General features: G+C 59.4%; 53 protein-coding genes and 11 pseudogenes (2 of these 64 running past the window's edge). 49 read left to right on the top strand and 15 right to left on the bottom strand.

The features are described 5' to 3' along the window. Positions 1–63 carry the beginning of an ROK family transcriptional regulator gene (locus RGR602_RS21525; RefSeq protein WP_203226219.1) on the bottom strand. It extends 1161 nt beyond the left edge of the window, so the window shows 63 of its 1224 coding nt (coding positions 1–63); the start codon lies at positions 61–63; the stop codon falls past the left edge of the window. A gap of 554 nt (positions 64–617) precedes the next feature. Between RGR602_RS21525 and RGR602_RS21520 the strand changes: the two genes are divergently transcribed. The 4 genes from RGR602_RS21520 to RGR602_RS21505 all read left to right on the top strand — a co-directional run bounded on the left by RGR602_RS21520 (position 618) and on the right by RGR602_RS21505 (position 4317). Next, entirely contained in the window at positions 618–1844 is a 1227-nt protein-coding gene (locus RGR602_RS21520; RefSeq protein WP_223844068.1) for a DegT/DnrJ/EryC1/StrS family aminotransferase, read from the top strand. An 84-nt stretch (positions 1845–1928) separates the two neighbouring features. Further along, positions 1929–2597: an HAD-IA family hydrolase gene (locus tag RGR602_RS21515; protein ID WP_040114161.1), complete on the top strand. Its 669-nt coding sequence runs from the start codon at positions 1929–1931 to the stop codon at positions 2595–2597. Between the two features lie 216 nt (positions 2598–2813). Continuing rightward, positions 2814–3317, top strand: coding sequence for a GNAT family N-acetyltransferase (locus RGR602_RS36060; RefSeq protein WP_082046635.1), 504 nt, complete (start codon positions 2814–2816; stop codon positions 3315–3317). Between the two features lie 280 nt (positions 3318–3597). Next, positions 3598–4317: a GntR family transcriptional regulator gene (locus tag RGR602_RS21505; RefSeq protein WP_040114160.1), complete on the top strand. Its 720-nt coding sequence runs from the start codon at positions 3598–3600 to the stop codon at positions 4315–4317. 720 nt (positions 4318–5037) lie between these two features. Here the strand turns inward: RGR602_RS21505 and RGR602_RS38580 are convergent. From RGR602_RS38580 to RGR602_RS21475, 6 genes and pseudogenes are all read right to left on the bottom strand, one after another. Then, positions 5038–5251, bottom strand: a pseudogene (locus RGR602_RS38580) (methyl-accepting chemotaxis protein); the annotation flags it as partial. A 178-nt stretch (positions 5252–5429) separates the two neighbouring features. Further along, a complete protein-coding gene (locus RGR602_RS21495) occupies positions 5430–6596 on the bottom strand; it encodes an ABC transporter ATP-binding protein (RefSeq protein ID WP_040114158.1) in 1167 nt (388 codons plus the stop codon). Between the two features lie 78 nt (positions 6597–6674). Beyond that, on the bottom strand, positions 6675–7700 hold the full coding sequence (locus tag RGR602_RS21490; protein WP_040114157.1) for a Gfo/Idh/MocA family protein: 1026 nt from the start codon (positions 7698–7700) through the stop codon (positions 6675–6677). Positions 7701–7731: 31 nt separating this feature from the next. Next, positions 7732–8562, bottom strand: coding sequence for a carbohydrate ABC transporter permease (locus RGR602_RS21485; protein ID WP_040114156.1), 831 nt, complete (start codon positions 8560–8562; stop codon positions 7732–7734). Between the two features lies 1 nt (position 8563). Beyond that, entirely contained in the window at positions 8564–9493 is a 930-nt protein-coding gene (locus tag RGR602_RS21480; protein ID WP_040114439.1) for a carbohydrate ABC transporter permease, read from the bottom strand. Positions 9494–9564: 71 nt separating this feature from the next. Further along, positions 9565–11031, bottom strand: a complete 1467-nt coding sequence (locus tag RGR602_RS21475) for an ABC transporter substrate-binding protein (protein WP_040114155.1) — start codon at positions 11029–11031, stop codon at positions 9565–9567. 271 nt (positions 11032–11302) lie between these two features. On the opposite strand from RGR602_RS21475, the gene RGR602_RS21470 reads away from it, so the two are divergent. The 7 genes from RGR602_RS21470 (at position 11303) to RGR602_RS21440 (ending at position 17874) form a co-directional block, all read left to right on the top strand. Beyond that, on the top strand, positions 11303–12562 hold the full coding sequence (locus RGR602_RS21470) for an ROK family transcriptional regulator (RefSeq protein ID WP_040114154.1): 1260 nt from the start codon (positions 11303–11305) through the stop codon (positions 12560–12562). Positions 12563–12585: 23 nt separating this feature from the next. After that, positions 12586–12897 carry a hypothetical protein gene (locus RGR602_RS21465; protein ID WP_040114153.1) on the top strand — a complete coding sequence of 104 codons (312 nt, stop codon included), beginning with the start codon at positions 12586–12588 and terminating at the stop codon, positions 12895–12897. 396 nt (positions 12898–13293) lie between these two features. Then, positions 13294–14181, top strand: coding sequence for an N-acetylglucosamine kinase (locus RGR602_RS21460; RefSeq protein ID WP_040114152.1), 888 nt, complete (start codon positions 13294–13296; stop codon positions 14179–14181). Then, entirely contained in the window at positions 14171–14938 is a 768-nt protein-coding gene (locus RGR602_RS21455; protein WP_040114151.1) for a GntR family transcriptional regulator, read from the top strand. Before RGR602_RS21460 ends, RGR602_RS21455 begins: the two co-directional genes overlap by 11 nt. A 28-nt stretch (positions 14939–14966) precedes the next feature. Further along, positions 14967–16001 (top strand): SIS domain-containing protein, encoded by a 1035-nt coding sequence (locus RGR602_RS21450; RefSeq protein ID WP_170250299.1) that lies wholly within the window; start codon positions 14967–14969, stop codon positions 15999–16001. Then, positions 15998–17167, top strand: coding sequence for an N-acetylglucosamine-6-phosphate deacetylase (gene nagA, locus RGR602_RS21445; RefSeq protein WP_040114150.1), 1170 nt, complete (start codon positions 15998–16000; stop codon positions 17165–17167). The genes RGR602_RS21450 and nagA overlap by 4 nt, the downstream gene beginning before the upstream one ends. Before the next feature lie 206 nt (positions 17168–17373). Beyond that, a complete protein-coding gene (locus RGR602_RS21440; protein WP_040114437.1) occupies positions 17374–17874 on the top strand; it encodes a hypothetical protein in 501 nt (166 codons plus the stop codon). A gap of 70 nt (positions 17875–17944) precedes the next feature. Here RGR602_RS21440 and RGR602_RS21435 read toward each other — a convergent pair whose 3' ends face one another. Beyond that, the gene (locus tag RGR602_RS21435) at positions 17945–18511 is read right to left on the bottom strand and encodes a TetR/AcrR family transcriptional regulator (protein WP_223844063.1); all 567 of its coding nucleotides are present in this window, start codon (positions 18509–18511) and stop codon (positions 17945–17947) included. 179 nt (positions 18512–18690) lie between these two features. On the opposite strand from RGR602_RS21435, the gene RGR602_RS21430 reads away from it, so the two are divergent. Then, on the top strand, positions 18691–19440 hold the full coding sequence (locus RGR602_RS21430) for a glucose 1-dehydrogenase (RefSeq protein ID WP_040114148.1): 750 nt from the start codon (positions 18691–18693) through the stop codon (positions 19438–19440). A 98-nt stretch (positions 19441–19538) separates the two neighbouring features. On the opposite strand, the pseudogene RGR602_RS38575 reads toward RGR602_RS21430, so the two are convergent. The 3 pseudogenes from RGR602_RS38575 to RGR602_RS21425 all read right to left on the bottom strand — a co-directional run. After that, positions 19539–19646, bottom strand: a pseudogene (locus RGR602_RS38575) (AsnC family transcriptional regulator); the annotation flags it as partial. A 166-nt stretch (positions 19647–19812) separates the two neighbouring features. Continuing rightward, positions 19813–19896 (bottom strand): annotated as a pseudogene (locus RGR602_RS36045) (carboxymuconolactone decarboxylase family protein); the annotation flags it as partial. Positions 19897–19954: 58 nt separating this feature from the next. Continuing rightward, a pseudogene (locus RGR602_RS21425) lies at positions 19955–20638 on the bottom strand (transcriptional regulator). Positions 20639–21033: 395 nt separating this feature from the next. On the opposite strand from RGR602_RS21425, the gene RGR602_RS36040 reads away from it, so the two are divergent. The 9 genes from RGR602_RS36040 (at position 21034) to RGR602_RS21380 (ending at position 29015) form a co-directional block, all read left to right on the top strand. Next, entirely contained in the window at positions 21034–21600 is a 567-nt protein-coding gene (locus RGR602_RS36040) for a helix-turn-helix domain-containing protein (protein WP_223844062.1), read from the top strand. A 3-nt stretch (positions 21601–21603) separates the two neighbouring features. Then, a complete protein-coding gene (locus RGR602_RS21415) occupies positions 21604–22959 on the top strand; it encodes a HipA domain-containing protein (RefSeq protein WP_040114147.1) in 1356 nt (451 codons plus the stop codon). Positions 22960–23470: 511 nt separating this feature from the next. Next, the gene (locus tag RGR602_RS21405; protein WP_223844061.1) at positions 23471–24037 is read left to right on the top strand and encodes a TetR family transcriptional regulator; all 567 of its coding nucleotides are present in this window, start codon (positions 23471–23473) and stop codon (positions 24035–24037) included. 183 nt (positions 24038–24220) lie between these two features. Then, on the top strand, positions 24221–25063 hold the full coding sequence (locus tag RGR602_RS21400) for a metallophosphoesterase family protein (protein ID WP_040114144.1): 843 nt from the start codon (positions 24221–24223) through the stop codon (positions 25061–25063). Positions 25064–25084: 21 nt separating this feature from the next. Beyond that, entirely contained in the window at positions 25085–25831 is a 747-nt protein-coding gene (locus tag RGR602_RS39270; RefSeq protein ID WP_267285109.1) for an ABC transporter substrate-binding protein, read from the top strand. Continuing rightward, positions 25734–26381, top strand: coding sequence for an extracellular solute-binding protein (locus RGR602_RS39265; RefSeq protein ID WP_267285108.1), 648 nt, complete (start codon positions 25734–25736; stop codon positions 26379–26381). Before RGR602_RS39270 ends, RGR602_RS39265 begins: the two co-directional genes overlap by 98 nt. Before the next feature lie 118 nt (positions 26382–26499). After that, positions 26500–27411, top strand: a complete 912-nt coding sequence (locus tag RGR602_RS21390) for a carbohydrate ABC transporter permease (RefSeq protein WP_040114143.1) — start codon at positions 26500–26502, stop codon at positions 27409–27411. Further along, on the top strand, positions 27401–28264 hold the full coding sequence (locus tag RGR602_RS21385; protein ID WP_040114142.1) for a carbohydrate ABC transporter permease: 864 nt from the start codon (positions 27401–27403) through the stop codon (positions 28262–28264). Before RGR602_RS21390 ends, RGR602_RS21385 begins: the two co-directional genes overlap by 11 nt. A 1-nt stretch (position 28265) precedes the next feature. Further along, positions 28266–29015, top strand: coding sequence for a tyrosine-protein phosphatase (locus RGR602_RS21380; protein ID WP_040114141.1), 750 nt, complete (start codon positions 28266–28268; stop codon positions 29013–29015). A 134-nt stretch (positions 29016–29149) separates the two neighbouring features. On the opposite strand, the gene RGR602_RS21375 is transcribed toward RGR602_RS21380, so the two are convergent. Beyond that, complete coding sequence (locus RGR602_RS21375; protein WP_223844060.1) at positions 29150–29647, bottom strand: DUF309 domain-containing protein; 498 nt, start codon at positions 29645–29647, stop codon at positions 29150–29152. A 358-nt stretch (positions 29648–30005) separates the two neighbouring features. On the opposite strand from RGR602_RS21375, the gene RGR602_RS21370 reads away from it, so the two are divergent. The 3 genes from RGR602_RS21370 (at position 30006) to RGR602_RS39795 (ending at position 33762) form a co-directional block, all read left to right on the top strand. After that, entirely contained in the window at positions 30006–30209 is a 204-nt protein-coding gene (locus tag RGR602_RS21370) for a cold-shock protein (protein WP_040114140.1), read from the top strand. Positions 30210–30748: 539 nt separating this feature from the next. Next, positions 30749–33283, top strand: a complete 2535-nt coding sequence (locus RGR602_RS21365; protein WP_040114139.1) for a methyl-accepting chemotaxis protein — start codon at positions 30749–30751, stop codon at positions 33281–33283. 95 nt (positions 33284–33378) lie between these two features. After that, positions 33379–33762: a DUF982 domain-containing protein gene (locus RGR602_RS39795; protein ID WP_082046634.1), complete on the top strand. Its 384-nt coding sequence runs from the start codon at positions 33379–33381 to the stop codon at positions 33760–33762. Between the two features lie 357 nt (positions 33763–34119). Here the strand turns inward: RGR602_RS39795 and RGR602_RS36030 are convergent. Next, positions 34120–34265, bottom strand: a pseudogene (locus tag RGR602_RS36030) (IS6 family transposase); the annotation flags it as partial. Between the two features lie 105 nt (positions 34266–34370). On the opposite strand from RGR602_RS36030, the gene RGR602_RS21360 reads away from it, so the two are divergent. The 21 genes and pseudogenes from RGR602_RS21360 to RGR602_RS37435 form a co-directional block, all read left to right on the top strand. After that, positions 34371–35453 (top strand): hydrogenase small subunit, encoded by a 1083-nt coding sequence (locus RGR602_RS21360; RefSeq protein ID WP_040114138.1) that lies wholly within the window; start codon positions 34371–34373, stop codon positions 35451–35453. 23 nt (positions 35454–35476) lie between these two features. Next, positions 35477–37267: a nickel-dependent hydrogenase large subunit gene (locus RGR602_RS21355; protein ID WP_040114137.1), complete on the top strand. Its 1791-nt coding sequence runs from the start codon at positions 35477–35479 to the stop codon at positions 37265–37267. A gap of 13 nt (positions 37268–37280) precedes the next feature. Beyond that, entirely contained in the window at positions 37281–37997 is a 717-nt protein-coding gene (gene cybH / locus RGR602_RS21350) for a Ni/Fe-hydrogenase, b-type cytochrome subunit (protein ID WP_040114136.1), read from the top strand. Next, positions 37998–38594: a HyaD/HybD family hydrogenase maturation endopeptidase gene (locus RGR602_RS21345; protein WP_040114135.1), complete on the top strand. Its 597-nt coding sequence runs from the start codon at positions 37998–38000 to the stop codon at positions 38592–38594. 9 nt (positions 38595–38603) lie between these two features. Then, positions 38604–39086, top strand: coding sequence for a HupE/UreJ family protein (locus tag RGR602_RS21340; protein WP_223844059.1), 483 nt, complete (start codon positions 38604–38606; stop codon positions 39084–39086). A 167-nt stretch (positions 39087–39253) separates the two neighbouring features. Then, complete coding sequence (locus RGR602_RS21335) at positions 39254–39616, top strand: HypC/HybG/HupF family hydrogenase formation chaperone (protein WP_052451687.1); 363 nt, start codon at positions 39254–39256, stop codon at positions 39614–39616. A 101-nt stretch (positions 39617–39717) separates the two neighbouring features. Further along, positions 39718–40167 (top strand): thioredoxin domain-containing protein, encoded by a 450-nt coding sequence (locus RGR602_RS21330; protein WP_040114134.1) that lies wholly within the window; start codon positions 39718–39720, stop codon positions 40165–40167. Further along, positions 40164–41012, top strand: coding sequence for a hydrogenase expression/formation protein (locus RGR602_RS21325; RefSeq protein WP_040114133.1), 849 nt, complete (start codon positions 40164–40166; stop codon positions 41010–41012). The genes RGR602_RS21330 and RGR602_RS21325 overlap by 4 nt, the downstream gene beginning before the upstream one ends. Continuing rightward, positions 41009–41224 (top strand): rubredoxin, encoded by a 216-nt coding sequence (locus RGR602_RS21320; protein ID WP_040114132.1) that lies wholly within the window; start codon positions 41009–41011, stop codon positions 41222–41224. Before RGR602_RS21325 ends, RGR602_RS21320 begins: the two co-directional genes overlap by 4 nt. Then, a complete protein-coding gene (hybE, locus tag RGR602_RS21315; protein WP_040114131.1) occupies positions 41214–41738 on the top strand; it encodes a [NiFe]-hydrogenase assembly chaperone HybE in 525 nt (174 codons plus the stop codon). Before RGR602_RS21320 ends, hybE begins: the two co-directional genes overlap by 11 nt. Beyond that, positions 41735–42847: a nickel-dependent hydrogenase large subunit gene (locus tag RGR602_RS21310; RefSeq protein ID WP_040114130.1), complete on the top strand. Its 1113-nt coding sequence runs from the start codon at positions 41735–41737 to the stop codon at positions 42845–42847. Before hybE ends, RGR602_RS21310 begins: the two co-directional genes overlap by 4 nt. After that, positions 42840–43181: a hydrogenase maturation nickel metallochaperone HypA gene (hypA, locus tag RGR602_RS21305; RefSeq protein WP_040114129.1), complete on the top strand. Its 342-nt coding sequence runs from the start codon at positions 42840–42842 to the stop codon at positions 43179–43181. The genes RGR602_RS21310 and hypA overlap by 8 nt, the downstream gene beginning before the upstream one ends. Continuing rightward, positions 43181–44059 carry a hydrogenase nickel incorporation protein HypB gene (hypB, locus tag RGR602_RS21300; RefSeq protein ID WP_040114128.1) on the top strand — a complete coding sequence of 293 codons (879 nt, stop codon included), beginning with the start codon at positions 43181–43183 and terminating at the stop codon, positions 44057–44059. The genes hypA and hypB overlap by 1 nt, the downstream gene beginning before the upstream one ends. Positions 44060–44062: 3 nt before the next feature. Beyond that, entirely contained in the window at positions 44063–46336 is a 2274-nt protein-coding gene (gene hypF, locus RGR602_RS21295; protein ID WP_040114127.1) for a carbamoyltransferase HypF, read from the top strand. Beyond that, a complete protein-coding gene (locus RGR602_RS21290; RefSeq protein WP_040114126.1) occupies positions 46327–46554 on the top strand; it encodes a HypC/HybG/HupF family hydrogenase formation chaperone in 228 nt (75 codons plus the stop codon). The genes hypF and RGR602_RS21290 overlap by 10 nt, the downstream gene beginning before the upstream one ends. Then, a complete protein-coding gene (hypD, locus tag RGR602_RS21285; protein WP_040114125.1) occupies positions 46551–47708 on the top strand; it encodes a hydrogenase formation protein HypD in 1158 nt (385 codons plus the stop codon). The genes RGR602_RS21290 and hypD overlap by 4 nt, the downstream gene beginning before the upstream one ends. Further along, the gene (gene hypE / locus RGR602_RS21280; RefSeq protein ID WP_040114124.1) at positions 47705–48757 is read left to right on the top strand and encodes a hydrogenase expression/formation protein HypE; all 1053 of its coding nucleotides are present in this window, start codon (positions 47705–47707) and stop codon (positions 48755–48757) included. The genes hypD and hypE overlap by 4 nt, the downstream gene beginning before the upstream one ends. A 97-nt stretch (positions 48758–48854) precedes the next feature. Next, positions 48855–49139 (top strand): annotated as a pseudogene (locus RGR602_RS21275) (IS110 family transposase); the annotation flags it as partial. A 97-nt stretch (positions 49140–49236) separates the two neighbouring features. Then, a pseudogene (locus RGR602_RS21270) lies at positions 49237–49752 on the top strand (IS110 family RNA-guided transposase); the annotation flags it as partial. 301 nt (positions 49753–50053) lie between these two features. Further along, positions 50054–50277 (top strand): annotated as a pseudogene (locus RGR602_RS37440) (IS110 family transposase); the annotation flags it as partial. Between the two features lie 236 nt (positions 50278–50513). Beyond that, a pseudogene (locus RGR602_RS37435) lies at positions 50514–50777 on the top strand (transposase); the annotation flags it as partial. Positions 50778–51092: 315 nt separating this feature from the next. Here RGR602_RS37435 and RGR602_RS39790 read toward each other — a convergent pair. Beyond that, positions 51093–51395, bottom strand: a complete 303-nt coding sequence (locus tag RGR602_RS39790; protein WP_052451686.1) for a hypothetical protein — start codon at positions 51393–51395, stop codon at positions 51093–51095. Next, positions 51381–51566: pseudogene (locus RGR602_RS39785) on the bottom strand (IS110 family transposase); the annotation flags it as partial. The gene RGR602_RS39790 and the pseudogene RGR602_RS39785, both read right to left, overlap by 15 nt. 275 nt (positions 51567–51841) lie before the next feature. On the opposite strand from RGR602_RS39785, the pseudogene RGR602_RS37430 reads away from it, so the two are divergent. The 4 genes and pseudogenes from RGR602_RS37430 to RGR602_RS21240 all read left to right on the top strand — a co-directional run. Continuing rightward, positions 51842–51997 (top strand): annotated as a pseudogene (locus tag RGR602_RS37430) (IS3 family transposase); the annotation flags it as partial. Positions 51998–52405: 408 nt separating this feature from the next. Then, positions 52406–54694: an nSTAND3 domain-containing NTPase gene (locus RGR602_RS34975; RefSeq protein WP_052451684.1), complete on the top strand. Its 2289-nt coding sequence runs from the start codon at positions 52406–52408 to the stop codon at positions 54692–54694. Positions 54695–54854: 160 nt separating this feature from the next. Then, entirely contained in the window at positions 54855–55352 is a 498-nt protein-coding gene (locus RGR602_RS21245) for a restriction endonuclease (protein WP_166677344.1), read from the top strand. Between the two features lie 47 nt (positions 55353–55399). Next, positions 55400–56086: the 5' portion of an NACHT domain-containing protein gene (locus RGR602_RS21240; RefSeq protein ID WP_040114121.1), read on the top strand. It continues 504 nt past the right edge of the window; the window shows 687 of its 1191 coding nt (coding positions 1–687); the start codon lies at positions 55400–55402; its stop codon lies off the right edge, out of view.

Below are 56086 nucleotides of genomic sequence, written 5' to 3'. Positions count from 1 at the left end.
GATTAGAGTATGAGCCGGCTTAAATCGTTTGGAGCCGTTTTTATTGTCGGCGAGCGATCCCATGAAACAGAGCTTTCTGGATCCACTAGGACTATCCGCATTTTCTCCAAATGATCGTTTTCCTAATCTTTTTATCATGGACTCCATTAGATCCAACCCTCTCTTCATCGAACGCGAATGCCTTCGCGCCGAATTCCTCATGACCATTGTCTGACGTTTCCCAGAGCCTTGGATTGTAATTTGGGCCTGTGTGGCTAGCCGATTGAGAATCTCCTTTCCCTCCGATGATCTTGGTTGGTGTAGGCGACTATCAAAAAAGCCGAAGCTCCCCACCAGGCCATCATCTCACTGCGTAAATAAGAAGTGTTACTTCAGTATATATAATGCCCCTCATACATACATCTTCAGCAAAATCCAGATTAAAATCGGCACTTCTGTCATTCATAAAATATATTTAAAAATATATTTTTGCTATCTGTTGTTTTACCTCCGGAAAACATTAGACATATTTCGGAAATCGCCACAGGATCTATCGCGACTAGCGGTCGGAGAAGCAAATGAACGGACATACCAGCAATAATCTGGACGTTTACAATACCAGAGGGCCCTGGCAGGAAATGGATCTCGCCTTCCTCGGCGGGGAACCCGTCGTCCCTCCAGGGCGGATCACGCCTTGGCCAGCTCCAAAGAAGGAGCATTTGGATGCTCTCCGCGAAGTTGTAGATAGTGGAAGGTATCATCGGGTTAACCACCCAATCGTGGCTGACTTGGAGCAAAATCTCGCAACATGGACCGGTAAGTGGAAAGTCCGCGCCGTCGGCAGTGGTACGGCGGCGATCCATATCGAACTCGATTATGTCAAAGACCGAGGCGAGAGTGTGGTTACCGCAGCGCTGAACTGGCCCGGCGCGGTTGGACCAATTGCAATCAGTGGCCTCCGGCCGGTCTTCGTTGATGTTGACCTGAACTTGGCCGGTATCGATCAAGAGGCGGCAGCCGACAGGTTCGGACCAGGCGTCGCAGCAACTCTCATCACCCACCTCTTTGGGAATAATATTCTTGTTCCTCATGCAAGGTCTGCCGCGCGTGCTCAAGGGGTTGCAGTCATCGATGACGTTTGCCAATCGATCGGCGCCATTAAAGCGATCGTAGATGGGGCATACATTGATACCGACGCGCTCGCTTTGTCCGGCAACGGCGCAAAGCACCTTGGAGCCGGCGAACTAGGGTTTGTGATTACGGAAGACCCAAATCTGATTAAACATGTGGACCGCGTTTCGCTGACAAGCTCATCTCGCAATGGAGAACGAACTTTTTCCCCCTACTCAGAAGGATATAACTACCGCCCCAACGTCTTCTCTTCATCTATCGCAAAAATGCGAGTGATTGATCTGGAAACACAACTTCAGATTCGAAGAAATAACGGAAAACTTCTATGGGAGATGATCCGAGATCTGTCAGGTATTTTTCCTCTCTTCGACCCATTTGACTGCAATCAGTCCATGCTCAATTTCCCGCTTCGAATCGAACCGGAAGCACTCGGTTTCAGGCCAGGTCCGGCCGCAAGGGATACCGTGGTGAAACTGCTACAGGCCGAAGGTGTGCCCGTTTTGGTTTGGCTTACGAAGCCCGTCTTCGAATATCTGCCGACCATTGCCAACGATTGGAGGGCCAGCGACTTTCCCAATACGGTAAAACTCTTGGATACGATGTTTTACGTATCGGAGATCGCGCCACCCAATGAAGCCGAGGTAATGGAACTTTACGCGGAGGCGTTTCACAGGGTTTGGAAGGCTCTTTCCAAGTTCGGCCCAAAGATTTCCGATATCGCAACAACCATTTAAAGAAGACAGGGATGGGAAAATTCAGCCTACATTTTCCGGCTCGCTCTCTTGCAGCGTTGATTGTGTCGACAATGGTGTAATCCTATGGCCACTTACAAAACTCCAAAGCTCCTAATTTTCGATTGTGATGGAGTTCTAGTCGACAGTGAAATCATTGCTACCGCTGTGCATGTCGAAGCTCTGGCCGGATACGGATATAATATTTCCGCCGATACTTATAATAGTCGCTTCATAGGCATGACCGATCAGCAAAGTTACTCAATCATCGAAGCCGAGTCTGGCTTACGTTTGCCGAAGGGTCATCATGAATGTGTGATGGCAGAGATTGGCAGACGGTATGCCAGCGATCTCAAAGCCATTTCGGGCGTTAATCAAGCTTTGGACGCCATCAATGTGGAGAGATGCGTGGCATCGAGCAGCGATCTGGAAAAGCTGCATTTTGCACTTAAACTAACAGACCTGTACGATCATTTTTCGCCTTGGGTTTTCAGTGCTTCCCAAGTCGCATGTGGCAAGCCCGCCCCAGATCTTTTTCTGTTTGCATCTCAGAGAATGAATACATCGGCTGAGGCCTGCCTAGTCATCGAAGATAGCGTTGCTGGAGTTCAGGCGGCAGTGGCGGCTCGAATGCGGGTCATTGGTTTCGTCGGGGGTTCTCATTGTCCTCCCGGACATGCTGAGAAATTGATGGAAGCAGGTGCGATGAGAACATTCAGCCATATGACAGCGTTACCAAAGATCCTAGCAGATTGATTGTCGGGCCGCTGGACGCCGTGGAAGCTAATCCGAATATGCCACGAACCAAGCGCCGAAGCGGCTGATGCACTAGTGACTTTGCGCGTGAGGACTCATATGCTTATTAGTTGCTGCGAATCCCATTTGGCGAGAGAATCATCGCGCTTTAAGGTCCCCCTTACGATGGGCCTCGATCTAAAAGCGTCTGGCACGCCGGTAAAATAGGGAGAAACGATGGCCGCGAAGCAAATACATACTCGATCTCCGATAGTGATCGAGTATCTGGAGAGTTGTCGGGATTGGATCCCCGTTTGCACAAGCTGGTCGTTTGGACAATGGGGTTGCCAAGCCAATGGATCATTCGAGCAGACGAAGCATGAATTCGAAACCTCAACAAAAAGTTCTCTGCCGCTGACATTGGTTGCCGTCGAAGATGGCAGACCTGCGGGAATGATCAGCCTGAACGAGAGCGATTTTAAAGGAAGACCCGACCTTTCCCCATGGCTCAAGTCGCTATACGTCCATCCATTCCACCGCAATAAAGGAATAGCTTCGTTGCTGATCAAGAGGTTGGAGCACGAAGCTTTGCGCCTCGGCTGTGAAAGGCTTTACCTTACAACAGAGGACGCAAAGGGCCTCTACATGAAGAATGACTGGCTGGACATTGACCGAGTGCGGACGCCTTATGGCGACGCGGCTTTAATGACAAAGATTTTGCTGGGCGCCCGGACTGGCTAAATCAAGCAACTTTATCTGAGTTGAATTGGCTTTCGAGTGCTCAACTTGCCTCCGAGACTCAGGTGACGTGCCCACGTTGAAGGTATCGGAGGCTGCAACAGATGTGCTTCAGCGCGTCAAAAAACCGCAGACTTTAACCTCAGCCCGACTGTCGTCTATATTAGACCTCAAAAATCATCGCCCATACAAAATCCCTAAGCTGGGCAATTAGTTGTGTAGTGTTTTGAACTTGCCGCGCGCTACGCGGTCTTCAAAGCACATCGACAGAGGAAATAAAAAAATGTGGCTCTGTGAGAATTCGCTCCAATGTCGTGGGATAGCCGTTCCAGTTTTCGCAGGTGAACCGATGCCGGCAAAGGCTGACACTGCCTACAATGCTGTTCTTCAATTGCTCTACAGCTATGCCCGCGTGCCGGCGCAACATCTCAGTGACCAGGAGCTTGCCTCCAAACTTAACCTTGGTCGGACCCCGGTACGCGAAGCGCTTATCCGACTTGCCGCGGAGGGCAAGATTCTCTCCATCCCTCAAAGAGGCTATTTCACCAGGCCCCTCGTGGAAGGGGCGCTATTGGACTTATATGTTGTCGCACGTCAAACCCTCAGCTCCGCACTAAGGCGTGTGCCGCCGCATATTCCGGACAGTGGCCGGCGTGCGCGTGATAACCCGCCCCGCGACCAGCTCGCAGTCTATGCGGAAACCATCTTTGCCAATATCGCCCAGCTGTCGGCAAATTGCGAGGTTTGCAGAATTATCGACAAATTCTGTTTTTGCTCTCATCCTATCCGGATGGAGATAACTAAGACGGAGCTTAGTCCTTCTTACGAAAAAAGCCTCGCAAGACTGATGGGTGCGATCCCCCAGCTAGGCAAGGCAACGAGTGTGGTGGAGTCCGCATTAATGAGCCACCTTGACGTGGAACAGAGCGCTCTCGCGCGCGTCGTACACGAGGCAAACGAACGACGGTCAACAAGTCTTGCTTGGCTGGTGAGAAGTTTGTAAATACGCGGTCCTGATCGTAGCGAGTAGCTCAGCCATTCGGCTTTTGCCTTCACAGAACCGGACGGGCGGATTCCCGCTTTGGGCTCTTCCCGAGAAGCATCCCAAGGCATATCCGGGTCTCCACCAAAACTGCCCGCAGGGCAGACGGCCAGCCTCATGCCGAAGGAGCTCGATGATGGCGCGTGAACGATACATTGTGACAAGACGAACTCCTCATCCGCGCCCTGCCCCATATCGCCAGCAATGAGGCATACGCGTAAAGGCCAGGAGCCAAAAGCGGTAACGTTACCAATGTGTTAGCGGGGCACTATCAGGCGATCAGACCTAAGGAGATTCGCCTTCTTGAGCGCATCCTCCATCGAGGTCGCACCGAGGGAGACAACCGCTCGGTCCAGACATAGACGAATTTCGGCTTCGCCCTTGCCTTCAAGCAAGGCAATTTCGGCGACACTCCTGCCCACCGATATCCACCAGAGGCACGATCTTTCAAAGGGCGAGAGTTTCCACGTCATAAACACCCGGTAAAAATTTGGTCTGTGATCTCGTGATCAGAACCAATTCTCAGCTTGAATTGCGAAATCGAAATTCGACGTGCCCCGAATGGCCGGCGCACAGGACAGCGAAGGCACCGGTCGTGGCGTCGCGCTTGCAGCGTTCCCAAGTTTCCCTGCCAACGCTCAGCAGCATTGTTCGATGGCTTGCATGGGAGAAAACGCCTTACATCACCCTACCAGAACTGCGTGCCGACTCATTCGCCTCCATTGCTACCTGGCGCGCCTCCTCGGTACGTCTGGAGGAACTGGAGATCTTCCGCGTGATCTGATCGAGAGCAGCGGCAGTTTCTCGCAGAGAAGCAGCCTGTTGTTTGTTCCGTGCGCTTCGATAGATCCTGGGCACGTTGGCGTATTTCCGATGCGCTATTGTCAATCGCTGCTCCACTCCTACCCTTAGGGTGCCATTAGTCTCGAAATTTGATCCCGATGTGCCGACATCCCGCCGTTCGAAAAAATGGCTGCCGCCGAGCTTTGCTCGACGACAGCCAAAGCGCCTTGGGAGGCAGACAAACAAAGCCGGGACAGTTTCAGACGACATTTTTGCATGGAGCACCTGGATCAGTCGCGAATTGCGGTTCCTGTCAGAGGATCGAACCAGTGCAGCTTTTGCAAGTCGACTTTCATCGGAAGTCGCTGGTTGGGAGCGGGCGTCGCTGCTGGCGGGATACGCGCCACCAACCGGTTCTTGCCCTTGTGTTTGAAGTCGTCCGGTTCCTCGGCGTCGCTGACGGTGACGGCGGGGGAGGCAATGTCGAAGAAGACATAGGTGTCGGCGCCGAGCGCCTCGGCCACCGGAATCTGCTCGTTGAACAGCGCCTCCTGCTCGGAACACACCTGAAACATTTCCGGGCGTATGCCGGCGATGACCTGGCGCCCGGCATAGGCTGACAGCGCAGCGCTCGCGCGAACCGAAAAGGTGATGCCGGTTCCCACGATCGTGGCGCGCAGCGACTGCGCTTCGACCCGAAGCTCGACCCCGACGAAATTCATTGCCGGCGAACCGATAAAGCCGGCGACGAAAATATTCGCCGGCCGGTCGTAAAGCCGTTGCGGCGTGTCGATCTGCTGCAGGTTGCTTTCCTCGTTATTGCCGACGGGCTTGAGCACAGCAACCCGATCCCCCATCGTCATCGCCTCGACCTGATCGTGGGTCACGTAGAGCGTCGTGACGCCAAGGCGCTGGTTTAGAAGCTTGAGCTCGGCACGCATCTGGACCCGTAGCTTGGCGTCGAGGTTGGAGAGAGGCTCGTCCATCAGGAAAGCCATGGGATGCCGGACGATCGCCCGCCCCATCGCAACGCGCTGGCGCTGGCCGCCTGACAATGCGCCTGGCTTGCGGTGCAGGTATTTCGACAGGTCGAGCATATCGGCCGCATCGCGGACAAGCTTCTCGATCTTGTCCTTCGGCATTTTGCGCTGCTGCAGGCCGAAGGCCATGTTTTCGTAGACCGTCATATGCGGATAGAGCGCGTAGTTCTGGAACACCATCGCGATGTCGCGGTCCTGCGGTTCGGTGTTGGTGACATCCTGATCGTCCATGAGAAGCCGGCCGCTGTTGAGCAGCTCAAGCCCGGCCGCCATCCTCAACAAGGTGGATTTACCGCAGCCCGACGGTCCGACCAGCACGACGAACTCGCCGTCTGCAACCGTGAAGCTCACATTGGCGACGGCAACGGTCCCGTCCGGATAGGTTTTTCCAATCCCGTCAAAGGTCATGGACGCCATAATAGATCTACTCCCAGTATCAAGTGGCGAGGCAATTCATCCCATGGAATGAAATGCCTCGCAGGGTTGGTCACGACATCAGCCGATGTTCACAGGTTTGCCGCTGGCGACCGACTCCTCGATCGCGGCCAGAACCTTGGTGTTGGCGAGGCCATCGTTTGCGTCCGCAAGCAACGGGACGTCGCGCACCACACTGTCGACGAAGCGCGCGATCGACTCCTGCACGAAACCTCCGATCCGGGTCGCCCCCGTGGGCGTTACGCCGATGTAATCGTTGTATCTCAGGCCGCCCTCCATAATGCGGCGGAGACCGCCGTTATGGGTTGGATCGGCCTGAACCTGACCCTTCTCGCCAACGAACTCGATCTTGAAATCGACAAGAGACGGATTGTCGCGCGAGAGGATCCAGCTGTTCTCCATGGTCACGACCGTGCCCTTGGAGAATTCCAGGATCGATGCGTGGAAATCCTTGGTATCGACGCCGCCGGCTGACAACGTGCCGGAGCGGGCAACGGCGTAGACGCGGGTAACCTCGTCTGCGAGGATGAAGCGCAGGACGTCGACCAGGTGGCTGCCCAGGAACCAGAGTGCAGAGGATTTCGCGGCCCAGCTCAGCATCTGGAACGGAACGAATGTCGTGTTCGACAGCCGTGCCGTGCCGTGTTTGGCAAGACCGATCTGGCCATCCTGGATCATGCCGCGGACCTGGGCGAGAATCGGGTTCACCCGGTTGTGGAAGTCGATCATCAGCTTTCCGCTGGACTTCGCGGCAGCCTCGGCGATCTCCTCGGCTTCTATGACGGTCGTTGCCAGCGGCTTTTCGCTGAGAACGTGCTTGCCGGCCTTGAGGGCGGCAAGAATGATCGGCGTGTGCGTGAAATCAGGCGTCGCCACGGACACTGCGTCGATGCGATCGCTGGCGATCAACTTCTGGTAATCGGTGAATGCTTCCGCCGCACCGAAGCTCTCCTTCATCTTGAGCGCCCTGCCCTCATCGAGGTCGCAGACGCCGACAAGTTCGGTCTCCGGCAGGACGTTGAACGTGTGGGCGTGGTTGTTGCCCCAAAGGCCGGCGCCGATGACGCCGATGCGAAGTTTGCTCATTTTCTATGACTCCATTCAAACAGTAGAAAGATCAGCCCTTCACCGAACCGAAGGTGAGGCCCCGGACGACGTATCGATCGAAAACCAGGAAGATGATCATCGGCGGGATCATGGCGAGCACCGCCGCGGCGGCGATGTAATTCCACGTCACGCCGCTGGTGGCGAAGTATCCAAGCGTTCCGATCGGAAGGGTGGCGGTCGAGCGCGAGCTCAGGACCAGCGGAAAGGCAGCATTGTTCCAGGCAAAAACGAAGGCGAACATCGAAGTGACGATGATGCCGGGGCGAACGATCGGGAGCGTGATGCGCCACATGATCATGTACCAGCGGGCGCCGTCGACCCGGGCGGCCTCCTCCAGCTCTGCCGGCACCTCGTCGATGAAGCTTTTCATCAGCCAGACCGAAAACGGGATCGTCAGTGTTTGCAGAACCAGCACCATCGAAAAGTAGGAGCCCTGCAGGCCGATCCGCGTGATCAACACGAAATACGGGATCAGGAATGCAATCGGCGGCGCCATCAACAGACCGAGATACCAGAGCATGATGTTCTTCTTGCCGCGCATCTTAAAACGCGAGAGCGCGTAAGCCGCAGGAACGGAGAACGGCAGATTAAGCAGCACGGCGCCGATTGCGACGATCAGGGAGTTCACCAGTTGCGGCGCGTTGGTGCCGGGATCGACGAGGATATGCCGGAAGGCATCGAACGTCGGCTCGAAGGTGAACTGCGGCGGCATTGTAAACGCCGTTTCCGCTGGACGAATCGCGAGTGCCAGGAACCACAGGATCGGGCCGATGAAGATCGCCAGGAAAAGCAGGCCGGCAGCATAGGTAAGAGCGGTAGAGAACGTCGTGCGGTTTGACATATCACCACTCCTCATTGCGGAAGGCGAAGAACACGTAGAGGGCGACAATGACGTTGACGATCAGCACTGTGATCCAGGTCATCGCGCTGACGAGCCCGACATTGAAGTTGACGAGGCCCTGCTCGTAGAGCGAATAGCCGAGCGTACGCGTGGTGGTGCCCGGCCCACCGCGTGTCAGCACCAGCACGGTGTCGAAGGTGTTGAATATCTGCATGAAGCGCAGCATGACGATGATGATCGCCGTGCGCCGGATGAGCGGCAGCTTGATGCGCATGAGGATCGTCCAGGCCGATGCGCGATCCAGCCGTGCGGCCTCGATGATCTCGTCGGGAACAGCGAGCAAGCTTGCATAAAGGACGATGGCGAAGAATGGCGTCCACTGCCAGATATCGACGAACAGGATGGCGGCCAGCGCCGTCGAGGGCGAGCCAAGAATACCTTCTGCTGGAACCGGCAGCCAAAGAGACTGCAGCACCCAGGTCAAAAGACCGCCGCCGGGATCGTAGAGATAGCGGAACAAGAAGCCGACAACGATCGGCGCGATGGTAGTCGGCAGGATCAGAAGCGCGCGCACGACATTCATGCCGGGCAGCGTCTTGAGCAGGACCAGCGCGATCGCCAGGCCGAGGCCAAACTCGATCGCAGTGCCCAGGACCGAGAGGATCAGCGTGTTGGTGAGTGCCGCGCGAAAATCGAAGGCATTGATGGCCTGGACGTAGTTGTCAAGGCCGACGAAGGCCATCGGCTCCGGCCCGACCTGCAGGTTCCAGAAATAGAAACTCGATTTGAGGGCAAAGAGCAGCGGGTAGGCGATCAGGGCAAGCAGCATGATCACCGAAGGCGCAATCAGCAGGTAGGGCAGGTTCCGGCGGACAAAGCCCCGTCGGACAGGCGCAAGCGCCCGCGGCGAGCGAATGATTGTAGAATGCATGATCGAGATCCAGTTCTTCTTCACCCGTTTTGCCGGCGCGAGCGTTGCCGCGCCGGCCCGAGGAGAATTTATTACGCCTTGCCGAGCGTGCCGATCAGGGCGTTGGCACCGTCGAGCGTGTCGGCGAAGCTTTCCTTCTGGTAAGGGATCATGAGATTGCCCTTGAGGATGCTTTCAAACAGACTGTTCGTCCGCTCGAGCGCCGTCTTCGGATCTTCGCTGCCCGTCAGAAGCTGGTTGAGCGTGAGACCGAGCACGCTTTCAACTGCGGTGTAACCGGGAACCGGCGGACGCGTGATCTTGCCGTTGCCCTGCTTCATCATCGCATATTGCACATCGAGGTAAGGGTAGATCGCCTTGACCTCGTCGTCCTCATAGAGCGAAACGCGGGCGAAATCCGAGAACTGGTAGTTGAGATCCGGCCATTGGGCCATCTTCTTCTGGGTCACCTTCGATGTCGCCCATTTGATGAAGGCGTAACCGTTGTCCTGCCGCTCGGAACTGGACGGGACACCCAGGCTCCAGCCGCCAAGGCTGACCGTCTGTGCCACGCCGTCGGCCTTCGGCAGTGCCGCGGTCGCGTATTTGTCCATGACATCCGACTTCTTGCCGGTCATGTAACCGGAATTCTTGACCAGGTAAAAATATGGCGTCCACCAGTAGAACATGCCGATATCGCCCTTGGCAAAGCGGGTTCCGGCGTCGAACCAAACGTAGTTGATCGCCTCGGGCGGCGACAGTTTATAGAGCTGCCGGTAGATCTCGACCGACTTCGCCCATGCCGGAGCGGTGAGCTGCGGGGAGAAGTCCCAGGGCGCACCCGGGAAGGATTTGAACCAGTTCGCGCCATGGCTGACGGAAAGCTGCGTGAACATGTGGGTGATCGGGGACGGCTGCGACCCACAGATCACCGTCGGGAACAGCGGCTTGCCGTCGAACGACTTTCCTTCGAGCGACTTCAGCGTCTCGACGTATTTCGTCCAGGTCCAGTCTTCGGAGGCCTTGGTCGGAGGTGCGGCGATGCCGAAGTTGTCGAAGATATCCTTGCGGTACATGACGCCCTGCGCGTAGGCCGCGACCGGCAGCGTGCCGATCTGCCCGCGCCACATGTTCGACGAATAGAGAACCTCGGGAATGAAGTCCGAAAGATCGATGTCGCTGTCCTTGGCAATGAAGTCGTTGAGCGAAATGATCCAGCCGTTGTCGAGATACTGCCCAAGCCACATCTGGTCGACGGCGATGACGTCTGCATCCGACGTCTTGGCGACGAACGCGGAGACAAGACGTGTCTGCAGGGCATCATAAGAGAGGCTTTCCAGCTCGACCTTGATGCCGGTTTCCTTTTCAAACTCCGGGATCATCGCCTTCATCGAGAAGAAGAACGGATCTTCGACCGACAGAACGCGCACAGTGTTGGTGTCTTGAGCGCCTGCGTCCCGTGGTGCGACCAGCGAGCCGACGCCGGATGCCAAAAGAGTGGCGACAGACGCTGATTTAAGCATGTTCCGGCGCGACATGTTTCCGATATCGAATGTCATGAATTCCTCCTCAATTGCCTGTAATCCAATCCCACTCGATACCGGAGAGCCAATCGGCCCCTGCTCGCTTGTGATCGTTATCCCTCCATCCTGCTTTCTGCAGCAGTATGTTTGTACGTCGCACAAACTTATGGTACTGTCAAGAAGTCGACACATGGAATCTTACGAGCCCCGTTGATGACACTGTTCACGCTAACGAAGCAAGCAATCGCCATCTGGTCGAGCAAGCGCTCACAGGGTAGAAAGACGAGCAGCAAATCGGAGAGAAATTTTGAAGTTCGAGAATCAGCCATCCTACTCGCTTGGGCAGCGCAGTCCTTCCAGCAAGGAAGTTCTGCCTGGCGAGGGTGGCGTCAACGTTACCCTCGTCTCCCAATCAACTCTCGGCGAGATCAATCGTGGCCGGGTGCTGCAGGCACTGTACGACAACGGTCCGAAAAGCCGTGCGGAACTTGCGCGTCTGGCAGGGGTGAACCGTACGACGATTACGGGCATCGTCCAGCCGATGATCGAAGAGGGATTGCTCGTTGAAGGCGACGCCGTTCCCTCCGACTTCAAGGGAGGCAAGCCGGCGCGTCCGATCTATTTCAATCCGGAAGCCCCGATGCTCGGTGCAGTCCTTCTCTTGCCCGGCAGGATCCAGACATGCCTGGTCACGCTGAGCGGAGAGATCAAGGCGCTGAGGAAGGCGCAATTCGATCCGCGGGGGGACAGGGACGCGTTCCTGACGATCATGAAGGATACGCTGTCTGCAACGCTCTCCCAGGCGAATCGGGCGCCGTTCGGAATCGGGATTGCGTCGGGCGGCATGATCGACAGCGACAACGGAGTGATCCTTGCCGTCAACCTGGCGCCCGTTTTAACGGGCCTGCCCCTGGTCGACATCCTGCAGGAACATTACGCATTGCCTGTTGTCATCGATCACCATCCGCGCGCGCTGCTTGTGGGGGATCGATGGTTTGGGCCGGGACGGGGCCAGCAGACTTTCGCGGCGATCTATACCGGTGAGGTTCTAGGTGGAGCCTTCTATATCGACGGGCGCGTCTATCGGGGGCTTGCCGGCTCCGGAGGTGAACTGGGGCACACGGTGGTCCAGATCGATGGCGAGCTCTGCAACTGCGGCAAGCATGGATGTTGGGAAACCGTCGCCGCCCTGCCGTGGTTGCGGCGGGAGGCAGCACAGATGGGCTTCGAGGAACCCGAAAGCATCACCGCTGCGCGCCTGGTAAACGAAGCCGCCGAAGGATCGAAAGCGGCCGATGACCTGCTGGACCGCTATGCACGCAACGTCGCCTTCGGGATCCTGAACCTGCAGCAGACCTTGTCTCTCAATTCCTATGTCTTGCATGGAGACATCGCAGGCGGCGGCGATATCGCGGCCGAGCGTGTCAGGCAGCATGTGGAGCAGTTGGTTCGAAAGCGACCGAACCAGGAGATCTCCATCACGGTAAACGGTATCGGCGAGGGCCATACCGCGTTGCGCGGCGCGGCGGGCCTGGTCCTGTCCAGCCATCTGAAGCTGGTCATCTAGACGGGCATAATTGGAGACCTTTGATGGCTACGGATCTCGAGCGGCAGTTTGATAGTGCGATGATGGCAATCTACCAACGGGCCAAGACCGAGGCCAAATACAATGCCAATGTGTTCCTCGGCATGCTGAGTGATCGCGGTGGTCTTGCAACGGCGCGATATCTCATCAACTCCGCTTCTGCCTCGGAGGGTTATACGAACCTGTGGGAACGGAACCGGCTCGATCTGACTGTAGAAGCCTTGGTGCTGGAGAACGGCAAGTGGCATCCGCTCTTCACTGCGGAGGAGCTTGCGAAAGCCAAGGCACGGCTCATCGCGTATAATTATAAGTTCTAGAGCTGACAGCTCCTACGGTCTCATCGGCTTTGCTCATCTTCGGATAGTGATGCCTCGATCCGGTGAACCGCGCTGGAAAGTCTTCGTTCCACCGCTATTCCAAGTCGGCGTTTGACTTCCGCTTTCTTCGCGATCCGAACTTTTTAAGCAAGGTGATGCGGACTTGATGATCTCTTAGGTTGGGCGCGGTCGGTCGCGTATCGCCACTGCTCCATATCTTCCGTCCAACTGCGCCAAGCAAGTGCATCTCGTCGAGCTGGCTAACAGCAGCCACTGCATCAGGCTTGACTTATGCCTATGTTTGTGCGACGCACGAACATACTATTCAGCAGAAATGGTGGTGGCTGCTGTCGCCTATCGCTTTCAAACACGAGCGTTCCAGACTGACGGAGCTCCATGACCTATCTAATTGGCATTGATGGTGGCGGAACGAGTTGCCGGGCAGCCGTTGCAGACAGGGATGGCCGCATTCTCGGCCGGGCAAAATCTGGCGCTGCGAATATTCTTTCCGATCCTGACACTGCTCTTCAGAATATCATCGAGGGGGCTCGTGCAGCGTTCGTCGAAGCCGGTCTCGATCCCGCCGGCATTACCAAGTGCTTTGCGGTTCTGGGCTTGGCCGGCCACAATGTGGGTGACGCGGTGCATTATGTCCGTCGATCGCTGCCGTTTGCCGAAGCTCACATCGAGTCTGACGGGCTCATCGCGCTTCAGGGCGCTTTGGGCGACAAGGATGGCGCTGTCGCGATCCTCGGTACGGGCACGATCTACATCGAACGCCAAGGGCAGAACGTGCGATATATAGGAGGCTGGGGCTTTACGATCGGAGACCTTGGCAGCGGCGCCCGAATTGGTCATGCGCTCCTGCAGGAAACCCTGTTGGTTCATGATGGCATTCACGCCCCCTCCCCCCTCACCAGTTCCGTTCTTGCGGAGTTTCACAACGACCCACGAGAAATCGTCGAATTCGCGCGTCTGGCAAAGCCTGGCGACTTCGGCCGCTTTGCGCCACGCGTGTTTGAACATGCCGAACGGGGCGACGTCATCGCAACGCTTCTCTTGGCGACTGCCGTCTGGTCGATAGATGAGGTGCTCGATCGTCTCGTCGCTCAAGGGACGCAGAAGGTCTGTCTCCTTGGTGGCCTGGCCCCGCTTTATCTACGCTGGATCGCGAAGCGGCACCAATCGCGTCTGACAGAACCCGAAGCCGATGCCCTCACAGGCGCAGTCGCACTCGCGCTCGCGCGCTACGGCGTCGATCGGAGCTCCGCGCATGAGCGCTAGACCGTCGGCAACGGTTCAAGATGCGGACATACATCTGCAGGGCGCTGGTCCGCTCTATCAAAAACTGCGCCGGTCCCTCGAAGAGGCGATCCTGTCGGGCAGACTCGGCAGCGGAGATGCATTGTCTCCTGAGCGCGATCTCGCCAACTCCGCGCGGGTCAGCCGGGTGACCGTTCGCAAAGCGATCGACGAACTCGTGCGCGATGGCCTGCTCGTGCGCCGCCGAGGCTCCGGGACCTTCGTCTCCCGTTCGATGGCCGGGTTGGCTCAACCGGCGTCGCCCGCACCCTCGCCGCCGACCGAGGACATGTTCTGGCTGGCTTCGAACATGCGAACCGAATGGCTGGAGCGTCAGATCATCAGTCCATCATCGGATGAGATGATGGCGCTCGGCCTCTCCGCCGGCGCAAAGGTCGCTCGCCTGGCCCGGCTGCGCATCTCCGGAGATTTGCCGTTTGCGATAGAACGCAGCTGCGTTCCACTTGAGTTCCTGCCGAACCCGCTCAGCGTCTCGGCCTCGATTTACGCCGCGCTGCAAGACAGAGATGCGCGGCCCGTGCGCGCGATTCAACGCCTGTTCGCAAGCGCCATTCGTGAGCCGGATGCCTCGGTGCTTCGCGTAGCTGATGGCGCCGCCGGTCTCCTGGTCAGGCGCGTAGGCTTTCTCCGTTCCGGCCGGCCAGTCGAATTTACCTGCTCGCTCTGTCGGGGCGACACCGACGGTTTCGTCAACGAATTCACGATCCCAGAAACCTGAGCCCCTGGTCTCGGGTGGAGCCTTCCAAATGGAGACAACTGTGCAAACAAATATGCGCCGCGAGATAGATGAGATCCCTGAAGCGACTGCCCGGCTGCTTGAGCGATCGGAGAAAGCCTTTGCTGATGTCGGGGAAGCGTTCCGCACCAAGGATCCGGCCTTCGTCGTCACGATTGCCCGCGGCTCGTCGGACCATGCTGCACTGTTTCTCAAATATGCCATCGAACTGACCGCAGGCGTACCGGTTGCCTCTCTTGGACCGTCGCTCGCGTCGATCTATGGCGCCAAGTTGAAACTTGGCCGCGGTGCAGCGATCGCGGTTTCGCAATCGGGCAAGAGCCCCGACATCGTCGCCATGGCTGAGGCGGCAACCCGGGCCGGCGCCACGTCGATTGCGCTGACAAACACGCTGCCTTCGCCGATCGCCGATGCCTGCAGCCATTCACTGGATATTTTCGCAGGCACCGAACATGCGGTGGCGGCAACAAAATCCTATGTGAACTCCATCGTCGCTGGCCTCGCGGTCCTCGGCCATTGGACGGGAGACGCTTCGCTGAAGCGCGCCGTGGCGGATCTTCCCAGGCACTTTGCCGACGCTGTGAGCCTCGATTGGCAGGAATTTGCCGCGGACGCTGGTGAAGCGAAATCTCTTTATGTGCTCGGCCGTGGGCCGGCTTTGGCGATCGCCAGTGAAGCCGCATTAAAGTTCAAGGAAACGACTGGCGTCCATGCGGAAGCGTTTTCTGCCGCGGAAGTGCTGCATGGACCCGTAGCGCTGGTCGGGGCGGATTTCCCGGTGCTTGCCCTGGCTTCGCACGACGCCGCCGAAGCATCGACGGTCGCCGTTGCCGATAGCCTGAAAGCCAAGGGTGCAATCGTACGTGTCACCTCGACCCGAGCAGAGAAGGCCAAGTCTCTGCCTTCCATTGAGACCGGTCACCCGCTCACAGATGCGCTGTCACTCATCCTTCCCTTCTATGGCTTCGTGGAAGCCTGGTCACGCGCGCGAGGCCAAAACCCCGACGCACCCGCGCATCTCAAGAAGGTGACGGAGACCAAATGAGCGGAACAAGGACAATAGCGGGCGCACGGATCTTCGACGGTCTGGAGTGGCATGATGACGCCGCTCTCCTGATCGGAGAAGGCCGTGTCCTTTCCATCCTTGCGGATGCCGCTCTCATCGATGACGCTGAAACAGTGCACGCACCTGGCCAATTGCTGGTGCCGGGCTTTATCGACCTGCAGGTCAATGGCGGCGGCGGCGTCCTGTTCAATGAGCGGCCGACGCTCCAAGGCATTCAAGGTATCTGCTCGGCACATGCGCCGTTCGGCACCACGGCATTGCTGCCGACATTGATTACCGACACATCGAAGGTCACAGCAACTGCGATTGCCGCCGGGATCGAGGCGAAGGCTGCTCGCGTCCCCGGCTTCCTGGGGCTGCATCTTGAAGGCCCTCACCTCTCGATCGCCCGCAAGGATGCTCATGATCCATCGCTGATCCGGCCGATGGAGACCCGGGATCTCGACGAATTGCTTAGCTGCGCGGCCGCACTCGGCTGCCTGATGGTGACCATCGCCCCGGAAAACGTGGCTCCGGAACAGGTGAAGGCTCTTGCCGACGCGGGTGTCATCGTCAGCCTTGGCCACACCGATGCGGACTACAAAACGGCCTGCATTTACGCGGCGGCCGGTGCACTGGCGGTCACACATCTCTTCAACGCCATGAGTGGCCTTGGCCATCGCGAACCCGGCGCGGTTGGCGCGGGATTGGCGATCGGCGCGCTCCACGCAGGCATCATCGCTGACGGTTTTCACGTTGATCCGGCGGCCATGGGCATCGCCATCCGCGGCAAGCAGGGTCCTGGTCGCATGTTCCTGGTGACGGATGCGATGTCGACGATCGGCACTGACATGACGCGCTTTGCCTTGAACGGACGCGAGGTGTTTCGCATGGGCGGTCGGCTGACGCTTGCCGACGGCACGCTCGCCGGCGCCGATATCGACATGATTTCCTCCATCCGTTTCGTGCACGAGACACTTGGTCTGTCGCTCGAGGAGGCCATCCGCATGGCCTCCAGCTATCCGGCGGACGTACTTGGGATTGGCGCTCGCAAAGGGCGGCTCATGCCCGGAGCCGACGCCGATTTCGTGATTTTAACGCCGGAACTTCGAGTTCAGTCGACCTGGATCGGCGGTCAGAAGACTTTCGAACAAATCTTACAATAAGGGGGTACATGGCTCTTCGATCGGAGCCGTCGTCATCGTCGATACGGGCAAGGAAACGACATATGGGACATGCCCCGAAACCCGGGCGAGCCGGCGCCCTATGACCACTTTGCAGGCTTAACCTCAATAGTCTTGAGCCGCCGACCCCAGGTCGCACGAGCACGAGGCGTATGAATTTCTCATTCTATGATCAGAGGACCAAACTGATGGCTTACGATACCAACCCCTTTGCGCCCTCCGACCAGGAACGACACGCAATTTGGGAAATGCTCGTGCGAAAGGACGTCGACGGCTTCGTCAACGAGGATTGGTCCATTTTTGGAGGTTCATTCAAGTCCGACGGCTTCTGCGGACTGGATGCCAAAGGCTCTCTCGATCCGGCTGTTTGGGAGGTTCGCTTTCCGACGGTTGAAGCCTATCGAGACGCCTGGCTGGGCGACGCGCGTCGCGCCGCCGCCACGGACTATGCGGAGAACCGGCGCGACGCGTTGTTTCGCGCCACGGACATGCTCGATATCCGCGTCGAGGGACACACTGCCACGGCGCGGAAAACCTTCGATGACGCGATCGCACTCGCCGACGGAGGATCACAACGACTGAACTGGCAATCGGTTTTCTTTTGCGCAAAGGACCATGGCGCTTGGAAAATTACCGGTTTTGTCGGGTTCCTGCCGTTTCAGCGGAGCGGCGGCCGAGAAGACGCCTGACCGGAGCAATGGAGCGAGCAATTGGACAACAAACCATCGATGAAGGCCTTCCCTATCTAGGTGCCTTCAATTATGCCGCGTTGCAGCTGGCGGCGAGATAGGAGCGAAACATAACCGTTAGCTGCTTTTCGGCCTCGACACTTGCAGCGTGGGGCATGACCCGCATGCAGAAGGCCGGCACCGTTCCAAAAATCACTGCGGTTATGGTTTGAGCGATCACGTACGGGTCTGTGAAGCGGCCGTCGCTGGCACTGGAAAGCAGCGTCTCAATTGCCTCTTCACTACGACGGGTCGCCAACTCGATCAACTTGCGAGCGTCGAGTTCCATGGCGATGAGGTAAAGGGCGGGAGAAATCTCGGACTGCGCCATCCTCGCGTTAAGATAGGCCTTCACCACGGCCCCAGCTATCGTTTCTATGTTAGCGCCTTGGCTTTCGTAACACGCTTTCTCCACAGCGTCGGCCAGCATCGCTAGGTGTTGCTCCAGCACCGCGAAGAGCAAGGCCTGCTTGTTCGGGAAATATTGATACAGAGTTCCTACGGAAACGCCCGCACGACGGGCCACCCGCGTGGTGTTCAGACGCGTTGGCCCATCGCTCAACAAAACCTGAATGGTGGCCTCGAAAATGGCGTCCACGGTGGCGATCGATCGGCCCTGACGCGGTGATTTCCGGGGGGTTAGCGGTGGCAAAGAGCCGTTTCCCATAAGCGAATCCAAAACCTGAATGATCCTTCATATATAACTTCTGTTCCCGCCCCTCCAGCAATAATGCGGTTTCACGTCGGGGCGTTCAGAAACGAATTGGAGATACGAATATGGGTAAATTGGACGGAAAGGTCGCTGTCATCACCGGCGGCAGCGCGGGCATGGGACTGGCGACAGCCAAGCTGTTCGCAAACGAAGGCGCAAAGGTTGTCATCACCGGTCGTGATCAGGCAGCGCTCGATACTGCAGCACAAGACATTGGAAGCGGCGCCGACGCCGTCCGCAGCGATATAACCAAGATCGCGGACATCGAATTGCTCCGTGCCCATATTGAGAGGGAGCATGGTCGCGTCGACATCATCTTCGCGAATGCCGGCGGCGCGCAGCCGGGCATGTTTGAATACATGTCGGAAGAAGACTTCGATTTCACGGTCAATACCAATTTCAAGGGCACGTATTTTACCGTGCAGAAACTCCTGCCGCTGATGACTTCTGGTGGTTCGATCATCCTGAACACCTCGACGCTGAGTACACAGGGGCGGCCATACGTCAGCGTCTATTCAGCGACGAAGGCAGCTATTCGTTCGCTGGCACGATCGCTCACCGCGGAACTGACCGAGAAGGGAATCCGGGTGAACGCCATGGCGCCGGGGCTTATCGATACCGATCTTCAGCGCAAGGCGGGAATGAGCGACGAGATGATCGAACAGACGAATGCCCAAGTACACGCCGAAATTCCGATGCATCGCAGCGGTACCGTGGAAGAGATCGCAAAAGCCGTCCTGTTTCTCGCCTCCGATGACTCGAGCTATGTGACAGGCATCGAGTTGTGCGTGGATGGCGGCTGGTCGCATATATAGCGGATTGGAATGAACCTCTGCAGCCTGTCGGTATCAGGCTGCAGAGTCCAGAGTACACGCGATCATTGGGGGCCAGTTGCTTCCAATCAATGCCGCCCTCATGGTGCAATGCTCAGCCCCACCTTGACCCGGTCCATGGCAACGAAGGTCCGGAAGCGTTTGACGTTGTTGTTGCCGAAGAACAGGCGGCGGGTGAGTGCTTCGTGACCTGGAAGCCGGGTATGCGGAAAGGCGTCGCCAACTCAAAGCGGATTTGCTCCTCTTATGTCGGCGACCTGGAGACGTCACGCGACGCCCACGCGCGAAAGGGAAAGACCCGCGACATGGTCGCGCCCGCATCACCGATTCGAAGAGCGCGTTCTCGTATGGCTTTGCGATGCACCCTTCGCAGCGCGTCGTCACTGCCACGGCAAGCGCAATCAACTCGCGCGTCTTGGCGTCCAATTGACCAGTCTTCTGAAGAAGAATTCGACGAGGTTGGAAATGCAGTCAGAGACTGGCATTTCGTCTTCCATCAACCGAGATTGAGCCGCTTTCGAAGTTCTGCATTTTCTGCACGAAGCTTCTCAGCCAGCAGCTTGCGCAGCCTCTGATTTTCCTCTTCCAACTGCAGAAGGCCGGCCAGGTCGTCAAACACCGACGTCGGCGCAGCAGCCGCTGCTTTATCGGTCCTCGGGCCGCGTTTTACCGGTACGCTCTTGGTCGCATTCGTCCCTGCGCTTGCTTTAGGTTTACGGCCTCTCCCCTGCTTGTCAACCGTGGCAGTTGCTGTGCGTGAAGCGTCCGCTGGTTCCGAAGCAATCTCCGATGACCCCAGTTCAGGGGCCGCCTTCTTGGTGCGAGGCTTACGCTGTTTCGTCGGCGCATCGAGTGCTGCGACGACGGTGGCCGGCGTGTTGGTATCGACTATCGTGTCATTTTCGTCGGCCATGTCGGTCTCCTGTGTAGCCAATGCACTTGTCTGCTGCGCGACCGGCGCTGTCAACAATGGCTGTATCTGTTCTGTCTCGGGCGAGGATATACCTTCGTCGGAGGCGACATTTGGGTGGATAGGCGACAGGAACGGCATCGCCTCCTCCCGCACATCGCGCGTAACGGATTTGAGGTCCAAGTTGCCCCAGATCGAATTCGACTCGACCTCGGATTACCGCCGACCCGATTTGTACTCGACAGCAAAGCTGCGCTGGATCTTTTTCACGTTTAGGTACCTTGAATTTCTCGCGGTGATGCAATGGCAATTGACGACGTATCTTAGAACCGCTGCGGCACAGCAAATAGAGAGTGTGACACTGACAGTCTAGCTCCCAGCGACCAATGCCGGTAGACTGCGGTGCCGTTTCCGATCCTGGAGAAGGCGAAATCGGCTGACTATGGCGTTGCAACACTGATCGAGTATCTCAACCCTTTCTGCAGGGCTAGAACCCAAAGCATCGCACCCGTTTGTTCCCGTTCGGGTGCATTTCCACTCCAAGGACACTGTGTTCTGCTAGATGCTCCCGAACGGGATCACCAACAAGAATGCTCCCGTTCGGGAACATCCATACTTGAATCGCGTTCCGGTGTGGGTTATGCTCCCGTACAGGAGCAAAAATGATGAGCAAACGACCTATAGCCGCGTCTTCTCGAAAAGATGCAGCCACTCTTGCGAAACTTCTGGCGCAGTCGTCAGCGGCAAAAGATTTGCGCGACAAGCTGGCTGAGAGTGAGCCATCGCCGGTCAGACGCTCGTCCACCTCCATCTCGTCCATGGCGTCGCGATTACGAAAGGTCTTGGAGCGGGACCCGACAACAGAAACGCCTGATACAACCGGCTCGTCAACACAAGTCAAAGCCAAAACGGCCGTGGCTGCAAGACTACGCGTGAACCGACCCTCTCCACCGCCCAAGGAACCGCCGCTGCAAGGCAACGCCGCAGCAACATTGAAGTTGAATAGCCAGTTAAAGGCAGCAAAAGAAATCCAGACTTCTGCGGATTTCGGCCGACTGGTGAAAAAGGCTCGGGAGGAAAAGGGGCTTTCCCAGCAAGAATTCGCAGATTTGACCGGCGTTGGCCGCCGCTTCATTTCCGAACTGGAGAACGGAAAGCCGACGGTCGAATTCGGGAAAGCTTTGAAGGTGGCCCTCGGAGCCGGAATTGCGCTCTATGGTCGGCAACGCTAAGCCATGGATATAATTGCACTCGACGTTCGCCTGGACGGATTTGATAACCCCATTGGCAATCTCGTCAGAGATGAAGCAGGCGCCCTCGCCTTCGCCTACAGCTCGACATACCTGGAAACCCCCGATGCCATTCCGCTCTCACTTTCACTTCCGCTGGAAGAAGAGGCATACGAGGATAATGATGCCCGGCCGTTTTTCGACAATCTCCTCCAAGAGCGGGACGGGCCTCTTCAAAAGGTTTTGGATCGCGAGGGGCTCGCCAGGAGCGACGTGGCGGGATTGCTGTTTTATCTCGGACGCGACTGTCCGGGCGCACTTTCAGTGCTTCCTCTTGGATCCCCCGCGGCAAAAGTCCCTGGTAACTTTAAGACCGACTATCGTCGGCTGGACGAAGCACAGCTTATAAAAATCGTCCACTCCCTGCACCGAAGGCAGCGGCTGCCGGATGAAACAGAAGATCCCTCACCACTTGCCGGCGTCCAAAGCAAGATAGCGCTGACAATTTTGCCCGATGGAACCTTCGCCGAGCCTCTGCCAGGCAGCGGTGCCCCAACAACGCATATTGTCAAAGTTCCGGACCGGGCTCATCCGAACGACCCTGATCTCGAGTTGGAAGCTTTGCGTCTATCGGCCACTCTTGGGTTTGAAACGGCCGAGGCGACGGTTCGGGATTTCGAAGGCGTGAGCGCACTGATTATCCGCCGTTTTGACCGAAGTCTCGATCAAGACAACCGCGTCATTCGTATCCATCAGGAGGACTTCGCCCAGGCGTTGGGACTTCCGCCTTCATTGAAATACGAAAGGAACGGCACCGTTGACCGTCGGTTTGACGCAGAAGCGATCAATAGCGTCCTCAACGCGACAAACGATCCAGCCGCAGAGAAGCAGACTTTCATCGCTGCGACCTTATTCGATCTGATGACTGGAAACGTCGACGCTCACGCCAAGAACTTTGCCCTTTTGTACGAGCCTGGGGGTGGGGTCCGCGTTGCTCCCAGATACGACTTGATGCCCACCCGCCTTGATCCCGACCTGACCGACCTCCTGCCCTACGCGATTGGCGAGGCAACCAAGCTCACGGAGATTACCGAAGAGGATTTCTCGGTCTTTCTTCGCGCCCTCGGGATTGTCTCAGAAAGGGCTCAACGACGATTGCGGTTGGGTCTGACGGGACAGGTGTCCGGTTCCTTGATCGGAGAGCTCCGTCGGATGGATCGCAGCGGAATGAAGCGCTTCGCCGACCTCATCGGACATAATATCGACGAGCTGTTGACGGCCTTCGGCCTGCCTGTGCCCGATCAAATCCGGGAGCGCGATGCCTACCTAGACCGAGGCGGTGGTTGGCTGCTTGGATCGTAGACCTGAAGCAACAGCGACAAGTCTAAGAGCCACGTGGAGTGCCGGCCTTTCAGTTGTGAAAAGACCTGCTTTGAGATTTTGGCGAGGTGAAGCTAGATTTTGCATTAAGCAAGTTGATCCAGGATCCGGCGAGCGCGCTCGGTGAGCGGCGCATCCACCATCCTGTTTTCGATCTGACCGAAGGTCAGGGAAGTCGATAGTACAACCACACCGCAATGGAGATAATCTGGGCAAGAATGCGAGATGCGGCGTGAAAGCGGTCGACGGAGCTTGATGATGCCCGCAGCTACCATCGCATCCACTAAGGCGATGCTTCCGCAGGCCCAGTGATCTGCGCATGACTGGCCACGTTTTACCGAACCTATCGCCTGAGCTAAACTCTGTCATTCGCCTTACATGAATCCCGCTTAAACCTTAAAATCGGGGATGATCGTTCCATGCAAGGCCGCGCCCATATACTGCAACGAGGCTGCTGGATGCCTGCGAGCATCTGCTTTGCGAAGCCGAGGCTTTGGAAGAGCTCACTGCGCGGCGGATCGCCGACGAAGCGAATGCGACGCCGTCGGCGATTTCTTACCATTTTGGCTCGCAGGAAGCGCTGATCGCCGCCGTCGCCGAGCGCGTGTACCGCCGGCTGAACGCGGAACGGCTGCGCCTCCTGCAGAAGGCCGTCGACCGCAAGGCACCCGGGCCGGCTAATCTCGGTGAGGTCATCGCAGCCCTTATCGGCCCGTCGATCCGCTGGAGCCTCGACCCAACCTCCAGCTATGCGGTGCTGTCGCACTTTACCTCGATGGCAAAGACGCATTGTGAGCGCGCGCCGCACTATCGGCGCATCATTGATGATGTCGAGCATCATCGTGCCTTCATTCCGCATCTCAAGCGGATAGCGCCCTGGCTCGACGAGGTGGATATCGGCTGGCGGCTCAACTGCGCGCTCGGCATCCGCTCGCAAGTCACCCGCTCGCGGTCGCGCACCGAGGTGATGACCAACTACCGCATGAATCTCGACGATCCCGACCTTGTTATCGCCCGCATGGTGGAAGTCATCGCGCCCATGTTCCACCGCATTGCCTGAGGTCAGCGGCTCGGCTGCGAGCCGGCCTACTGCGTTTCGAACACCATTCGAAATCCGTCACGACGGGGAAACAAACCCCTTCTATCGATCCTCCCGACTGCGGGACGATGTGACTGCCCATGCCGGAACCCCTTTCGTTCCCTCGCCCGCTGTCGCCGAAACCGTCATCCATGGAGGCATCCGGTGCGACGCGAAACCACATTCATCCATCTGACCGACCTGCATATCGGCACCACCGACGACAGCCATCTGCACAGCGACACGACCGAGACGCTGCATCAGGTGCTCGATCTCGTCGCGACCGTGACGCCGAAGCCGCGATTCGTCATCGCCAGCGGCGACCTCACCAATCGCGGCGATGCGGAAAGCTTCCGCCGCTTGCAGGAGATCATCGACGCCAAGATCGACGTGCCGGTCATCTACGCGCTCGGCAATCACGACACCCGCCCCGGCTTCTATGAAGGCATGGGCATCGAGACCGACGATCCGGACGCACCCTACGACCACGAAACCATTATCGACGGCATCCATATCATCACCATCGATTCGACGACGCCGGGCCTGATCGGTGGCACGATCGATCCGGAACAGTTCGACTGGCTCGCCGCCACGCTCGACAGCCACCCGGACCTGCCGAAGCTGATCGTCGTCCACCACCCGCCGGCACTCGGCGAAGAAGCCGACGTCACGCACTGGCGGACCATCCACTTCCCGCAGTCGGAACGTTTTCGGGAACTGCTGAAGGGCCGCAACATCATTGGCATCCTGAGCGGCCATATCCACCACGACCGGGTCTCGGTCTGGCACGGCATCCTGGTCGTCGTCGGCACCGGCCAGCACGCCGCGACCGACATCTTGCGCACCGACGTCCTGCGCATGGTGCGCGGTGCCTCCTTCGGGATTGGCACTATCCGCCCGTCGGGCCTCACCATGGCCTTCGTGCCGCTGCCGTCCGACCGTGCCGAGCTCAACACCTATCCGCTCGAACTTCTGATGGCCCGGGCAATGCCCGTCGCAGCCGAATAACCTTCACCCGGAGGCACGCAAATGCTGCGCAGAACCACGCTCAAGCTCATGGCGACGCTCGCCGCCGCCGCCTTCCTGCCGCTCGGCGCGTTTGCCGAAATGCCGGCAACCATCGACAAGCCGGTCACGATCAGCTTCTACAATTACAACCTCGCCTCCGCGGGCATCGGCTCGGAGGCCACCAAGGAACTGATTGCCGGCTTCGAGAAGAAATTCCCGAATGTGAAGGTCGAGACGGTCGCTGTTCCGCCGAACGAGATCATCAACCGCGTGCAGGCCGATATCGTCGCCGGCAAGCAGCCGGACGTCGCTCAGTTGACCTTCCGCGACCTGATCTTCATCGCCAGCGACCTCGGCGGCAACGCGCTCGAGGATATGGTGAGCCCCGCAGAGCTCAAGGACCATCTCGCCGGCATGATCCCGAAGGGTCTCGAACTCGGCAGGGTCGACGGCAAGACCTACGGTCTCGCCTACACCTTCTCGACGCCCGTCCTCTATTACAACGGCGACCTGTTCAAGCAGGCCGGCCTCGACCCGAACAACCCGCCGAAGACCTGGGCCGACGTCGACATCGCCGGCAAGGCGATCAAGGAAAAGACCGGCAAGAACGGGCTTCTTCCCCGGCGCCTACGGCCCGAGCGACGGCACCTTCGTTTACCAGGCGATCGTCATGTCGAACGGCGGCAAGGTGCGCGACGGCAACAAGCTCACCTTCGCCGACAAGAATGCCGCCGAAGCCGTCAAGATGCTGCGCGATATGGTCGATAGCGGCGCCCATGCCAGGATCGATCCGGCCAGCGGTTCGGACACCTTTGCCGCCGGCAATCTCGGCATGTTCGTCTACACGACCGCGACGCTCGGCGCCTACAAGAAGGCCGCCAAGGGCAAGTTCGACCTGCGCATCGCTCCGATGCCGTCCTTCGGCGAAAAGCCGACCGCTCCGACCAATTCCGGCAGCGCCCTCTTCGTCTTCAGCAAGGATCCCGACAAGCAGCGCGCCGCCTACGAGCTCCTGAAATACCTGACGAGCAAGGAAGCCTACACGATCATCACCAGCAAGATCGGCTACTTGCCGCTGCGCCTCGATATCGTCGACGACCCGAACTACCTCGGGCCCTGGGTTAAGGAAAACCCGATGTTCCGCGCCAACCTGGAACAGCTGAACCGCCTCACTGCCAATGTCGCCCTCCCCGGCCCGAACTACCGCCAGGTCGAGAAGATGATGATGGATTCGGTGCGCGAAGCCGTTTTCGGCAAGAGCGATCCGGACGCAACGCTCAAGGCCGCCCAGGACCAGGGCCAGGACCTGATGCCGTAACCCATCACGAGGGGATGCCGGGCGGGCGCTATCCCGCCCCGCGTCGTTATCCGTTCGGGGTCCTTTCGGGGAAATTTCATGACCGATATCCAGGCCGATCTCGCAAGACCGCTCTCCGTTGCCCGGGTGCCCGCGGCTGCCCCGCCCGCGCGCGACCTTCACCCTGCAGCCCTGGCTCTATCTCGCGCCGGCGCTTTGTCTCCTCATGATGTGGACCTATGTACCGCTGGACGAGGCGTTCCAGCTTTCCTTCTACCAGTGGAACATGCTGCCGAGCGCGCCGCAGCGCTACGTGGGCCTGACCAATTACCAGCACCTGTTCGCCCTGCCCGAGATGCGCGCCGCCCTCTGGAACACGCTTTTCTACATTCTCGGCCTCTTCCCGATGTCGGTGATCATTCCGCTTTTCGTGGCGATCTGGACTCAGGACCTCGAAGGCCGCGCCCGGACGATCTACCGCGCGCTGATCTTCGTGCCGATGATCGTCGCGCCCGTTGTCGCCGCCATCCTCTGGCGCTGGCTGCTGAACGAGGACCAGGGACTGATTACGCTCGGCCTCGAGCAGATCGGCCTTGGCCGCATCGGTTTTCTGACCGATCCGAAATATGCGCTGGCGACGCTGACCTGGATCACCGGCTGGAAGCTGATCGGCTTTTCCACCCTGCTGTTTTCCGCCGCCAATGCCGGCATCAACTCCTCCTATATCGAGGCGGCGCGCATCGATGGCGCCAGCCGCTGGAGGATCATTCGCGACATCCGCCTGCCGCTGCTGTCGCCGACCATCCTGCTTCTGTCGATGATGACGATCCTGTTCGGGGCGCAGTGGAGCTTTGCCTACATCAACGTGCTCACCAATGGCGGCCCGCTGAAATCGACCACCAACATCTTCTACCTGCTCTGGGAATACGGTTTCCAGACCATGTCGGCCGGCTGGAGCTCGGCGGCCGGCATGATCGCCTTTGCCGGTTTTGCGGCCATCGCAGCAGGTTGCATGTGGCTCACGAAAAGGTTCGCGTTTTATGACAACTGATGCTTCCCCTGACCGTCCTTTGCTCCCGTCTACCGGTCTGAAGGATGGCAGCATCCGCCGGTTCGCGGTGCATGCGGTTATGATCGTCCTGTCTTTCCTGTCGATCTTCCCGATCTACTGGATGATCGTCACCTCGCTTCGGCCGGAGAACGAGATCTTTTCCACTTCGCTCTGGCCTTCCAACCCGTCGCTCGAAAACTATGTGTTCGTGCTGACCTGCATTCCGATGACCGGGATGCTGGTCAACACCACGATCGTATCTGCCGCGACGGCCGTCCTGCAGGTGGTGACCGGCCTGTTTGCGGCCTATGCACTAGTGCGCTGGCGCATGCGCCTTTCCGGCGTCATTCACGGCCTCATTGCACTTTCCTGGCTGGTGCCTTTTCAGGTCACGATGATCCCCAACTATGTATTCGCCTCGCGGCTCGGTCTTCTCGACACGCTGACCGGTCTCATCGTGCCGAATGCGGCGCATGCATTCGCAATTCTTCTGCTCTACAATGCGATGCGCTCCTTCCCGACCGAGATCCTCGAAGCGGCCCGCATCGACGGCGCAAGCAGCTGGAAGATCCTCTGGCAGATCGTGGTGCCGAACATGGGAGCGCCGATCGCCTCCCTGTCGATCATCGCCTTCATCTCCGCCTGGAACGAATATTTCTGGCCGCTTCTTCTGTCGCGCAAACCGGAAAACTCCGTCGTCCGGATCGGCCTGCAGATGTTCATGAGCCAGGAGGGCAATCTCTGGGGACCTCTGATGGCCGCTGCGGCACTCGCCAGCCTGCCGATCCTCGTCATCTACCTGGTCCTGCAGCGCCACGTGATCGAATCCTTCATGAAATCCGGAATCCGCTGATATGCTAGCTTACGAACGCCTGATCGCACTGGACGGCGCCCACAATGTCCGCGACCTGGGCGGTTACAGAACCGCAAACGGTGGCCTGACCCGCTGGCGCTCGATCCTGCGCGGCGATGGGCTGCACCGCCTGAGCGCGGGCGATATCGATACTTTGCTGGACAACGGAATACGCACGGTCATCGACCTGCGTAACGCCCACGAGATCGCCGCCGAACCCAATCCGTTTACCGGCCATGCCCGGGTGCGCTACCACAACACGCCGCTGTTTTCGGCGCTGGCGCCGGTCGAGATGATGGCGGATGCCGCGGTGAGCTTCGACATGAGTGATCGGTATTGCCAGGCGATCGACGATTGCCAGCCCGCTATCGCCGAAGTCCTGAAGATCATCGCCGACGCCCCGGATGGCGCGGTGCTCTTCCATTGCAGCGCCGGCAAGGACCGCACGGGGGTCATCTCCGCGCTGCTGCTCGCCAACGCCGGCGTCGATGAGGCGACCATCATTGAAGATTATGCGCTGACCGCGACGATCTCCGGTCCGTTGATCGCAACGCTTCGCGAAAGGGCGCTCGGCCGCGGCACGCCGGTTGCGCTCGTCGATATCGTGCTCGCTTCCAAGCCGCACAGTATGCAGCAACTCATTAGGTACATTCGTGAAAACTATGATGGATTTGAGGGGTACTTGCGCGGCCTGGGGGTGCAGCATGGAACCTTGACGAGACTGGGTGAGCGCCTGCTGCATAACCCATAGCTCCACGATTATTCCCCGCGTCAGGCCCCCTTGAAGGCTTACCGGCTTCTCCCATTTTTACGATTTCGGCCTCCCGCAGTGTCGCGTTAACGGCTACAGGGATTGCTGGTAGACCGAGTCTGCGCCGGCCGACATCACGCGTCGTCGCTATACCGCTTTCCTGCCCCCCGGACAGCGAGCGACCCTTTTTCGTTCGCGGTCCCTTCACGGCGTCTCGCGTGACTTCCACGGAGGATAAAATCGAATACCGGTTCGGGATGCCCCGGTATCGTTGACTTCAAGACTGCGGGCGTTTCGGCGGCGGTTTCCGCCTGGTCAGCAAGCGCCGCCGGAGAGATACCAAGTGCGCGCGCGAAGCCGCAATGCTGCATCGTTCCCAATTGGCGAAACAGAGCGGCGGCGCGCCCGGCATGACGTTGGGCTGCCTCATGTTTACCTTCGCGTATCTTCACGCCGGCTGCCGAAATCAGGATCAATCCTTTGAGGAGCATACGCACCGCACTGCCGCGTTCCGCTACCTGCCAAAGTCCTTCCCAAGCCTCATGCGCCTCCCAGTAATAGCCATGATTGAAGAGATCCTGGCCCCAGGCGAAGTCTTCCGAGTCCAGCGGGGCCTTTGTTGGGACGGGCAAAGGTTCGACATGATAACTATGTCCCGCGGGGTCGCGCACGGGATGCGGCTGCCGGCCCGGCAGATAAGCATAATTCGGAAAACTTCTTTGCGGTAACAGTCGAAGACGTTTCACCACATGGGTAACCATTGCAATTCGCGTCACCGCATAACCATGGTCTGATATGAAGCTGCTGCCAAGTCGGTTTTAAAATTTTGCCCAGCGCTCTTGCAAGCTATCGTTGAAAATACGGAATGAAAACTGCTACGCAATCCGAGGCTCGAAACAAGATAAGGACCAAACAGATTGCAGATGACAGCTCACCGCCTTAAGGCTTGGTAGCGGCAATCAGCCGTGAACGCGCGTCGAGGATTTGTTGATGGCCACAGGCACGATTAAGTTCTTCAATGGAGACAAAGGATTTGGGTTCATCACACCCGAAAATGGAGGAGCGGACGTCTTTGTACACGTCTCTGCCTTGCAGGGCGGCAGCTTTCTGAGTGAAGGACAGAAAGTGAGCTACGACGTCGGTCAGGATCGCAAGACCGGGAAATCGAAGGCAGAAAACGTCCGCGTTCTTTGATTAAGATCGTTATATTGGTGACGTCCGCGCGCTGGGCCGCTTCCTTCTTGAGGTGCCGGGCAACGAGCCCTGCGCGGTAAGGTGCTTTTCGCGCCGGTGCACGGGGGCGGACTGAGCCTAAGGTGGAATTCGACCCTCTGTGCTCCCATGTCGCCCAATTCACTGTCCAGTTTTTGTATACAATTTTCGGACAGTGGAATTTTAGGGCAGCACATCCTACTCGACCGCATCCACCAAAAAAGCCGACCTTGGCGCCGCGGCGGTTATGCTCTCGCAGCTCACTCGGAGTCGATCGGCGTGGATATCCAGAAAGCAATCCTCGATGTTCCGTTAGTTGTCGAGGAGGCCGTATTCGACGAATGCCATGATCGCGCACCTACCATGTTACTGAAAAGTCATACAAATTCGCCAGTGTGAATATTGTGTGACATGCGCATGCAAGCGCCGCACCATTATCCATTTGTTATCTGTTGCCCGCGTATCGATGCGCCAATGCTGCACTGCACGCGGCTGCCACTTCATTTAATTTCGGGACTCTCATGAGCTGGGTCGATCGCCTCCTCTCGCGTTTCAAAATCCAAACGAAGGTGTTGTTGCTGGTATTGCCCTTCATCCTGAGCATCACGGCGGTTGGGGTGACGGGAATCCTCGCTTCAGGCCTGCTACAGAGCCGTATGGCGATATCCAACGACGTTTCGGCCTCGCTGCGTGGCTTCAAGGATGTTTATGCCGCGATGATCGGCTTTCTCGATCAGACGACCGAGGAAAACCGGGCGCTCGTCTTCGAGCGGCTCGGGGAGCAGCGCGCCGCCCTCGACGCTGCCCGCGCACGCCTGACCCCTCGGTCCGAAGGCTGGGCGGAGCTCGACAGCGCATCGACAGCACTCGCTGCGATCGACGGCCGGATGGACGACCTCTGGGTGCTGCATGCCGATGAAGCGCGGCTCGAGGCCGGCATCAAGGACGCCCTAGGAGTCATCGCCACGTCGCAGACGGATCTGCTGACCGCCGCCATCGCGTTTGACACGTCATTCAGGTCACAGGAAGACGACGCCAAGCAGAAATTGCGCGACGTGCAGAAGATCCTCTCGGCGACGAGCTTTGTTGCTGCGCTGGGAGACGCATTTGCCGCACGCAAGGATGACATTGAAGGTTATCAGCAGCTCACCGCGGCGATAGGCGACCTGAAGGTCCACCAGAAGCTGCTTCCGATCGCGTTGCCGAAGAATTCCAAATCGCTGGCTAAGGCGTATTCGGCCAGCACGAAGGCGTTGATGGCGCTCGTGGACGACAAGGCGCACCCGCCGGAAAACATTCAGAAAATCCTCGATACCTTCGCGCAGTTCAAAACGCTGAAGGAGCCACTCGAAGCGGCGGCGACCGTGAAGATGCAGGCCGTGTCCGCCACGTTCGAACAGCTTGGCGCGTCGCTCGCCAAGGCCGGGTTCGTGATGCAGGATACGCGGCATCTCACCGAGGCCATCTACCTGACGCGCATCGCACTTGCCGAGTTCATGCTCGACCGCTCGTCGGAAAAGCAGTCGACCCTGGCGACGAACCTCGCGGAATGCCGGAAGGCGCTCTTTACGCTGAGCGCCACGGCGGGCGTCCTCGCTTTCGCCGGGGAGCAGTCGGCAAAGCTCGCGCCGTCTTTCGACAGGATCGAGCAGGCGGCCGCCGAACTCGTCGGCGCCACCGGCAAGCGTGCCCAGCAATTCCAGGCTGCCACCGCCGAGGTCGACCATATCGGCAAAGAGCTTTCGCTGTTCGCCGACCTGCAGCAGAGCGCAGCCGGGCGCCAGAGCCAGGATGCCAACATGCTGTCCGTCGGCGCCATGGCACTGGGCGTAATCATCGCGCTCGTTTCCGGTGCGGCGCTGGTGCTGACGCTGAAGGGGCCGATCGGCCAGATCACCCAGGCAATGCGCAACCTCGCCGGCGGCATGCTCGACACGGCTGTCGGCAACCAGAACCGTGCCGACGAGATCGGCGAGATGGCGCGTGCCCTCGACGTTTTCAAGACCAATGCGAAGGCGAAGATCGTTCTCGAACAGCTGTCGGAGCAGGAACGGGCCGCGGCCGATGCCGAGCGTGAACGCAACGAGGTGGACAAGTCCCGCCGCGATGCAGAAATCGCCTTCGCGGTCGACGCCTTGGCGGGCGCGCTCGACGCCATGGCGAAGGGCCGGCTGACCTGCACGATCGAAACACCATTTGCTCCGGCGCTCGACAAGTTGCGCACCGATTTCAACGCCGCCGTCGCAGGACTGAGGCAAACTCTTGTCGAGATCCGCATCACATCGTCCGCCATTCAGGGAAGCGGCCGTCACCTCGCCGACGGTGCCAAGGCGCTCTCCGGTCGAACCGAGCAGCAAGCCGCGTCGCTCGAAGAAACGGCCGCGACCGTCGACCAGATCGTCGCCACGATCCGCAAGGCGGCGGACCAGGCGGCCAATGCCAACCGAACCGTCTCCCACGCCAAGCAGGGCGCCGATCGGTCCACCGTCGTCGTGGGTAATGCAACCTCGGCGATGGGACGCATCGAGGGCGCATCCAGCCGGATCGGCAACATCATCGAGGTCATCGACGACATCGCCTTCCAGATCAACCTGCTGGCGCTCAACGCGGGCATCGAAGCGGCACGCGCCGGCGAGGCCGGCAAGGGCTTTGCCGTCGTAGCGCAGGAAGTGCGCGAACTTGCGCAGCGTTCCGCTGGGGCCGCCAGGGAGATCGCCTCGCTGATCGGAAATTCTACCGCCGAAGTCGCCACCGGCGCCGGCCTGGTTTCCGAAACCGGGGCCGCGTTGCTGGATATTTCCGAGCACATCGTCGGAATCTCGACCCAGATCGAAGCGATTGCGATGTCGAGCCGGGAGCAGGCGTCGTCGATCGCCGAGGTCAATGTTGCGATTACGCGCCTCGACCAGCTGACGCAAAGCAATGCTGCCATGGCCGAGGAGACTGAGGCCACGAGCTGGACGTTGTCGGGCGAAGCCGACAATCTGATGGATCTCGTCGACCGGTTCGATCTGGGAGAAAACAGTGGCCAATCGGAAGAAATGAAGGCGGCCTAAAAGGCTAAAATCCGCATGGGAAGATCCTGATCGCTGGAGCATTCGACCGTCGGCATCGTCGATTGATCGAACGTCCGAAAAGGCGGAAGCGCCGAATGAGCGGGCAACCCTGCAAGCCGGTCGTCGGGTCATTGTCGAAAGCAATTCATTCCGGCTGCTCCAATGGAACGTTTCTCCTCTCGTGGAGTTCATCTGCAGGCTTCAGGAGGAGCCTCAACATGAGAAGCGAAGCAAGAACGCCCTCCCTGATACATTGGAGTGCGCCCGTCCATGTCAGAGTAGGACATGGATCTAGCGAGAGCATTTTTGGACCAGAGGCCGCGGTTGAGTATCTTAGATATCGCTGGCCGGCGCGAAGTAACCAACACTATCTGAATGCCATGCGAGCCTGCACCGCAGCAATTGATCGGAGCCAGTCACCCGATTTTGCCCGCGATGCATTCATTGCCGCCTGTATCGAGGCCGACATGCTGGCCTAGCTCGCATGAACATCGATCCCGAAGGTTTTGCAAGAATGTAATTCCTGACTAAGCGTAAGGTGCTCGACTGCGCTCAATCTGATGGCAGCCGATTACGATACGCGTGAGAGCCTGTCCATAGCACCAACGCACTGCGTCCCGACGACTAATGCAAAGTCACTAGGCGGTTTGGCTCAGCAAGCTCCTTCGATAACAGGCCATTCAGCGCGACCAACCTTTCATCAAGCGACCACCCACGGCTAAGGTCATGGTCAATCATCCCGTGAAGCGGCCCTTCGAGAGAAGCCTGGCAATCTTCAAGACGCTCTGCGCCGACAACGATGTGGCGTGGGTCCTGATCACGTACGGTCCTCAGTCTTCCGAGGGAATAACGATCCTGCGCTCAAGCAGCATTTCCTCAACGTGCCGCAGCTAAGCAGAAACCGGCAATAGAGCCAGACAGCGCGGGCGATGATCTCTGGCGGGAAACGATGGGTCTTGTATTGGCCGATGGGCTGGCTCATGCCCATGATCAATATTTCAAACTGGCCCGCTTCTTGCTGCCTCTCCCTTTCATGCCTGCCTGGATATCCATCCGGGTGAGTTAACGGAAGCGCTGGAGGAGCACGATGAGCAAAACAGAAACCTTTTATGATGTCATTCGCCGCCAGGGGATTACCCGACGCAGTTTCACGAAATTCTGTAGCTTGACGGCGGCGAGCCTCGGTTTTGGTCCGGGCGCGGTAACGGCGATGGCCGAGGCACTCGAAACCAAGGAACGGGTTCCTGTTATCTGGATGCACGGCCTCGAATGCACCTGCTGCTCGGAAAGCTTCATCCGCTCGGCCCATCCGCTGATCAAGGACGTGGTCCTATCGATGATCTCGCTCGATTATGACGACACGATCATGGCCGCGGCCGGCCATCAGGCTGAAGCCATCCTCGAAGAGACCAAACAGAAGTACAAGGGCAAGTACATCCTCGCCGTCGAGGGCAATCCGCCGCTCAACGAGGACGGCATGTTCTGCATCGACGGCGGCCGGCCCTTCGTCGAGAAGCTCAAATGGATGGCCGAAGACGCCATGGCGATCATCGCCTGGGGCGCCTGCGCCTCCTGGGGCTGCGTCCAGGCCGCAAAGCCCAACCCGACCCAGGCAACGCCGATCGACAAGGTGATCCGCGACAAGCCGATCATCAAGGTCCCGGGCTGTCCGCCGATCGCCGAAGTGATGACCGGCGTCGTCACCTTCATCACCACCTTCGGCCGATTGCCCGAGCTCGATCGGCAGGGCCGGCCGAAGATGTTCTATTCGCAGCGCATCCACGACAAATGCTATCGCCGTCCGCATTTCGATGCCGGCCAGTTCGTCGAGGAATGGGACGACGAGGGCGCACGCAAGGGCTACTGTCTCTACAAGATGGGCTGCAAGGGCCCGACCACCTACAATGCTTGCTCGACGGTGCGCTGGAACGGCGGCGTCTCCTTCCCGATCCAGTCCGGTCACGGCTGCATCGGCTGCTCCGAGGATGGTTTCTGGGACAAGGGCAGTGTCTATGAACGCCTGACCACGATCAACCAGTTCGGCATCGAGGCCAATGCCGACCGGGTCGGAATGACCGCGGTCGGCGTCGTCGGCGGTGTGATCGCGGCCCACGCCGCGATCACCGCCGTCAACCGCGTCATCACCAAGCGCGAAAAAACCGACGCTTAACACTCTGGGCAAGGAACACCATCATGGCTATCCAAACGCCGAACGGCTTCACGCTCGACAATTCCGGCAAACGCATCGTCGTCGATCCCGTCACCCGTATCGAAGGCCATATGCGGGTCGAGGTCAATGTCGACGCCAACAACGTCATCCGCAACGCCGTATCCACCGGCACGATGTGGCGCGGCATCGAAGTCATCCTCAAGAACCGCGATCCGCGCGACGCCTGGGCCTTCACCGAGCGGATCTGCGGCGTCTGCACCGGCACGCATGCGCTGAGCTCGGTGCGCGCGGTCGAGAATGCGCTCGGCATTGCCATCCCGGAAAACGCCAATTCGATCCGCAACCTGATGCAGCTTGCGCTGCAGGTGCATGATCACGTGGTGCATTTCTATCATCTGCATGCGCTTGACTGGGTGGACGTCGTCTCCGCGCTCAAGGCCGATCCGAAGGCGACGTCGCAGCTGGCGCAGGCGACGTCCGACTGGGCGCTCTCCTCGCCCGGCTATTTCAAGGACATCCAGACCCGGCTCAAGAAATTCGTCGAATCCGGCCAGCTCGGTCCGTTCAAGAACGGTTATTGGGGCAACGCCTCCTATAAGCTGCCGCCGGAAGCCAACCTGATGGCCGTCGCGCACTATCTCGAGGCGCTGGATTTCCAGAAGGAGATCGTCAAGATCCATGCGATCTTCGGCGGCAAGAATCCGCATCCGAACTGGCTGGTCGGCGGCGTGCCCTGTCCTATCAACATCGACGGAGCCGGCGCGGTCGGCGCGATCAACATGGAGCGCCTCAACCATGTGTCGTCGATCATCGACCAACTGATCGAGTTCAACGAAAAGGTCTATGTGCCCGACATCATGGTGATCGGCTCGTTCTATAAGGACTGGCTCTACGGCGGCGGCCTTTCGGACAAGAACGTGCTCGCCTATGGCGATGTGCCGGAATATGCCAACGATTATTCGGAGGCGAGCCTGAAGCTGCCGCGCGGCGCGATCATCGACGGCAATCTTGCCGAAGTCCTGCCGATCGACCACGCCGATCCGGAGCAGATCCAGGAATTCGTCACCCATTCCTGGTACAAGTATCCGGACGAGGCCAAGGGCCTGCACCCCTGGGACGGCGTCACCGAGCCGCATTACGAACTGGGCCCCAATGCCAAGGGCACCAAGACCAACATCCAGGAACTGGACGAAGGCGGCAAATATTCATGGATCAAGGCGCCGCGCTGGCGCGGACACGCCATGGAGGTCGGCCCGCTCGCCCGCTGGATCGTCGGCTATGCGCAGGGCAAGCCTGAATTCAAGGAGCCGGTCGAGAAGTTGCTGAAAGATCTCGGTCTTCCGACATCGGCGCTCTTCTCCACGCTCGGCCGCACGGCTGCGCGCGCGCTGGAAGCGGAATGGGCGGGCCGCCAGATGCGCTATTTCTTCGACAAGCTGGTCGCCAATATCAAGGCCGGCGACAGCGCCACCGCTTTCATCGACAAATGGAAACCGGAGACCTGGCCGAGGGAAGTCAAGGGCGTCGGCTTCACCGAAGCGCCGCGCGGCGCACTCGCGCACTGGATCAAGATCAAGGACGGCAAGATCGACAACTACCAATGCGTCGTGCCGACCACCTGGAACGGCAGTCCGCGCGATCCGGAAGGCAATATCGGCGCGTTTGAAGCCTCCCTGATGGATACCCCGATGTCCGATCCCACCCAGCCGCTGGAAATTCTCCGGACCATCCATTCCTTCGATCCGTGCCTTGCATGCTCCACGCATGTCATGAGCCCGGACGGGCAGGAAATGGCAAAAGTCCAAGTGAGATGAGGAGGGATATGCGATGAGCCCTTCCGAACCGCTTGCAACTTCGGACGCACACGGCGGAAGAGCCGTGGAGCGCCAGAGCGTCTATGTCTACGAGGCGCCGGTGCGCCTATGGCACTGGATCAACGCATTCTCCATCCTGACGCTTGCGCTGACAGGCTATTTCATCGGCAGCCCGCTGCCGTCGGTGCCGGGGGAAGCCAGCGCCAACTTTCTGATGGGATATATCCGCTTCACCCATTTTGCCGCCGGGCAGATCCTGGCCGTGGCACTGATCCTGAGAATCCTCTGGGTGTTCGTCGGCAATGTCCATGCCCGGCAGATCTTCTACGTCCCGGTCTGGAGCGGCCGGTTCTGGAAGGAATGGGTGCATGACGTGCGCTGGTACGCCTTCCTGATCAGCGAGCCGAAGAAATATGTCGGTCACAATCCGCTTGCCCAGTCCGCCATGTTCTTGATGTTCACGCTGCCGCTGTTCTTCATGATCATTACCGGCTTTGCGCTCTACAGCGAGGGCGCTGGCCGCGACAGCTGGGAATGCAGCCTGTTCGGCTGGGTGTTCTCGATCTGGCCGAACAGCCAGGACGTCCACAGCTTCCACCATCTCGGCATGTGGGTGATCCTGGTTTTCATAATGGTCCATATCTATGTGGCCGTGCGGGAGGACATCATGAGCCGGCAGAGCATCATCTCGTCGATGATCTCGGGCGTGTTCAAGGACCGGGAGGACTAGATGCGCAAACAACTGTCTTCCACACAGCCCCGGGTGCTGGTTCTCGGCATCGGCAACATCCTGTGGGCCGACGAGGGCTTTGGCGTACGCGCGGTCGAAGCCTTCCACCAGGCCTATTCGGTGCCGGACAATGTCACTATCCTCGACGGCGGGACGCAAGGGCTCTACCTCGTGCAGTTCGTGGCGGAAACCGACTATCTCATCGTCTTCGATGCCATCGACTACGGGCTCACCCCGGGCACGCTGAAGATCGTCGAAAACGACGAAGTGCCGAAATTCACCGGCGCCAAGAAGATGAGCCTGCACCAGACCGGATTCCAGGAAGTGCTGAGCGCCGCCGACCTGCTCGGCCGCTATCCGGAAAAGCTGGCGTTGATCGGCTGCCAGCCGGTCGATCTCGAGGCTTGGGGCGGGCCGCTGACGGAACCGATGAAGGCGGTCATCCCCGAAGCGATCCGGACGGCAGTCGCCTTTCTCGCGGGATGGGGCATCGAGGTAAGAGCGCGGAGCGGCAGCACCGTGCCCTCGCTCCTCGGCAACGATATCGATTTTGACCATTACGAACGGCGCGCTGAGCCAGCTGCTTTGAACAGCTGAGGAGGACCCATGGAATATCGGAGAATACTGGCTGCATTCGCGGGCCTGGCGCTGCCGGGCGTCGCCAATACCCATATCCGCCTTCATACGGATGGCACGCTTGCCGGTCTCGGCCATCCTTTCAGCGGCCTCGCCCATATCCTTGCCATGGTCGCGGTCGGCTTCTGGGCCGCCACGCTCGGCGGCAGGGCCCGCTGGATCGTGCGCTTGGCCTTCGTCACCGTCATGGCGATCGGCGGAGTGACGGGGATCTACGGCGTGCCGCTGCCGATGGTGGAAATGGGGACTGCCCTCACCGTCGCGGTGCTCGGCCTGCTCGTCGCCTTCGAAGTCAAGGTTCCGGCGCCGGTGGCTGCGGCGATCGTGGGGGTATGCGCACTCTTCCACGGTCATGCCCATGGTTCGGAGTTGCCTGCCATATCGCATGCCACGGGCTATGTCATGAGCTTCCTCGCCGCGACCATCATCCTGCACGCGGGCGGCATCGCTTAGATTCGGCAAGGCCGGGCAGATCGTCTCGCGGGTTGTCGGAGCTGCCGCCGCCTTAGCAGGGGCCGCGCTGTTGACCGGTTGATATTGCGCTACCAAGGCCGCGGCGTATGGGCGCTGTCCACGACGTCCCGATTTCGTAACTTGAATGACAGAAGAGAGACAACGCCATGTGCATAGGTATTCCGATGCGGGTCGTCACCGGCGACGAGTGCGTGGCCCGATGCGAGCGTCATGGCACGATTTCTTCCGTGTCGATGATGTTGGTCGGCGCGCAGCCGCCAGGCACATATCTATTGACCCATCTGGGCTCGGCCATTCGCGTCCTTGACGGGGATGAGGCGCAAGCCATCAATGATGCCCTTGCGGGCCTGGCGGAAGCTGTCGAAGGCCGGTCCTTCGAAGCCTTGTTTGCCGATCTCATCGCTCGCGAGCCGGAATTGCCCGCGCATCTGCGTGAGGGTGAGAGAATAGTTCCCGCATCTGGAAACCAGAATTCCAGCAATTCGAAACGAGCCTCCAGGCTCGTTTGAAATTCCTTGAGATCAATGGAATCCAATGTTCGCCGGATTTGGCACACCGCTTGCAGATTCACTCTCGAGAATGTTCTGCATGCTGATTTCTGGAGGGGACAATGCCATCTTACCTGGTCCGCGCCTGGAGCGAGCGGATGCAACTGCCCGTCGTCGACGAAGCGAGCATCGATACCTTCCTGGCGCCGGCCGCCGGCGAAGCGGAACATTCGATCCTGTTTTTCACCGGCGATCCTGCGCAGCGACCTGAAGCCGACGACGTCGCCGTCGTTCTTCCCGAACTCCTGCAGGCGTTCCAGGGACGGCTGCGGGGCGCCATCGTCCTCCGCGCCGCCGAGGACAAGCTCAAGCCGAGGTTCAATGTCGTGGTCATGCCAAGCCTCGTCGTCACGCGGGGAGCCCAGCCGCTCGGCGTCATCGGCAATATCCGCGACTGGTCGGAATATGTGGAGAAGATCGGCAACTGGCTATCTCCGGATGCGCCGGTCATGGTGGCATCCGGCGGGCCGAAGGTCGAGATCACCCATGCCGGCAAAGAGATCGTCCGATGAAAGCAGGTTTCTGGATCGCCCCCCAGGGCGACGATGCGGCGATGACGGTCATGCCGATTGGCGCCGAGCCGCTGCAGAGCGCCCGCAAGCTCAACTATCTCGCGACCCGCAGCGCCGAGGAGATGATCCGCCGCTGTCGCCGGACGGCGACGCTGCTGCCGGAACTCGCCGATGCGCTCGCCGTGCAGAAGGCTGACCAGCCGGGCCGCCTGTTCGATATCACCGATTTTCCCAATGACGACAGGGAGCTGATCACTCAGACCCTCGGCGAAGGTGAAGTTGCGGGAATTGCCGCGCTGCCGTCCGGCCTCCTGGCGCAGATCCAGGAAGCGGTGATGGCCGGCGTCTGGCGCATCCGTTTCACTGACCCGGATGGCCGGCTGCTTGCTGACTATATCGAGGTTGCGTCGATTCCCGCAGCCGTACGTCAGGCCTGTTCGGCGCTGCCGGCATCGATTTCCCACGGGCCGGCGCCGGCGGGCGCCATGAATGTCATGCCGGTGCTGACCGAGATCGGCGACCGCATCGGCCGCTATAACAACGGCGATCCTGCCCATATCATCACCTTCTCGCTCTTTCCGATGAGCCCGGACGACATGGGTTTCCTGCAGGCGACACTCGGCGCCGGGCCGGTGCAGCTCACATCGCGCGGCTATGGCACATGCCGGGTTGTGGCGGCCGGCGTCCGCAACATCTGGTCGGTGCAGTTCTATAACGCCATGGACACGATCATTCTCGATACGCTGGAGATTGCCGAGATCCCGTCCGTCGCCATCGCTGCCGAAGAGGATTTCAGGGATTCCGAAGCCCGGCTGCGCGACATCGAAGAGGCCTATTTCAAATGACGAGCTTCGAGAATTTCGGCAGGTCCGAGACGGTGTCCGATGACGACAAGATGGAGTGCGGCATCTGCTGGCATGTCTATGATCCCGCGGAAGGCGACCCGGTCTGGCAGATCCCGCCCGGCACGCCGGTTTCCGCCCTGCCCGAGGACTGGCGCTGTGCCAACTGTGACGCCCTGCAATCGAAGTTCATGAGGCTCGGCGATGGACGCTGACGTTGCGGAGCGTACGGAAATCGATCCGGCCGAGATGCTCGGCCTGCAGCTGGAGATGCGCTATCGCCACATTCATGCGACCGCCATGCAGAACGTGCCGCTCTGCAATCCCGCCCTCGGGAGTGCAGCGACCGGCTTCCGGATCTGTGGCGGAAGAGCCCTCGGGATCGTCACGACGCCGTGGTTCATGAACCTGGCGGCGGTGGATATTGCCGGTGGCGTGCAGTCGGCTCCGGTTGCCTCGGGAACGAGCGTCCGCATCTGTCTCCCCGCAGGCGAGGTCGAGTTCATCGCTGGTGAGCTCGATGCGATCGGCCGGGTCGATTCCTGCTCGCTGTTTTCGCCGGCCTTCGAGTTTGAGACAATGGAAGCAGCGCTGGAGACCGCGATGGAGGCCGTCCGCGCCTTCTTCGACCCGGCTGCGCTCGAGCCGGCGGCGGCCCCGCCGGCCAGCGTCAATCGCCGCGACCTGCTGTGGGGGAATTTCCGCAAGCAGCAGGAATTGGCCGAATGACCTTCCTCCTGGGCGCAGGCTCGATCCGGATCGACGTAACGGTGTCGCGGGCGCTGGCCTGTTCCGTGGAGGTAAAGGCCAACCGCCCGCAGGGACTGGCACGCATATTCGTCGGCCGTCGCCCTGAAGAGGCGCCGGTGCTTGCCGGGCAGGTTTTTTCGCTCTGCGGTATTTCGCAATCGGTGGCAGCGCGGCTTGCGGTGCTGAACGCGGCTGACCTGCCGATGCGCGGCGAGGAGCGGTTCGCTGCCACGGCCGAATTGCTTGCGGAGCGTATCTTCGAGACATTGAGAGCGCCGATCCTGCACTGGCCTTCGCCGCTAACCGCCGGTATTGTCGACTCGGCAGGCAAATATCTGCGCGAGGCGCTGGCCGCCTCGCGGGCGATTATTGCTGGTGCGAAGGCAAAGATCGCCGATCGCGCATTCGTGACCGAACCGACGGCGCGGCTTTCCGCTGCGGCTGCCGCCCTCGGCGTTCCCGACGGTGAAGGCGAGCCGCGGCCGGATACGGCCTACGCAGCAATCCTCGGCGATATCGATGGTGACCGGATTTTCGCCAGCCGGCGGCCCGACCCGCTGACCGTTGCGGACGATGCAGAGGTTATCGCTCATCTCTGCCGTGAGGTGGATTATGCCAGCCTGCCGCATCTGGCCGGCCGCGTCGTCGAGACCGGGGCCTATGCCCGGCTGAGCAGCACCGGCATGCCCGAAGGCCCGCATCTGGCCGAGCGCTTCCTGGCGCGCATTCACGACGTTCGCCTTTGCCTGCAGCAGCTCTCCAATCTCGGCCGGCAGGACACGGATGTGTATTCCTCGCTGATGGGCGGCGGACCGACGCCCGGCGCCGGCGGCTATGGTGCAGTGGAATGCGCGCGCGGCAGGCTCTACCATCAGGTTGAGATCGGCATGGACGGACATCTTTCCGCCTACCGCATACTCGCTCCGACCGAATGGAATTTCCATCCGGCGGGTCCGTTCGTCCAAACCCTGCTGTCATCCCGGATCGGCGTGGGCGAGTCGGCCGCCCGGTCGGTATCCAGGCTGGCCATGTCGTTCGATCCCTGCGTGGCGTTCGAAATCGGCATTCGCGAGGCTGCCCATGCATGAGATGTCGTTGATGGAGAGTGTGATCGAGATCGTCTGCGAGACGGCGCGGCAGAATGGCGCGAGCACGGTCAGGTCGGTTCGTCTGGATGTCGGAGTTTTGAGCCATGTCAATCCGGATGCGCTGGTATTCTGTTACGAAGCGGTGCGGCATGGCACGATTGCGGAAAACGCGGCACTCGAGATTAATCGCATCGGCGGCGAAGGCTGGTGCCTCGATTGCGGAAAGACGGTGGCGCTCGAGGAGCGGTTCGGAGCCTGTCCGGACTGCGGCCGGCATCGGGTGCAGATGACAGCGGGCGACGAATTGAAGATCAGGGACATGGAGGTGAACTGATGTGCACGGTATGCGGCTGCGGAACGGCAGTGATTGACGGTGACAAGAGCAAGGCCGAGGGTCGTGGCCATGCCGGCGCGCATAGTCACGATCACGATCATCACCACCATTCCCCGGATGACCATGACCATCACCACGCCGAGGACGGCAGCGTCCACTACGGCAAGGGCATTGCTGGCGTGCATGTGCCGGGCATGAGCCAGGAGCGGATTATCAAGGTGGAAAAGGATATTCTCTCCAAGAACGACGGCTATGCCGCCGAAAATCGGGCCTTCTTCGTGCAGAACGGTATTTTCGCGTTGAATTTCGTCTCGAGCCCCGGCTCGGGAAAGACGAGCCTTTTGGTCCGTGCCATCCGCGAACTCAAGGATCGTATGGTGATCAATGTCATCGAGGGTGACCAGCAGACGAACAACGACGCCGCCCGCATCCGCGAAACCGGCGCCCGCGCCATTCAGATCAATACTGGCAAGGGCTGCCATCTCGATGCCCATATGGTTGGCCACGCGGTGGAAGACCTGGCGCCCGAGCCGGGCTCGATCCTGTTCATCGAGAATGTCGGCAACCTCGTTTGTCCGGCGCCCTTCGAGCTCGGCGAGGCCCACAAGGTGGTGGTGCTGTCGGTTACCGAAGGTGAAGACAAGCCGCTCAAATATCCGGACATTTTTGCCGCCTCCGATCTGATGATCCTCAACAAGTCGGACCTGCTTCCGCATCTCGATTTCAATGTCGGGCTCTGCATCGCCAATGCGCTCCGCGTCAATGCGCGGCTGCAGACGTTGGTCGTCTCCGCCCGCAGCGGTGAAGGCATGGAGGCCTTCTACGCGTGGCTGGAGGCCACGGCCGCAAGGCTTGCGACGCGCGCCAAGGTGGCCTGATCGATGGCGCGCGCCCTGGCATCGTCTGTGGACGATCCGGTCCAGCGGCTGCGGCTGCGGGTGCGCGGTTCCGTGCAGGGCGTCGGTTTCCGTCCGTTCGTTTTTCGGCTGGCGCGGACGATGCGGCTGACGGGTTTCGTGCTTAACGACAGCGCCGGCGTGCTGATCGAGGTCGAAGGCACTTGTGCAAGCCGTTTCCCCGAAGCTGTGCGCATGCAGGCGCCGCCCTTGGCACGCATAGACTCCGTTGATGTGCTGGAGATGGACGCAGCTGGCGGAGAACTGTTCGAGATCCTTGAAAGCGTCGGCGGACAAGCGGCGACGCGTATCGGCGCCGATGCCGCAACTTGCGCCGAATGCCGGCGGGAGCTGACCGATCCGCAGAGCCGCTTCTTCGGCTACCCCTTCGTCAATTGCACCCATTGCGGCCCGCGCTTCACCATCACCGGCGCCCTTCCCTATGACCGTCGGCAGACCTCGATGGCCGCCTTTCCGATGTGTGCGGCCTGCCGCGCCGACTATGCCGATCCGGAAAGCCAGCGCTTCCATGCAGAACCCGTCGCCTGTCCGGACTGCGGTCCGGAACTCAGTCACCCGGTCGGGGAGATTGCTGCACGGTTGCTGAAAGGCGAGATCGTCGCGCTCAAGGGGATCGGCGGCTTCCACCTGTTCTGCGATGCGCACAACGATGCGGCCATCGATCTTCTCAGGTTGCGCAAGGCGCGCGACCAAAAGCCGTTTGCCATCATGGTGCGGGATATCGAGGCGGCACGACTTGTGGCGAATCTGACAGCGGTCGAAGAAGGGCTCCTTATGTCCTCCGCCCGCCCGATCGTTTTGGTGGAAGGCCTTGATGGGCTTTCCAACCTCATCGCACCCGGGCTCACGCGGATCGGCCTGATGCTTGCCTATGCGCCGCTGCACCACCTGCTGTTTGACGCGCTTGCCCAGCGTCTGCGAGATGGCCCCGCCGCGCTGGTCGCGACCAGCGCCAATCCGGGCGGCGAACCGCTGGTGGCCAGCAATGACGATGCCGTACGCCGGCTTGCCGGGATTGCCGATCTCATCGTCACGCACAATCGCGATATCGCCGTCCGCGCCGACGATTCGGTCATGCAGGTGATCGATGGTGCTCCAAGTTTCCTGAGGCGCGCGCGCGGTTTCGTGCCGGAGCCTGTCGATCTCGGCGAGGACGGTCCGTGCGTGATCGCCACCGGCGCCGATCTCAAGAACACTGTCTGCATCACGCGCGGCCGGGAGGCGTTCTTGTCGCAGCATATCGGCGGCCTCGACAATGCCGAAGCGATCCGCTTCCAGCAGGAGACGGTCGCGCATCTCTGTTCCATTCTCGATATCAGGCCGGACTATGCCACTTGCGATCTGCATCCCGATTTCCGGTCAGTGCGGATGGCGGAGAGCCTGGGCCTGCCGCTTGTTGCGATCCAGCACCACCTTGCCCATATTGCCGCTGTCGTCGCCGAGCATCACGTCACCGAGCCGGTTCTCGGGTTGGCGCTCGACGGACATGGCTATGGCGCCGATGGCGGCAGCTGGGGCGGCGAGATGCTGATGGTCGACGGGCACCGATGGCAGCGGCTGGGCTCGCTTTCGCCGCTGCCGCTGCCGGGCGGCGATCGTGCTGCCCGCGAACCCTGGCGCATGGGCGTCGCCGCGCTGCGGGCCGCCGGCCGCATCGATCTTGCGCCAAAGCTCTGGCCGGGACATCCCGGCGTCGCGCATCTCGAAGCCATGTTCGCGCGTGGCATGCAGCCGGCCCGGACGTCGAGCCTCGGAAGGCTCTTCGATGCTGCAGCTGCAGTCAGCGGATTGTGCCTCGTTCAGAGTTACGAGGGACAGGCGGCGATTGAGTTCGAGGCTCTGGCTGAGAGCCCGCACTGTCTTCCCGAAGGCTACAGCATTGTCGACGGCATGCTCGATTTCCGGCCGCTGATCGTCCATCTCGCCGAGCGGCAGCTTTGCGGCGTCAGCGCCTCGAACCTGTTCCACGGCACGCTGATCGCCGGTCTCGTCGATTGGGCGGCGTGCGGGGCGTCGCAAGCCGGAACGAGCAAGATCATGCTCGGCGGCGGCTGCATCGTGAACCGAATCCTCGCTGAGGGCCTTGCGAACGCCCTGCGCAATCTTGGCCTGGAGCCACTTTTGCCGCGGATGATTCCCGCTAATGACGGCGGCATTGCGCTTGGCCAGGCGGCCTTTGCAAGGCAAGTCATCAAGAACGATAGAGGACACGTGGAGGAGAACCCGAAATGTGCCTAGCCATACCGGTCCAGGTAAAGGAAGTGCTGTCAGACAACATGGCGAAGGTGACGCTCGACGGCGTCTCGAAGATCATTTCGACCGCGCTTGTCGAGGAAGTCAAGCCGGGCGACTATGTCCTGCTGCATGTCGGCCACGCACTGGCGAAGATCGATCCGGAAGGGGCGGAAAGGACACTGGCCGTGATCCGCGAAGCTGCCTTGGGAGAAGCGGCATGAGATATATCGACGAGTATCGCGACGGCAGGCTGGCCAAGGATATCGCCCGCCAAATCGCCACGCTTGCCGATCCGGCGCGTTGCTATCATTTCATGGAATTCTGCGGCGGCCACACGCATGCGATTTCCCGCTATGGCCTCGAAGACCTTCTGCCGCAAAATATGCAGATGATCCATGGTCCGGGCTGTCCCGTCTGCGTGCTGCCGATCGGCCGCATCGATGCGGCGATCGCACTTGCCATGCGGCCGGAGATCACGATCTGCACCTATGGCGACCTGATGCGCGTGCCGGGTTCGAACGGATCGAGCCTGCTCAAGGCCAGGACCGCCGGCGCCGATATCCGCATGGTCTATTCGACACTGGATGCGCTCCGGATCGCCGAAGCCGAGCCGGATCGAGAAGTGGTTTTCTTCGCCATCGGCTTCGAAACCACGACGCCGCCGACGGCGCTGGCGCTCAGGATCGCGATCGCCAAGGAGCTCAGGAATTTCTCGATCTTCTGCAACCACGTGCTGACGCCGGCGGCGATCCAGAACATTCTCGAAAGCCCGGATGTCCGCAAGCTTGGCACGGTCAAGATCGACGGTTTCATCGGCCCTGCCCATGTCAGCACCGTGATCGGCACCGAGCCCTACGAATTTTTCGCGGAGGAATTCCAGAAACCGGTCGTAGTGGCGGGTTTCGAACCGCTCGATGTCATCCAGGCGATCCTGATGCTGGTCCGGCAGGTGAACGACGGCCGGCATGAAGTCGAGAACCAGTATATCCGCGCCGTCACCACGTTCGGCAACGAGAAGGCGCAGACCGAGATCGCCAATTTCTTCGAACTTTGCGAGAGCTTCGAATGGCGCGGACTCGGCGAAGTGCCTTATGGCGCGGTGCGGCTCAGGCCGCAATATGCGGAATACGACGCGGAAAAGCGTTTCTCGATGGTGACGCCCGCCGTGAAGGACAACCCGGCCTGCGAATGCGGCGCGATCCTGCGCGGCGTCAAGAAGCCGGCCGACTGCAAGTTGTTCGGCACCGTTTGCACGCCGGACACGCCGATGGGATCCTGCATGGTTTCTTACGAGGGCGCCTGTGCCGCCCATTGGACCTATGGCCGCTTCCGCGAGCACGCCAAAGCCTCCGAACGCGGAAGGGCCGTCGCATGAACGTGATGGTGAAAGCCAACAGGCGCAAGCTCGACCTCAAAAGTGGCCGCGTCGACCTGTCCCATGGGGCCGGCGGCCGCGCCATGGGCCAATTGATCGAGGGCATATTCCACAAGGCCTTCGACAATGAATGGCTGCGGGCCGGCAACGACCAGTCGGCCTTCATGGTGCCTGGCGGCCGCATGGTGATGACCACCGACGGCTATGTTGTCTCGCCGCTGTTCTTCCCGGGCGGCAATATAGGCTCGCTAGCCGTGCACGGCACGATCAACGATATCGCGATGGCGGGCGCGGTGCCGCTCTATCTTTCGGCGAGCTTCATCATCGAGGAAGGGTTTCCGCTGGCCGATCTCGACCGCATCGCCGAAACCATGGGTGCCGCGTCGCGCGAGGCGGGTATGCCGATCATCACCGGTGATACGAAAGTGGTCGAACGCGGCAAGGCCGACGGCGTGTTCATCTCCACCGCCGGCGTCGGCATGGTTCCGGCCGGGCTCGATCTCCGCTCCGATGCTACCCGTCCGGGCGATGTGGTGATCGTGTCCGGCTCGATCGGCGATCACGGCGTCGCGGTGATGTCGAAGCGTGAGAACCTGGAATTCGACACAGATATCGTCTCGGATTCCGCCGCACTGCATGGTCTGGTGGCCGCCATGGTCGAGGCTACCGGAGCATCGATCAGGCTGATGCGCGATCCGACCCGCGGCGGCCTTGCCGCGACGCTGAACGAAATCGCCAATGCGTCGAAGGTTGGTTTTCGTATCGATGAGGAGGCCATTCCGATCAACCCCGAGGTGGCTGCGGCCTGCGAACTCCTCGGCCTCGATCCGCTGAATGTCGCCAACGAGGGCAAGCTCGCCGCAGTCGTGGCGCCCGAAGCCGCTGATGCATTGCTCGCCGCCATGCGGGCGCACCCGCTTGGCAGGGAAGCGGCGCTGATCGGCCACGTCGTGGCGGACGACAATTGCTTCGTGCAAATGGCAACGTCGTTCGGCGGCGGACGCATCGTCGACTGGCTGTCCGGCGAACAGCTTCCCAGAATCTGCTGAGGAAATGCGCATCCTGCTCCTCTGTCATAGCTTCAATTCTCTGTCCCAGCGCCTGCATTGGACCTGCGCAGAGCCGGGATGAGGTGTCGATCGATCTCGACCGAAAGCCCAGCGTCGTAAGGAGAGGCTCTACCCGCTGGTAGTGGTCCAGGAGGCCGGGCTTGACGGCTTCTGGCTGGGGCGAGTGCTCAGCAAGGAAGCCTGGATCGAGAGCCATATTGTGGAGGCTGCATCCATTGTCATGTCTCGCCGTCATCGCCGCGCAAAGGCGGATCGCATCGACGGCGAAACATTGATACGCGCTTTAATGGCTTGGAAGCGCGGCGAACCACGTGCCTGCTCGATGGTCAAACTTCTCACGCCCGATGAGGAAGATATTCGTTGCCTCGGGCTGACCTGATGTGGTGGACGGCCTCCGCTCCCGGCATCGCAATGTGCCAAAGTGTGGCTGTCGAAAGTCACATAAGGGTGAGCCGTCCATGGAGAAGATTACCACAATTGGTCTGGATATCGCCAAGCATGTATTTCAGGTTCACGGGATCAATGGTGCCGGCGCGACCGTGAGCCGCCGCAAGCTGGGCCGCGACGATGTCGTTGGATTCTTCAAGGCGTTGCCGCCGTGCTTGATCGGAATCGAGGCTTGCGCGACTGGACACCACTGGGCTCGGGTTCTTATGGCGCTGGGTGACGAGGTTCGGCTGATGCCGGCGTCTTACGTCAAGCCGTACGTGAAGCGGCAGAAGAATGACGCGACAGATGCCGAGGCGATTTGCGAGGCGGTGACGCGGCCGACGATGCGCTTCGTTCCGGTGAAGAGCGAAGAGCAACAGAGTGTGCTGATGCTGTATCGGGTCCGCGAGCTTTTGATCCGGCAGCGGACAATGCTGGTGAACGCCTTACGCGGCCAATTGGCGGAGTTCGGCATCGTGACGCGACAGGGCATTGCCGGCGTCGGAATGCTGATCGCGTTGGTCGAAGAGGTGATCACGATCTCATCCCGCCGCTTGCGCGGTCCGCACTTCTTCCGCTGATCGGGCAGTTGCGGGAGGTGCACGAGAAGGTCAGCGAAGTGAGGTGCTGATGGTGTGATGGCGAACGGTCGAGCCGGGATCGGACAAACCCGATCAGTGGGTGCCGCTTGAAAGCGCGTTGACCTCTCTGGGATCCGATCAGCGGACTACATCAGGGCCAGCGGCATGAACGCGCCGCAATCAAAGGACGTATACATGCCTGCACCCGACTAATCGTCAGAAACGCAATCGCGTCCACGACGGCGGTCTCCTTTGTGGTCGAAATCGGCGATGCCGGATCTATGCGGGCCGCAAACCATGGACGCGCGCCATGTCCGATGGCTGGCGTGCCAGGTCTTCGATCACCCTGCCCACCACATCCTGTTGGCGGAATATTGCCAGGCCATCGAGGATGCCGGCGTGCGTCTGGACAGGCTGACCAAGCTGGTGGTGGAGACCGCGGCATCCTGGTCGATGGCGCCGGTTGTGGCCGCCTACCAGGCGATGCGCGAGCCTGCTTCAGCGCGTCATTGGCAGCTTCGCGGGCTCGATACTTTTCCGCCGACGGCGGCTCTTTAAGCCTTTTTGCAGGAGCGACCTCCTGCGCAATCGCCCACAGGAACGCGGCCATTTCTCTGGCAATGGCGGTGACAGCGATGACTTTCGGCTTGCCTGCCGCGCACCAGGTCGCGGATCGTCGCCTCATGACCTTCGTCCGGAACCCAGACCGCGGTCAGGACGGACGAATGAAGAAGCAGAGAGTTACGGAAGAGCAGATTATTGCGGTGCTGAAGGAGCAGGAGGCTGGTGCGAAGGCAGCCGACCTCTGCCGCAAGCACGGAATTTCGGAAGCGACGTTTTACAACTGGAAAGCCAAATACGGCGGTATGGAAGTCTCCGAGGCGAAGCGGGTTGAAGGCGCTTGAGGACGAGAATGCAGGCTGAAGAAGCTGCTCACCGAGCAGATGCTCGATGCAGCTGCGCTTCGCGAGCTTCTATCAAAAAATGTATGGTCCGCCTCGCCCGTGCAAGAGGTCGCGACATCGTAAATGACGATTCCAGTTGCATAAATGTATCCGGCCTCTCGCGAGTGGGCTGCGGTTGCAGCCAGGCCATGATGAGATCCGCACACGCCGCTCCCAATAAAATGGTTCGGGCACGAAGCCCGCCTTTTTTGCACAGGGCTTACGGCATGTTGATCCGCTGTTTCGTCATCACTATCCCGAGCCTTGCAATCGAGCCAGAAGCGTCAGGTGAATGCAGGGTCTCTGCGTTCGTAGAGTGCTCGAGGCTTGGTCAGGACAACCCAGACAATCCGGGCTATCTTAGCGGCAAGTGCGACGACAGCTTTGTTGGGGTGCATCCGAGCCTTGCTCCAATTGGCGTAAGTCCGCGAACAGGTTGGCGAGCAGCTTCCGCATGGCCGGAGACAAATCGTTGGTAGGATCTTCGATGGCCTGTGGAAGGTCGAGCTTGAACAGACCAGCGCCCTGGCGTAGCGCGATCCCGTATTCGAGGCAGAAGGCTCGCATCTGATTGATCAGGCGTGTTCTCGTGCCGATCATCTGGTCACGCACACGGTGAAGGGTTTGGAGGGTCTGCTTGTTCTTCGCTTTTGATTGCTGCAAACCTCATTGTCGGCCGTGTGGTGCTTCAGCGATCGCCTCCGCGTCGATGATGTCACTCTTGTTCGACTTGACGTAGGGCTTCACGAATTGAGCAGGGATCAAGCGCACCTTATGTCCGAGTGCCTGTATCTTCCTGGCAATCCACTGAGAGCCGGCGCACGATTCCATCCCCACGATTGCGGGCGCCGCGCGTTCAAAGAACTGCAGCAGTGTGTCCCGTCGGAAGCGAACCTGTTGGACTGGTTCTCCGTCGCTTCCGAGGACCGGTGCACGCGTGCAGCACGCTGCCTGGCTTTCCGCTTGCGAACGGAAAGTCTCAACCGCATCTATCGGCTCTATCGCGAGGAAGGGGCCGTGGACGCGGCACATTGCGGTTTGGCATTGCAACCTCCTTCGGTTTGACAGCCTCGTGATTCGGCAGGAGGACGAGGCGGACCATCCCATTAATGGTAGGGCCCGCCGCCAAGGGTGACGCCGTCGCGCATCTGAAGACTGTGATGGGTCTTTCGGAACGCCGGGCCTGCCAGATCATATCCGCCGATCGGAAGATGATACGATATCGGTCCTGCCGACCGCCGGAGACCGAGTTGCGAGCAAAGCTACCCCGGACGGCCCTCCCTCCCGCCGAAGCAGGACGGACAGTCGCCGGTAGCCGAAACGCCGACGCTCGTTGTCGAGGCGAAAGAGATGAAAGCTTCGCGTTTCCGCCGGTTGCTCACACATGGGGTAATCGCGGCGCGATTGCCCAATCCATTTTCAAGAATGATGGCTGGCGGGGTTGGTTGCCCCCGATAAGATGGAAATACGGGCTCACGATGGTCGGGCCCGGGCCACTCCTGCGGGTAACGAGCTGATCCGGAAACCTGGATAACAACGATGATCTTGAGGGCGACGCGACGGTGCTTGAGGAGGACACATTCCGCGAAGCAGCGGAGTAGCTATTACCGGCCGACGGTATGGCATGTTGATTCCCCGGAGACCCAGCGCGCGTTTGACTGTTCTTATCAGTGATGTCAGGCTTTCACAAGTCGGATTGGAGCGTCGACATGTCCCAAAATTATGACTTCAAAACCCTTTCACCGGTGGAGTTTGAAGCGCTTTGCGTCGACTTGGCTGCAGCCGAACTTGGTCTTCCGTTCGAAACCTTTGCCGAGGGCCGCGACTGGGGGATTGACGGGCGGCATGAGCAAGACGGCAGCCGGATCATTGTTCAGGTCAAACACTACCGAAATAGCAGTTGGGCAAATCTCGAAAACGCTGCCAAAGAAGAAAGCAAAAAGCTGACGAACCTGACGCCATCCCGATACATTTTTATAACGTCTCAGCCGCTGAATCCCCAACAAAAAGACAGACTCAAGGCGTGTCTCAACCACCCTTCGGTTTCGGTTGGCGACATCTGGGGTCAGACCGAGCTAAACGCACTGTTGCAAAAACACGGAGATGTTGAAAGGCGCCATATCAAACTCTGGATCCAAAGCGCCCCGGTCCTGCGTGATCTCCTCAACAGTCACATCGTTGCCGCCTCCGAAGCGACACTTCACGACATTAAGCGAACCCTGAAGACTTTCGTCCCCACGCGGGCTGTCGGGCGCGCAAAGACGATCCTCGATAATTTTCATGTCCTGATCATTTCCGGACCACCGGGCGCGGGCAAAACCACATTGTCCGAGGCCCTGGCTGCCGAATACCTTCATGAGGGATGGGCGGTCGTGTCGATCTTCAATCCCGAGGAAGGGTTCAAAGCACTTGATCCAGCCGCGAAGCAGATTTTTCTGTTTGACGACTTTCTCGGGAATATCGGTCTCGAAAGCAGCCTTTCGGGAACTGAAGAGGGGAGGCTTGTTAAATTCTTCTCGAGGGTTCGCTTCGAGGCTGACAAACGCCTTATCCTGACCAGCCGCTCCTACTTCCTGCAGACCGCCCGAATGAAGTCCGAGGCTTTGGACGATGACCGTGTCAGGTTGACTGACTTGGTCTTGGATCTCAGTGCCTATAGCAGGCGCGAGCGCGCCCTCATATTGTACAATCATCTCTATCATTCGGATATTGACAACAAGGCCGTACGGGCCCTGATCGACAGGGGATGTATCGGACCTATCATTGATCATCCAAATTACATGCCACGGCTCATCGAATGGATGACCGATCACCCCCACGTTCGCGACATTGCGCCAAGCAATTATCCGAGCGCGTTCATGGCCACGCTCAAAAACCCGGACAAAATCTGGGAAAAGGCATTCGCCGCTCACATAAGCCAAACTGCAAGGGCGTTTCTCTTCTGTCTTTTCGTGTCCGGCAATTTCGGAGGGATCACAGGCTACGGCGTTCCATTCGATCAATTGGAGCCGTTCTTCGACCAGGCCTTGGAGGGCTTTAAGCTCGCTCTTGTCGGTCGGGTCGGCGGCAGCGCTTTCGAAGATACGATCCGGGAGATCAATTCCTCCTTTGTCACGGTTCACGACGGTCGCCTGAATTTCATAAATCCCTCCCTCCAGGATTTTCTGTCGCGGAAGATCCGCGACAGCAAGGTCCTCGCCGTTCTCTTGGAGGCGAGCCGCTCCTACCAAACGACGATGCGCATTTGGTCGTTTGCGCGACATATGCCAGCGGAAGAAGCCGGGGATCTGGCATCGATTGTAATTTCCTCCATAAAGTCCGGTGCGCTTTCGGGGGAAGAACGCGTCGATATCTTTTTCGACTTCATCGAGGATATACTTTCGAAAAAGAACGATCGATCTCTCATCGCCTACCTTCGCAGAAGGGTGTGGCGGCATCTATGGTGGAACGCGCCCGATCTGCCTGCCTTCATCAGCAGATTGCGACAGCAGCGCCGCCCGAATATCAGGGACACCGACGCCTACGCTCGGCTCCTTTCCCGCGACGTGTTCCGGTTCCTCAAAGGCTATCCAAGTCTCGATGACCTGGGGCAGCTCGCCGAGAACCTCACAGAACACCCTATTTCCTATTCAGACGCGTTCAACGAGGTTTTCGCGGACGTCGCGACCTATGCTATCGAAAGCCTCACACCTGCCGATCGCGAACAAGCAAGCGCGTTCAAGGCGGAAGACTGGCTCGCCGACATCGGCAAGATCGAGAACTACCTTCCGCTGGCTGTAGAGGAGAAGAAGCAGGAGCTTTTCAGCTTTATTGAGGGCTATAACCAGTATCGGCGGAACAGGGAGAGTGACTACCGCTATGGACCCGCCACCTTAGATTGGCCGAACCTCGGCGGCGTGGATTTCTCGCCCGCCCAGGTAGCGCAACTCTTCTCGACCTTGAAAGGCGACGAAGACAAGTGAACTCGATCCGTCTGGGATTTGCCAGGCGTTGATTGCATCAAGCGCCATGCCATTGAAAACGACCCTGACTATTATTTCCATTGGGCCTCGCACACGCTTGACGGGAAGGAAGGCGCGCCCTTAGCCTGATATGACAGGACTCGATTGGAAGGGCATGATAATGACGACTGAGGGCGATCTCACGACGACCGAGAAGGGGCAAAATTTCGAGAAGGAGGTCGCCGCAATCTACGAGGCGCTCGGCTACAAGGTCGAGCGAAACGTTCAGGTCAAAGGTCATCAGGTTGACCTTCTTGTGACGCGGTCGCTCGCAGGCGCACGAACCATCACCTACATGATCGATGCAAAGAACCGGTCCTCGGGTAGCGTCGGCATTAATGATTTCGCGAGTTTTTCCACTACCGCCACGCGCCTCTTTCTGGACGGGGCAATTACCGGCGCGATCATGGTCACCAATGCCGATTTTAGCCAGATTGCATCGGGTCAGGCGCTCGACAGCAACAACCTCAGGCTCATGACGATCAATGAACTGCGAAACGAGATTTTCAATCCCTCGGAAGCGTTGACCAGAACGATCATCGATTACGAAGCTAGGGAAATCAACGCCGAGTATATCGCGTTGGACGCCGAATCGAATTTGGCTCACGTGATCGGATAAAGGACATTGGAGCCTATATCTACCAGTGGGTTGCAAAGCGAAAGGGCATGCTCGTCGTCGCGGGTGATTTTGGCTCTGGAAAGACGACCATTCTCGAAAGGGCGTTCTATGACTGTGCGATCAGCTGCTCAAAGGGGCGATCAGACATCTTTCCGATTCTGCTGCCGTTGCGTAGCTTTCACAGCTATGACGATCTCTGGTCATTCGTAACCACCAAGGCGCTTGAGAAGAACTATGTGTCTGTCTCAAGATCAACGCTCGAAAAGCGTATCCGCCAAGGGAAAATTGCGTTCTTTCTCGACGGTTTCGACGAAATCCACACCGGCGCCACTGCAGCGGAAAGGGCAAGCTATCTCGCGCGGCTCGAACCCCTTATCAGCAGTCCATGTCCCTGTATCCTGACAACCGGGCCGACTTATTTCGAGTCTTTCAACGAAATGCATGGGGCCCTTTCGAAACTTCTTCCGGGAGAGGCTTCATTTGACGGCGACAGCTTCGGCGAGCTTGATCTGGAGGCGGTCCTCGATCACCTCGACATTCATCGTTCGCGGAAAATCGAAAAGAACGATCTGATGAACATCGTTCTTATCGACGTCCTTAACAGGGACAAGGTCGTCGAATACGTGACGGCGTTCAAAGACGAGTTGTTCGTCAGCACAGGGCAAAATGTCGAGTTCATCCTCGAATATCTTTACAAGATTTATGACCTGAAGGATCTCCTTCGCCGGCCGCTG

This window comes from Rhizobium gallicum bv. gallicum R602sp, assembly GCF_000816845.1.
Classification (GTDB): Bacteria; Pseudomonadota; Alphaproteobacteria; order Rhizobiales; family Rhizobiaceae; genus Rhizobium; species Rhizobium gallicum.
Note: the sequence above shows the minus strand (reverse complement) of the source record. Positions and strands in the feature narration are given on the sequence as shown.

Excerpts from the sequence above, each read along its gene's own strand:
- RGR602_RS21520 (WP_223844068.1), top strand. The coding sequence starts at position 618 with ATGGATCTCGCCTTCCTCGGCGGGGAACCCGTCGTCCCTCCAGGGCGG.
- RGR602_RS21515 (WP_040114161.1), top strand. The coding sequence starts at position 1,929 with ATGGCCACTTACAAAACTCCAAAGCTCCTAATTTTCGATTGTGATGGA.
- RGR602_RS36060 (WP_082046635.1), top strand. The coding sequence starts at position 2,814 with ATGGCCGCGAAGCAAATACATACTCGATCTCCGATAGTGATCGAGTAT.
- RGR602_RS21505 (WP_040114160.1), top strand. The coding sequence starts at position 3,598 with ATGTGGCTCTGTGAGAATTCGCTCCAATGTCGTGGGATAGCCGTTCCA.
- RGR602_RS21495 (WP_040114158.1), bottom strand. The coding sequence starts at position 6,596 with ATGGCGTCCATGACCTTTGACGGGATTGGAAAAACCTATCCGGACGGG.
- RGR602_RS21490 (WP_040114157.1), bottom strand. The coding sequence starts at position 7,700 with ATGAGCAAACTTCGCATCGGCGTCATCGGCGCCGGCCTTTGGGGCAAC.
- RGR602_RS21485 (WP_040114156.1), bottom strand. The coding sequence starts at position 8,562 with ATGTCAAACCGCACGACGTTCTCTACCGCTCTTACCTATGCTGCCGGC.
- RGR602_RS21480 (WP_040114439.1), bottom strand. The coding sequence starts at position 9,493 with ATGCATTCTACAATCATTCGCTCGCCGCGGGCGCTTGCGCCTGTCCGA.
- RGR602_RS21475 (WP_040114155.1), bottom strand. The coding sequence starts at position 11,031 with ATGACATTCGATATCGGAAACATGTCGCGCCGGAACATGCTTAAATCA.
- RGR602_RS21465 (WP_040114153.1), top strand. The coding sequence starts at position 12,586 with ATGGCTACGGATCTCGAGCGGCAGTTTGATAGTGCGATGATGGCAATC.
- RGR602_RS21460 (WP_040114152.1), top strand. The coding sequence starts at position 13,294 with ATGACCTATCTAATTGGCATTGATGGTGGCGGAACGAGTTGCCGGGCA.
- RGR602_RS21455 (WP_040114151.1), top strand. The coding sequence starts at position 14,171 with ATGAGCGCTAGACCGTCGGCAACGGTTCAAGATGCGGACATACATCTG.
- RGR602_RS21450 (WP_170250299.1), top strand. The coding sequence starts at position 14,967 with ATGGAGACAACTGTGCAAACAAATATGCGCCGCGAGATAGATGAGATC.
- nagA (WP_040114150.1), top strand. The coding sequence starts at position 15,998 with ATGAGCGGAACAAGGACAATAGCGGGCGCACGGATCTTCGACGGTCTG.
- RGR602_RS21440 (WP_040114437.1), top strand. The coding sequence starts at position 17,374 with ATGGCTTACGATACCAACCCCTTTGCGCCCTCCGACCAGGAACGACAC.
- RGR602_RS21430 (WP_040114148.1), top strand. The coding sequence starts at position 18,691 with ATGGGTAAATTGGACGGAAAGGTCGCTGTCATCACCGGCGGCAGCGCG.
- RGR602_RS36040 (WP_223844062.1), top strand. The coding sequence starts at position 21,034 with ATGAGCAAACGACCTATAGCCGCGTCTTCTCGAAAAGATGCAGCCACT.
- RGR602_RS21415 (WP_040114147.1), top strand. The coding sequence starts at position 21,604 with ATGGATATAATTGCACTCGACGTTCGCCTGGACGGATTTGATAACCCC.
- RGR602_RS39270 (WP_267285109.1), top strand. The coding sequence starts at position 25,085 with ATGCTGCGCAGAACCACGCTCAAGCTCATGGCGACGCTCGCCGCCGCC.
- RGR602_RS39265 (WP_267285108.1), top strand. The coding sequence starts at position 25,734 with ATGTCGAACGGCGGCAAGGTGCGCGACGGCAACAAGCTCACCTTCGCC.
- RGR602_RS21385 (WP_040114142.1), top strand. The coding sequence starts at position 27,401 with ATGACAACTGATGCTTCCCCTGACCGTCCTTTGCTCCCGTCTACCGGT.
- RGR602_RS21380 (WP_040114141.1), top strand. The coding sequence starts at position 28,266 with ATGCTAGCTTACGAACGCCTGATCGCACTGGACGGCGCCCACAATGTC.
- RGR602_RS21370 (WP_040114140.1), top strand. The coding sequence starts at position 30,006 with ATGGCCACAGGCACGATTAAGTTCTTCAATGGAGACAAAGGATTTGGG.
- RGR602_RS21365 (WP_040114139.1), top strand. The coding sequence starts at position 30,749 with ATGAGCTGGGTCGATCGCCTCCTCTCGCGTTTCAAAATCCAAACGAAG.
- RGR602_RS39795 (WP_082046634.1), top strand. The coding sequence starts at position 33,379 with ATGAGCGGGCAACCCTGCAAGCCGGTCGTCGGGTCATTGTCGAAAGCA.
- RGR602_RS21360 (WP_040114138.1), top strand. The coding sequence starts at position 34,371 with ATGAGCAAAACAGAAACCTTTTATGATGTCATTCGCCGCCAGGGGATT.
- RGR602_RS21355 (WP_040114137.1), top strand. The coding sequence starts at position 35,477 with ATGGCTATCCAAACGCCGAACGGCTTCACGCTCGACAATTCCGGCAAA.
- cybH (WP_040114136.1), top strand. The coding sequence starts at position 37,281 with ATGAGCCCTTCCGAACCGCTTGCAACTTCGGACGCACACGGCGGAAGA.
- RGR602_RS21345 (WP_040114135.1), top strand. The coding sequence starts at position 37,998 with ATGCGCAAACAACTGTCTTCCACACAGCCCCGGGTGCTGGTTCTCGGC.
- RGR602_RS21340 (WP_223844059.1), top strand. The coding sequence starts at position 38,604 with ATGGAATATCGGAGAATACTGGCTGCATTCGCGGGCCTGGCGCTGCCG.
- RGR602_RS21335 (WP_052451687.1), top strand. The coding sequence starts at position 39,254 with ATGTGCATAGGTATTCCGATGCGGGTCGTCACCGGCGACGAGTGCGTG.
- RGR602_RS21330 (WP_040114134.1), top strand. The coding sequence starts at position 39,718 with ATGCCATCTTACCTGGTCCGCGCCTGGAGCGAGCGGATGCAACTGCCC.
- RGR602_RS21325 (WP_040114133.1), top strand. The coding sequence starts at position 40,164 with ATGAAAGCAGGTTTCTGGATCGCCCCCCAGGGCGACGATGCGGCGATG.
- RGR602_RS21320 (WP_040114132.1), top strand. The coding sequence starts at position 41,009 with ATGACGAGCTTCGAGAATTTCGGCAGGTCCGAGACGGTGTCCGATGAC.
- hybE (WP_040114131.1), top strand. The coding sequence starts at position 41,214 with ATGGACGCTGACGTTGCGGAGCGTACGGAAATCGATCCGGCCGAGATG.
- RGR602_RS21310 (WP_040114130.1), top strand. The coding sequence starts at position 41,735 with ATGACCTTCCTCCTGGGCGCAGGCTCGATCCGGATCGACGTAACGGTG.
- hypA (WP_040114129.1), top strand. The coding sequence starts at position 42,840 with ATGCATGAGATGTCGTTGATGGAGAGTGTGATCGAGATCGTCTGCGAG.
- hypB (WP_040114128.1), top strand. The coding sequence starts at position 43,181 with ATGTGCACGGTATGCGGCTGCGGAACGGCAGTGATTGACGGTGACAAG.
- hypF (WP_040114127.1), top strand. The coding sequence starts at position 44,063 with ATGGCGCGCGCCCTGGCATCGTCTGTGGACGATCCGGTCCAGCGGCTG.
- RGR602_RS21290 (WP_040114126.1), top strand. The coding sequence starts at position 46,327 with ATGTGCCTAGCCATACCGGTCCAGGTAAAGGAAGTGCTGTCAGACAAC.
- hypD (WP_040114125.1), top strand. The coding sequence starts at position 46,551 with ATGAGATATATCGACGAGTATCGCGACGGCAGGCTGGCCAAGGATATC.
- hypE (WP_040114124.1), top strand. The coding sequence starts at position 47,705 with ATGAACGTGATGGTGAAAGCCAACAGGCGCAAGCTCGACCTCAAAAGT.
- RGR602_RS34975 (WP_052451684.1), top strand. The coding sequence starts at position 52,406 with ATGTCAGGCTTTCACAAGTCGGATTGGAGCGTCGACATGTCCCAAAAT.
- RGR602_RS21245 (WP_166677344.1), top strand. The coding sequence starts at position 54,855 with ATGACGACTGAGGGCGATCTCACGACGACCGAGAAGGGGCAAAATTTC.